49 protein-coding genes and 1 tRNA gene (1 of these 50 only partly in view) are annotated in these 56,586 nt (G+C 65.8%); 21 read left to right on the top strand and 29 right to left on the bottom strand.

Annotated features, from left to right (window positions below; genetic code table 11):
• The 3 genes from A9J21_RS02555 to A9J21_RS02545 form a co-directional block, all read right to left on the bottom strand.
• A protein-coding gene (locus A9J21_RS02555; RefSeq protein WP_066731571.1) for a sulfurtransferase crosses the window boundary here: on the bottom strand, positions 1-13 show its 5' end (the start). It extends 851 nt beyond the left edge of the window; the window shows 13 of its 864 coding nt (coding positions 1-13); the start codon lies at positions 11-13; its stop codon lies off the left edge, out of view.
• A gap of 64 nt (positions 14-77) precedes the next feature.
• On the bottom strand, positions 78-998 hold the full coding sequence (locus A9J21_RS02550; RefSeq protein ID WP_066731569.1) for a DMT family transporter: 921 nt from the start codon (positions 996-998) through the stop codon (positions 78-80).
• Between the two features lie 182 nt (positions 999-1,180).
• The gene (locus tag A9J21_RS02545; RefSeq protein WP_066731567.1) at positions 1,181-2,287 is read right to left on the bottom strand and encodes an aromatic ring-hydroxylating dioxygenase subunit alpha; all 1,107 of its coding nucleotides are present in this window, start codon (positions 2,285-2,287) and stop codon (positions 1,181-1,183) included.
• 434 nt (positions 2,288-2,721) lie between these two features.
• Here A9J21_RS02545 and A9J21_RS02540 point away from each other — a divergent pair, with 434 nt between their 5' ends.
• From A9J21_RS02540 to folE2, 4 genes are all read left to right on the top strand, one after another.
• A complete protein-coding gene (locus A9J21_RS02540; protein ID WP_066731565.1) occupies positions 2,722-3,018 on the top strand; it encodes an exodeoxyribonuclease VII small subunit in 297 nt (98 codons plus the stop codon).
• Positions 3,015-3,899, top strand: coding sequence for a polyprenyl synthetase family protein (locus tag A9J21_RS02535; protein ID WP_066731563.1), 885 nt, complete (start codon positions 3,015-3,017; stop codon positions 3,897-3,899). Before A9J21_RS02540 ends, A9J21_RS02535 begins: the two co-directional genes overlap by 4 nt.
• 44 nt (positions 3,900-3,943) lie before the next feature.
• A complete protein-coding gene (dxs, locus tag A9J21_RS02530) occupies positions 3,944-5,860 on the top strand; it encodes a 1-deoxy-D-xylulose-5-phosphate synthase (RefSeq protein ID WP_066731562.1) in 1,917 nt (638 codons plus the stop codon).
• A gap of 330 nt (positions 5,861-6,190) precedes the next feature.
• Complete coding sequence (folE2, locus tag A9J21_RS02525) at positions 6,191-6,994, top strand: GTP cyclohydrolase FolE2 (protein ID WP_066731561.1); 804 nt, start codon at positions 6,191-6,193, stop codon at positions 6,992-6,994.
• Positions 6,995-7,052: 58 nt separating this feature from the next.
• Here folE2 and A9J21_RS02520 read toward each other — a convergent pair whose 3' ends face one another.
• Positions 7,053-9,080 carry an alkaline phosphatase gene (locus tag A9J21_RS02520; RefSeq protein ID WP_066731560.1) on the bottom strand — a complete coding sequence of 676 codons (2,028 nt, stop codon included), beginning with the start codon at positions 9,078-9,080 and terminating at the stop codon, positions 7,053-7,055.
• A 100-nt stretch (positions 9,081-9,180) separates the two neighbouring features.
• Entirely contained in the window at positions 9,181-10,230 is a 1,050-nt protein-coding gene (tsaD, locus tag A9J21_RS02515) for a tRNA (adenosine(37)-N6)-threonylcarbamoyltransferase complex transferase subunit TsaD (RefSeq protein ID WP_066731559.1), read from the bottom strand.
• Positions 10,231-10,377: 147 nt separating this feature from the next.
• On the opposite strand from tsaD, the gene A9J21_RS02510 reads away from it, so the two are divergent.
• The 3 genes from A9J21_RS02510 (at position 10,378) to dnaG (ending at position 14,305) form a co-directional block, all read left to right on the top strand.
• On the top strand, positions 10,378-11,613 hold the full coding sequence (locus tag A9J21_RS02510; RefSeq protein WP_066731552.1) for an NAD(P)/FAD-dependent oxidoreductase: 1,236 nt from the start codon (positions 10,378-10,380) through the stop codon (positions 11,611-11,613).
• A 182-nt stretch (positions 11,614-11,795) separates the two neighbouring features.
• Entirely contained in the window at positions 11,796-12,245 is a 450-nt protein-coding gene (locus tag A9J21_RS02505; RefSeq protein WP_066731549.1) for a GatB/YqeY domain-containing protein, read from the top strand.
• A gap of 218 nt (positions 12,246-12,463) precedes the next feature.
• Positions 12,464-14,305: a DNA primase gene (gene dnaG / locus A9J21_RS02500; protein ID WP_066731548.1), complete on the top strand. Its 1,842-nt coding sequence runs from the start codon at positions 12,464-12,466 to the stop codon at positions 14,303-14,305.
• Between the two features lie 160 nt (positions 14,306-14,465).
• Here dnaG and A9J21_RS31875 read toward each other — a convergent pair whose 3' ends face one another.
• A complete protein-coding gene (locus A9J21_RS31875; RefSeq protein ID WP_231906788.1) occupies positions 14,466-14,825 on the bottom strand; it encodes a hypothetical protein in 360 nt (119 codons plus the stop codon).
• Between A9J21_RS31875 and rpoD the strand changes: the two genes are divergently transcribed.
• Together rpoD and A9J21_RS02490 are read left to right on the top strand one after the other, a co-directional pair.
• Complete coding sequence (gene rpoD / locus A9J21_RS02495; protein WP_197497449.1) at positions 14,815-17,097, top strand: RNA polymerase sigma factor RpoD; 2,283 nt, start codon at positions 14,815-14,817, stop codon at positions 17,095-17,097. The two genes, A9J21_RS31875 and rpoD, sit on opposite strands and share 11 nt — an antisense overlap.
• A gap of 16 nt (positions 17,098-17,113) precedes the next feature.
• Positions 17,114-17,192: transfer RNA gene (locus A9J21_RS02490), tRNA-Ile, on the top strand.
• Positions 17,193-17,268: 76 nt separating this feature from the next.
• Here the strand turns inward: A9J21_RS02490 and A9J21_RS02485 are convergent.
• The 7 genes from A9J21_RS02485 to nosZ all read right to left on the bottom strand — a co-directional run bounded on the left by A9J21_RS02485 (position 17,269) and on the right by nosZ (position 26,066).
• A complete protein-coding gene (locus A9J21_RS02485) occupies positions 17,269-18,147 on the bottom strand; it encodes an NAD(P)-dependent oxidoreductase (RefSeq protein ID WP_066731609.1) in 879 nt (292 codons plus the stop codon).
• A gap of 142 nt (positions 18,148-18,289) precedes the next feature.
• Entirely contained in the window at positions 18,290-18,826 is a 537-nt protein-coding gene (locus tag A9J21_RS02480) for a nitrous oxide reductase accessory protein NosL (protein WP_066731544.1), read from the bottom strand.
• Positions 18,823-19,647, bottom strand: coding sequence for an ABC transporter permease (locus tag A9J21_RS02475; RefSeq protein WP_197497448.1), 825 nt, complete (start codon positions 19,645-19,647; stop codon positions 18,823-18,825). The genes A9J21_RS02480 and A9J21_RS02475 overlap by 4 nt, the downstream gene beginning before the upstream one ends.
• Positions 19,634-20,599 carry an ABC transporter ATP-binding protein gene (locus A9J21_RS02470; protein WP_404851340.1) on the bottom strand — a complete coding sequence of 322 codons (966 nt, stop codon included), beginning with the start codon at positions 20,597-20,599 and terminating at the stop codon, positions 19,634-19,636. Before A9J21_RS02470 ends, A9J21_RS02475 begins: the two co-directional genes overlap by 14 nt.
• Entirely contained in the window at positions 20,586-21,854 is a 1,269-nt protein-coding gene (locus tag A9J21_RS02465) for a nitrous oxide reductase family maturation protein NosD (RefSeq protein WP_066731540.1), read from the bottom strand. The genes A9J21_RS02470 and A9J21_RS02465 overlap by 14 nt, the downstream gene beginning before the upstream one ends.
• On the bottom strand, positions 21,851-24,085 hold the full coding sequence (locus A9J21_RS02460) for a NosR/NirI family protein (protein WP_082926205.1): 2,235 nt from the start codon (positions 24,083-24,085) through the stop codon (positions 21,851-21,853). Before A9J21_RS02460 ends, A9J21_RS02465 begins: the two co-directional genes overlap by 4 nt.
• Positions 24,086-24,143: 58 nt before the next feature.
• Positions 24,144-26,066 carry a TAT-dependent nitrous-oxide reductase gene (gene nosZ, locus A9J21_RS02455; RefSeq protein WP_066731535.1) on the bottom strand — a complete coding sequence of 641 codons (1,923 nt, stop codon included), beginning with the start codon at positions 26,064-26,066 and terminating at the stop codon, positions 24,144-24,146.
• Positions 26,067-26,279: 213 nt separating this feature from the next.
• Between nosZ and A9J21_RS02450 the strand changes: the two genes are divergently transcribed.
• The gene (locus tag A9J21_RS02450; RefSeq protein ID WP_231906787.1) at positions 26,280-27,386 is read left to right on the top strand and encodes an FAD:protein FMN transferase; all 1,107 of its coding nucleotides are present in this window, start codon (positions 26,280-26,282) and stop codon (positions 27,384-27,386) included.
• Positions 27,387-27,466: 80 nt separating this feature from the next.
• Here A9J21_RS02450 and A9J21_RS02445 read toward each other — a convergent pair whose 3' ends face one another.
• The 4 genes from A9J21_RS02445 to A9J21_RS02430 all read right to left on the bottom strand — a co-directional run bounded on the left by A9J21_RS02445 (position 27,467) and on the right by A9J21_RS02430 (position 31,558).
• Complete coding sequence (locus A9J21_RS02445; RefSeq protein ID WP_066731533.1) at positions 27,467-28,243, bottom strand: DeoR/GlpR family DNA-binding transcription regulator; 777 nt, start codon at positions 28,241-28,243, stop codon at positions 27,467-27,469.
• 82 nt (positions 28,244-28,325) lie between these two features.
• A complete protein-coding gene (pdxA, locus tag A9J21_RS02440) occupies positions 28,326-29,327 on the bottom strand; it encodes a 4-hydroxythreonine-4-phosphate dehydrogenase PdxA (protein WP_066731532.1) in 1,002 nt (333 codons plus the stop codon).
• Between the two features lie 27 nt (positions 29,328-29,354).
• Positions 29,355-30,578, bottom strand: coding sequence for a four-carbon acid sugar kinase family protein (locus A9J21_RS02435; RefSeq protein ID WP_066731530.1), 1,224 nt, complete (start codon positions 30,576-30,578; stop codon positions 29,355-29,357).
• Positions 30,575-31,558, bottom strand: a complete 984-nt coding sequence (locus tag A9J21_RS02430; RefSeq protein WP_066731528.1) for a 2-keto-3-deoxygluconate permease — start codon at positions 31,556-31,558, stop codon at positions 30,575-30,577. The genes A9J21_RS02435 and A9J21_RS02430 overlap by 4 nt, the downstream gene beginning before the upstream one ends.
• Before the next feature lie 230 nt (positions 31,559-31,788).
• Here A9J21_RS02430 and A9J21_RS02425 point away from each other — a divergent pair, with 230 nt between their 5' ends.
• Entirely contained in the window at positions 31,789-32,397 is a 609-nt protein-coding gene (locus tag A9J21_RS02425) for a glutathione S-transferase (protein WP_066731526.1), read from the top strand.
• A gap of 217 nt (positions 32,398-32,614) precedes the next feature.
• Here the strand turns inward: A9J21_RS02425 and A9J21_RS02420 are convergent, their stop codons facing one another.
• On the bottom strand, positions 32,615-33,457 hold the full coding sequence (locus A9J21_RS02420; protein ID WP_082926204.1) for an IclR family transcriptional regulator C-terminal domain-containing protein: 843 nt from the start codon (positions 33,455-33,457) through the stop codon (positions 32,615-32,617).
• Between the two features lie 159 nt (positions 33,458-33,616).
• On the opposite strand from A9J21_RS02420, the gene A9J21_RS02415 reads away from it, so the two are divergent.
• Positions 33,617-35,260 carry an acyl CoA:acetate/3-ketoacid CoA transferase gene (locus tag A9J21_RS02415; protein WP_066731524.1) on the top strand — a complete coding sequence of 548 codons (1,644 nt, stop codon included), beginning with the start codon at positions 33,617-33,619 and terminating at the stop codon, positions 35,258-35,260.
• An 88-nt stretch (positions 35,261-35,348) separates the two neighbouring features.
• Positions 35,349-36,347, top strand: a complete 999-nt coding sequence (locus tag A9J21_RS02410) for a tripartite tricarboxylate transporter substrate binding protein (RefSeq protein ID WP_066731521.1) — start codon at positions 35,349-35,351, stop codon at positions 36,345-36,347.
• Positions 36,348-36,434: 87 nt separating this feature from the next.
• Here the strand turns inward: A9J21_RS02410 and A9J21_RS02405 are convergent, their stop codons facing one another.
• Positions 36,435-38,078: an alkaline phosphatase gene (locus A9J21_RS02405; RefSeq protein WP_082926203.1), complete on the bottom strand. Its 1,644-nt coding sequence runs from the start codon at positions 38,076-38,078 to the stop codon at positions 36,435-36,437.
• Positions 38,079-38,351: 273 nt separating this feature from the next.
• On the opposite strand from A9J21_RS02405, the gene A9J21_RS02400 reads away from it, so the two are divergent.
• Positions 38,352-39,887 carry a DEAD/DEAH box helicase gene (locus A9J21_RS02400; protein ID WP_066731519.1) on the top strand — a complete coding sequence of 512 codons (1,536 nt, stop codon included), beginning with the start codon at positions 38,352-38,354 and terminating at the stop codon, positions 39,885-39,887.
• A gap of 114 nt (positions 39,888-40,001) precedes the next feature.
• Here the strand turns inward: A9J21_RS02400 and gluQRS are convergent, their stop codons facing one another.
• Both gluQRS and A9J21_RS02390 read right to left on the bottom strand, forming a co-directional pair.
• Complete coding sequence (gluQRS, locus tag A9J21_RS02395) at positions 40,002-40,880, bottom strand: tRNA glutamyl-Q(34) synthetase GluQRS (protein WP_066731517.1); 879 nt, start codon at positions 40,878-40,880, stop codon at positions 40,002-40,004.
• A gap of 12 nt (positions 40,881-40,892) precedes the next feature.
• Positions 40,893-41,825, bottom strand: coding sequence for a LysR family transcriptional regulator (locus tag A9J21_RS02390; protein ID WP_066731515.1), 933 nt, complete (start codon positions 41,823-41,825; stop codon positions 40,893-40,895).
• Positions 41,826-41,969: 144 nt separating this feature from the next.
• On the opposite strand from A9J21_RS02390, the gene A9J21_RS02385 reads away from it, so the two are divergent.
• Together A9J21_RS02385 and A9J21_RS02380 are read left to right on the top strand one after the other, a co-directional pair.
• Complete coding sequence (locus A9J21_RS02385) at positions 41,970-42,671, top strand: pirin family protein (RefSeq protein WP_066731513.1); 702 nt, start codon at positions 41,970-41,972, stop codon at positions 42,669-42,671.
• A 181-nt stretch (positions 42,672-42,852) separates the two neighbouring features.
• On the top strand, positions 42,853-43,830 hold the full coding sequence (locus tag A9J21_RS02380) for a CobD/CbiB family protein (RefSeq protein WP_066731510.1): 978 nt from the start codon (positions 42,853-42,855) through the stop codon (positions 43,828-43,830).
• Positions 43,831-43,907: 77 nt separating this feature from the next.
• On the opposite strand, the gene A9J21_RS02375 is transcribed toward A9J21_RS02380, so the two are convergent.
• The 3 genes from A9J21_RS02375 to A9J21_RS02365 all read right to left on the bottom strand — a co-directional run bounded on the left by A9J21_RS02375 (position 43,908) and on the right by A9J21_RS02365 (position 46,503).
• A complete protein-coding gene (locus A9J21_RS02375) occupies positions 43,908-44,213 on the bottom strand; it encodes a putative signal transducing protein (protein WP_066731509.1) in 306 nt (101 codons plus the stop codon).
• Positions 44,214-44,278: 65 nt separating this feature from the next.
• Entirely contained in the window at positions 44,279-45,256 is a 978-nt protein-coding gene (gene rsgA, locus A9J21_RS02370; RefSeq protein ID WP_066731508.1) for a ribosome small subunit-dependent GTPase A, read from the bottom strand.
• Positions 45,253-46,503 (bottom strand): M48 family metallopeptidase, encoded by a 1,251-nt coding sequence (locus A9J21_RS02365; protein ID WP_066731604.1) that lies wholly within the window; start codon positions 46,501-46,503, stop codon positions 45,253-45,255. Before A9J21_RS02365 ends, rsgA begins: the two co-directional genes overlap by 4 nt.
• A gap of 161 nt (positions 46,504-46,664) precedes the next feature.
• Between A9J21_RS02365 and orn the strand changes: the two genes are divergently transcribed.
• Positions 46,665-47,297, top strand: coding sequence for an oligoribonuclease (gene orn, locus A9J21_RS02360; RefSeq protein ID WP_066731506.1), 633 nt, complete (start codon positions 46,665-46,667; stop codon positions 47,295-47,297).
• 85 nt (positions 47,298-47,382) lie between these two features.
• On the top strand, positions 47,383-48,264 hold the full coding sequence (locus tag A9J21_RS02355; RefSeq protein WP_066731504.1) for an AEC family transporter: 882 nt from the start codon (positions 47,383-47,385) through the stop codon (positions 48,262-48,264).
• A 64-nt stretch (positions 48,265-48,328) separates the two neighbouring features.
• Here A9J21_RS02355 and mog read toward each other — a convergent pair whose 3' ends face one another.
• Positions 48,329-48,976, bottom strand: a complete 648-nt coding sequence (gene mog / locus A9J21_RS02350; protein WP_066731502.1) for a molybdopterin adenylyltransferase — start codon at positions 48,974-48,976, stop codon at positions 48,329-48,331.
• The gene (gene yjgA / locus A9J21_RS02345; protein WP_304440918.1) at positions 48,973-49,581 is read right to left on the bottom strand and encodes a ribosome biogenesis factor YjgA; all 609 of its coding nucleotides are present in this window, start codon (positions 49,579-49,581) and stop codon (positions 48,973-48,975) included. Before yjgA ends, mog begins: the two co-directional genes overlap by 4 nt.
• A gap of 57 nt (positions 49,582-49,638) precedes the next feature.
• Here yjgA and pmbA point away from each other — a divergent pair, with 57 nt between their 5' ends.
• Positions 49,639-51,006, top strand: a complete 1,368-nt coding sequence (gene pmbA, locus A9J21_RS02340; RefSeq protein WP_066731498.1) for a metalloprotease PmbA — start codon at positions 49,639-49,641, stop codon at positions 51,004-51,006.
• A gap of 95 nt (positions 51,007-51,101) precedes the next feature.
• On the opposite strand, the gene A9J21_RS02335 is transcribed toward pmbA, so the two are convergent.
• From A9J21_RS02335 to A9J21_RS02325, 3 genes are all read right to left on the bottom strand, one after another.
• Positions 51,102-51,602: a dihydrofolate reductase gene (locus A9J21_RS02335; RefSeq protein ID WP_066731496.1), complete on the bottom strand. Its 501-nt coding sequence runs from the start codon at positions 51,600-51,602 to the stop codon at positions 51,102-51,104.
• On the bottom strand, positions 51,599-52,393 hold the full coding sequence (locus tag A9J21_RS02330) for a thymidylate synthase (RefSeq protein WP_066731494.1): 795 nt from the start codon (positions 52,391-52,393) through the stop codon (positions 51,599-51,601). The genes A9J21_RS02335 and A9J21_RS02330 overlap by 4 nt, the downstream gene beginning before the upstream one ends.
• 118 nt (positions 52,394-52,511) lie before the next feature.
• Positions 52,512-53,219 carry a TerC family protein gene (locus A9J21_RS02325; RefSeq protein WP_066731492.1) on the bottom strand — a complete coding sequence of 236 codons (708 nt, stop codon included), beginning with the start codon at positions 53,217-53,219 and terminating at the stop codon, positions 52,512-52,514.
• 583 nt (positions 53,220-53,802) lie between these two features.
• On the opposite strand from A9J21_RS02325, the gene egtD reads away from it, so the two are divergent.
• Positions 53,803-54,909 carry an L-histidine N(alpha)-methyltransferase gene (gene egtD, locus A9J21_RS02320; protein ID WP_066731487.1) on the top strand — a complete coding sequence of 369 codons (1,107 nt, stop codon included), beginning with the start codon at positions 53,803-53,805 and terminating at the stop codon, positions 54,907-54,909.
• A 154-nt stretch (positions 54,910-55,063) separates the two neighbouring features.
• Positions 55,064-56,320 carry an SUMF1/EgtB/PvdO family nonheme iron enzyme gene (locus A9J21_RS02315; RefSeq protein ID WP_066731486.1) on the top strand — a complete coding sequence of 419 codons (1,257 nt, stop codon included), beginning with the start codon at positions 55,064-55,066 and terminating at the stop codon, positions 56,318-56,320.
• Positions 56,321-56,586 lie beyond the last annotated feature (266 nt).

Below are 56,586 nucleotides of genomic sequence, written 5' to 3'. Positions count from 1 at the left end.
GCGGTGATGGCATGAAGAACCTGTCTCGCGTTGAGTGGGAAGTCGATGCCAATGCTACACCGCCGCATGCGCGCGCGTTACACCTCGGGATGCACCTCGGCCTCGGGCGACTTGACCGGCGTGGCCGGCGTGGGGTGCTTGTCGGTGTCGCGGGCGCGCGTGAGCGTGGTGGCGATGCCGCTGGCGATGATCAGTGCCATGCCCAGCCACGAGATCCAGTTCAGCTTGTCGTCCCAGACCAGGGTGCCCCACAGGCTCGAGAACACGATGCCCGCGTACTGCAGGTTGGCCGTCAGCAGCGTATTGCCGCGCTTGTAGGCGCGCGTCATCGATGTCTGGCCCAGCGTGGCCAGGATGCCAATGGCCAGCAGCAGCCCGGCGCCGTGCCAGGTGTGGTGGCTGACGCCGGTGAACAGCATCCAGACCAGGCCGCAGACCAGGCCCACGGCCGAGAAATAGAACACGATGCGGCCTTCGGGCTCGCCCAGCTGGCCCAGCTGGCGCACTTCCACATAGGCCAGCGCCGTGAACACGCCGGACACCAGGCCGATCATGCCGCCGGCGAGCTGGTCCTTGCCCACGGAAGGCTGCAGCAGGCAGATCACCCCCGCGAACGACAGCAGGATGGCGCCAATCAGCTTCTTGTCGGTGCCCCCGCGCGTGCCGGCCAGTACCGCGCCCGCGCCCAGGATCAGCGCGATCCAGACCGGCGACATGTAGTTCAGCGTCATGGCCGTTGCCAGCGGCAGCAGCGTGATCGACGTGAACCAGAGCAGCAGGGCGGTCACGCCGAAGATGCTGCGCTTGATGTGCGTGACCATGTGCGGCGTGCGCACCGACGTGCCCTGCGACGACAGCAGGATCCACATGATCGTCACGCCGATCAGGCTGCGGTAGAAGACGATCTCGCCCGTGGTGTAGAGCTCGGATGCCAGCTTGACTCCCACCCCCATCAACGAAAATGCGAAGGCGGCAAACAACATCCAGAGCGATTGCATGGCAAAACCGGGCGAAAGAAGGCGTGGAGGGAGGGGGGCAAAAATCGTTGATAAGGCAACGATTAAGTCAGCGATTCTATCAGTGCGCCGACCGCCGCTCCAATGCAAAACGGACCGTTTTCACGGTCCGTTTCGTGTTGTCCACAGTTTTGCGGGCGATCACCGCTCCTGCTTGCGAACGATCAGCGCTTGCTGTAATCCATCGCGCGCCGGTACCACTCGTGAAAGTGCTGCATGCCGTCTTCCATCGGCGACTGGTACGGGCCGGTCTCGCTGATGCCGCGCTTCATCAGGGCCAGGCGGCCGGCGTCCATGCGTTCGGCGATCTCGTCGTCCTCGATGCACGTTTCCATATAGGCGGCGCGCTCGGCCTCGACGAACTCGCGCTCGAACAGCACGATTTCCTCGGGGTAGTAGAACTCCACGACATTGCGGGTCTTGCGCGGCCCCATCGGGTGCAGCGTCGAGATGCACAGCACGTTCGGATACCACTCCACCATGATGTTGGGGTAGTAGGTCAGCCAGATTGCGCCATGCTTGGGCAGCTTGCCGTTGTTGAAGCGCAACACCTCGTCATGCCACTTCTGGTACGTCTGGCTGCCCGGGCGCTCCAGGCCCTTGTGCAGGCCCACGGTCTGCACGCTGTACTGCTCGCCGAACTCCCACTTCAGGTCGTCGCACGACACGAAGCTGCCCAGGCCCGGGTGGAACGGCACGACGTGGTAATCCTCCAGATAGACCTCGATAAAGGTCTTCCAGTTGTAGTCGCACTCGTGCACTTCCACGTGGTCGAGCATGTAGCCGTCGAAGTTCAGGTCTTCGGCCACGCCCATGCGGGCCAGGTCGGCGCGCACGTCGCGCTCGCCTTCGAACAGCATGCCGTTCCAGTTCTGCAGCGGCGAGCGGTTCAGGCGCACGCATGGTTGTTCCGCGAAATGCGGCGCACCCATCAGTTCGCCCTGCAGGTCGTAGGTCCAGCGGTGCAGCGGGCAGACGATGTTCCTGGCGTTGCCGCGGCCGTTCATCATGATGGCCTGGCGGTGGCGGCAGACGTTGGACAGCAGTTCGATGCCGTCCGGGTTGCGCACCAGTACGCGGCCTTCGTCTTCGGCGGCCAGCGTCTGGAAGTCGCCGGATTCCGGCACCATCAGCGCATGGCCGACGTAGCCCGGGCCCTTCTTGAACAGCAGTTCGAGTTCTTGTTGATGCAGCGCCTCGTCAAAATAGACGTCGACGGGCAACTGCGAATCAGCCGGCGCAAGCTTGAGCGCGGTGCTGAGATTGGACATTATCCCCACTCCCTATGAACAGGCGAAAGCAGTGAACAACCCAACCATCGAAAAATGAATCGATTTGGGAAACCGTGTCAGACGATCGGGATCCGTGCCGGTTCCCTTCCGGCCCGACCAGTTTGGCGGGCGGAAAAGTGCGTCCTGGACGCAACGGTCGGAACTCGCTGACGAGCCGGGGATTGTACCCGAGGCCAAAAATTAAGGGACTGATTTTTTTGGGTTTTTAGCGAAAAAGTCGACCCGGGTCGTCACGGAGGTGCCCCTTCGGGCGCATTCCGAAAGACGACCCGGGCGCACACGTCACTTCCCTGTCAAACGGGGGTGCTAAGTGCGCGATCCGCCCGCCCGGTATCCATCAAGTGGATAAGACTGTTCTGCGGCCCGACCGCGGATTGGCGTAAAATCGCGAATTCCCCTGAACAAGGCCTGACATGCCAAGAACGACGACCGCCCCGGTCCAGCCTGAAGACCAGCCGGCCGCCAGCGCGCCGCCGGCTTCCTATGAGGCCGCAATGGCCGAGCTGGAAACCCTGGTGGCGAGCATGGAAAGCGGCGAATTGCCGCTGGAAGCGTCTCTGGCCGCGTACCGTCGCGGCGCGGAGCTCGTCCGTTTTTGCCAGCAGAGCCTGGAGCGGGTGGCCCAGCAGGTCAAGGTTCTGGAAGGCGATGCCCTGAAGCCCCTGGCCGGCGAGCCACGTTCCGATAACAACAGCGCAGATTTCGAATGAGCGATTTCGCTACCTGGATGCGGGCGCAAGGCGCCCGGACCGAGGCCGCCCTGGACGCCGCACTGCCGTCCACGGACACAATTCCACACACCTTGCACGAGGCCATGCGCTATGCTGTCCTCGGCGGTGGCAAGCGGGTACGCCCGCTGCTGGTTCATGCCGCTGGGGAGGTGGCGGGTGCATCACCCGAGGCCTGCGATGCCGCAGCATGTGCCGTCGAGATGATCCACGCCTATTCGCTGGTTCACGACGACATGCCCTGCATGGACGACGACGACCTGCGCCGCGGCCGGCCTACGGTCCACAAGGCCTACGACGAGGCCACGGCGCTGCTGGTGGGCGATGCCCTGCAGACGCAGGCGTTCATCGCGCTGGCCCAGGTGCCGGTGCTGGGCGCCGAGGCGCGCCTGAAGCTGGTGGCCGAACTGGCCATGGCGTCGGGTTCGGTGGGCATGTGCGGCGGCCAGGCCATCGACCTGCAGAACGTGGGCCTGGCGATGACCCGCGACGCGCTGGAAGGCATGCACCGCATGAAGACCGGTGCCCTGCTGCGTGCCAGCGTGCGCATGGGAGCGTTGTGCGGAAACATCGATCCGGCCGGTCTGGTGGCGCTTGACCAATATGCGGCGGCCGTGGGATTGGCATTCCAGGTGGTCGACGATATTCTCGACGTCACAGCAGATACGGCAACGCTCGGCAAGACCGCCGGGAAGGATGCCGCCAACGACAAGCCGACCTATGTGTCGCTGCTTGGTCTGGATGCCGCACGCGAGCTGGCTGGCCAGCTTCGCACCGACGCCCACGAGGCGCTGGCGGGATTCGGCGCACGCGCCGGCAGGCTGGCCGAACTGGCCGACCTGATCGTGCTGCGCTCAAACTGAACTGAAAAGCCGGACACACAGAATCCGGCGGCCGAACGGACATCATGACCTACACGCTGCTCAACAACATCGACGACCCCGCGGACCTGCGCAAGCTGGACCGTCGCCAGCTCGGCACGCTTGCCGACGAACTTCGCGCCTACGTGCTGGAATCGGTCTCGCAAACCGGCGGTCACCTGTCGTCCAATCTTGGCACGGTGGAGCTGACCATCGCGCTGCACTACGTGTTCGACACGCCCAGCGACCGCATCGTCTGGGACGTGGGTCACCAGAGCTACCCCCACAAGATCCTGACCGGCCGCCGCGACCGCATGTCGACGCTGCGCCAGTACGGTGGTATCTCCGGCTTCCCGCGTCGCTCGGAAAGCGAATACGACACCTTCGGCACGGCCCACTCGTCGACCTCGATCTCGGCCGCGCTGGGCATGGCCCTGGGCGCCCGCACGATGGGCCACAAGCGCGTGGGCATCGCCGTGATCGGCGACGGCGCGATGACCGCCGGCATGGCCTTCGAGGCCATGAACAATGCAGGCGTGTACAAGGACCTGCCGATGCTGGTGGTGCTGAACGACAACGACATGTCGATCTCGCCGCCGGTGGGCATGCTCAACAAGCATCTGGCCCGCCTGCTGTCGGGCCAGTTCTACGCGGCCACCAAGAAGGGCATCGAAAAGGTGCTGTCGGTGGCCCCGCCGGTGCTCGAATTCGCCAAGCGCCTGGAAGAACATGCCAAGGGCATGGTCGTGCCGGCCACGCTGTTCGAGGAGTTCGGTTTCGACTACATCGGCCCGATCGACGGCCATGACCTGGAATCGCTGGTGCCGACGCTGCAGAACATCCGCCAGCGTGCCCTGGAAGGCCACGGCCCGCAGTTCCTGCACGTGGTGACCAAGAAGGGCCAGGGCTACAAGCTGGCCGAGGCCGACCCGATCCTGTACCACGGCCCGGGCAAGTTCAATCCGGCCGAAGGCATCCGTCCGTCGGCCAAGCCGTCGCGCAAGACGTACACGCAGGTGTTCGGCGAATGGCTGTGCGACATGGCCGCTGCCGACAAGCGCCTGATCGGCGTGACGCCGGCCATGCGCGAAGGCTCGGGCATGGTGGAGTTCGAGAAGCGCTTCCCGGATCGCTACTACGACGTGGGCATTGCCGAGCAGCACGCCGTGACGTTTGCCGGCGGCCTGGCCTGCGAGGGCCTGAAGCCGGTCGTGGCGATCTATTCGACGTTCCTGCAGCGCGGCTATGACCAGCTGATTCACGACGTGGCGCTGCAGAACCTGCCGGTGGTGTTCGCGCTGGACCGCGCTGGCCTGGTGGGCGCTGACGGCGCCACGCACGCCGGTGCGTACGACATTCCGTTCCTGCGCTGCATCCCGAACATGATGGTGATGACGCCGGCCGACGAGCAGGAATGCCGCCAGCTGCTGACCACCGCGTTCCAGCAGGATTGCCCGACCGCCGTGCGTTACCCGCGTGGCGCCGGCGTGGGCGTTGCCACCGAGGCCGCGCTGACGGCCCTGCCGGTTGGCAAGGGCGAGATCCGCCGCGAAGGCCAGGCCCGTGCCGGCCAGCGCGTGGCGATCCTGGCATTCGGTTCGATGCTGCATCCGTCGCTGGCGGCTGCCGAATCGCTCGATGCCACGGTGGCCAACATGCGTTTCGTGAAGCCGCTGGACGCCGAACTGGTCAAGCAACTGGCCGCGAACCACGACTACCTGGTGACGGTGGAAGAGGGCGCGACGATGGGCGGTGCCGGCAGTGCGGTGCTCGAAGCGCTGGCCGAGGCTGGCGTCGAGATCCCGACGCTCGTGCTGGGCCTGCCCGACAAGTTCGTCGACCATGGCGATCCGGCCTTCCTGCTGTCGCAGTGCGGCCTGGACGCCGCCGGCATCGAGCGTTCGGTGCGCGAGCGCTTCAAGCTGGCCGAGCAACCGGTGAAGGTGGCGACGCGCGTCGCCTGACCGCCTGCCACCTGCACGCTGTATGCCGAACCGGCGCGGATTATCCGCGCCGGTTTTGTTTTGGCTGTCAGCCAATGGCAGGAAGCTGCATTGGGCGGTCATTATCCGCATGAAATACGCGGATTTAGTCATGGACGCGGCAGCACCTTCCAATATTGCGTAGAATCGCCATTCCCATTTTGTGTTCGCAACTGCGGGCCGGCGCCCCCCTGGTTTTCTGTCCGGACCCGTCGTTTCACACTCGTTGCGCGGCGTGGAGAAATCCTGCGAAAACGCCGCGACCGTAAGGATGGCCGTCATCCCCTGGCGCCGTCCTGGAGGAAACCGTAGATGAATGACATCAATCCCGCCTTTGTCATGCCCGACGTGCAATCGAGCGTCGATACCCGCCAGATCGTGATCCAGCGCGTGGGCGTGAAGGGCATGCGATATCCGCTGACACTGAAGACGCCGGCTGGCGACATCGGCACCGTTGGCACGTTCAACCTGGACGTGCGTCTGCCGGCCGACCAGAAGGGCACGCATATGTCGCGCTTCGTGGCGCTGCTGGAAGACAACCGTGCGCCGCTGGACCTGGCCGGGTTCCGTGCGCTGCTCGACGACATGCTCGTGCGCCTGGAGGCCGATGCCGGTCGCATCGAGGTCAAGTTCCCGTACTTCATCAGCAAGACCGCGCCGGTGTCGGGCGTGCAGTCGCTGCTGGATTACGAAGTGACGCTGGCCGGCGAGAAGCGCGACGGCCATACGCGCCTGTTCCTGACGGCGCTGGTGCCGGTAACGAGCCTGTGCCCGTGCTCGAAGAAGATCTCGCAGTACGGCGCGCATAACCAGCGCTCGCATATCACCATGCAGGTGGAACTGGCAGGCGACCTGGACGTGGAAACGCTTGTGCGCATGGCCGAGGAAGAGGCGTCGTGCGAACTGTGGGGCCTGCTCAAGCGTCCCGACGAGAAGTTCGTGACCGAGCGCGCCTACGAAAATCCGAAGTTCGTCGAAGACCTGGTGCGTGACATCGCCATGCGCCTGAATGCCGATGCGCGGATCGTGGCCTACACGCTCGAAGCCGAGAACTTCGAGTCGATCCACAATCACAGCGCCTACGCGGTGATCGAACGCGACAAGCGCGTCGCGTAAGGCGCCGCTTTGCGCGGGCCCGCCTCTACCCTGCCCGGGAGAGGCGGGTACCCCGCCATCAAACCAACGTCACCGCCGGCACGCCTGCTGCCACCTCCACCACCTGGACACTCGCCGTTGCCGGCTGCGCCGGGGCCGTGCCATCCACCAGCGGCTTGAGCTTGTGGAAGCTGCAGCGCAGCTTTGCCGCCGTCAGCGTCACCACCGCATAGCCCTGCGCGTCGGTATTCACATACTTGAGCCACGGATTGAACGTCGTCAGCGTGCTGTTGAACGTGTTCACCATCGCGCCGTTGCCATCGGTGGTGTAGACCAGTGCCTTGGCCGCGGCAAAGGCCGGGTCGCTGTCCACCACGCTCTTGAAATAGCTCTGGAACGAATTGCTCGACAGCCCTGCGGTGACCAGGTCGACCATCACCGGTGCAGGCGTGGTGGCATCGTAGTCGTCCATCACCGGGCCGGCGAAGAACGCGTGGATGTCACCCGTCAGCGCCACCACGTTGCCGATATTCTGCGATTTCAGATACGCCATCATCGCCTTGCGTTCGGCGTTGTAGCCGTCCCACTGGTCGGCGTTCAGGACGAACTGGTCGATCAACATCTGCGGCGGCAGCGCGGCGGTCAGTCCGCCGATGACCGCGCTGATCTGCAAGGCGACCGCGCCGGCTGCCGTCAGCACGGCGCTCAGGTTGGCAAAGGCCGGGGCGGCATAGGTGCCGTTGGCCTTCGCGATCGTCAGATCCATCGCAATTACGCCAATTACCGTGTTCTGGTCCAGCGTCAGCGACGGCAGCGCGCCGATCACGATGGGGGCCATCAGCGATCCCACTGCCACGGCGCCATCGATCTGCATGCGCAGCAGCGATACCTCGTTGCCCCACAGCTTCCACGTGGTGCTGGCGTTGCGCATTTGCTGCTGCCACCAGCCGCGCTGCGTGTCGCCCAGGATCGATACCGGCGTCAGCGCGCCACCCGCGCCGGTCATCTTGAGGGCCTCGGTGCTGGCAAGGGTGCTCTTCGGCACGAAGTACCGGCTGCCGATTTCGCTGCCGGCGGCTTGTTCCGGAATCACGTGGTCGGCCCGGTACAGGCGCTCGTCGGTCATGACCAGCGTAGCCAGATCGCCAAAAGTGAATGAGCGGTAGATCTGGATGTTGTGGAAAGACGTATCGGCCTGGTCAAAGCTGACATCGGCCGGCATGAATTCGAACCAGGCCTGATTGGCCGCGCGGCGGCGCGCAGTACGCGGCTCGGCATCGTCGGTGGCCGTGTAGGTCTGGTGGTCCTGCCAGCAGTCATCAGAAAATTCGTGATCGTCCCAGATGCCGATGACCGGAAAGCGCGCGTGCAGCGCCTGCAGGCGCGGATCGCTGCGGTACGACTTGTAGAGGTAGCGGTAGTCGTCGATGGTGGTCGCGTAGGTCCCGTCGGCGGTGGCCGTGCCGTTGGGCAGGGTCAGCTTTGCATGACGGCTCTCCACCTTGCCGGTCTGGAACGCGGCGCCCACGGTCTCGTAGATGTAGTCGCCCATATGGACCACGAAATCCAGGTCCTGGTTGACCAGTTCCTCCATGCCGGCCCAGTGGTTCACGCTCCAGTCCTGGCACGTGATGAACGCGAACTTCAGCTGCGACAGCGGCGTGCCGGCGGCCGGCGCGGTCCTGGTGCGGCCCACCGGGCTGGTCTGGCTGCCGACGATGAACCGGTAGTAGTAGGTGGTGCCGGCTGACAGCCCTGTCACCTTGTTGCGCAGCGTGTAGTCCCAGTCCGGCAGGGCGGACAGCGTGCTGTTCACGACCAGCGTACCGAAGTCTGGCTGCGCCGAGACCTGCAGTTGCACGCTCACGGCCTTGCCGCCATTGCTGCCGTTGACGCGCGTCCACAGCATGACGCTGTCGGGCTTGGGGTCGCCCGATGCCACGCCCTGCTGGAACGTGAAAGTGTTGCCGGGATCGGTGGCGGGCGGGGTGGCAGGGGTGGTCGGGGTGGTCGAGGGGTTGTCGTCGCCACCGCAGCCGGCCAGGCCCGTGGTGGCCACCGTGACGGTGACGAAACTTCCCCATTTCAGAAACTGGCGGCGATCCATTGCGTTCCCTCGTTCTTTTCAGATGTGATGTGGAGAACGCAAATTGTTCGGCGGCGTTGTGACCGCCTTGTGTCGGGATGTGACCCCGATTAGAGCTTTTCTACGAAGGCTGGGCGCCAGCCGGGTCCGGCAGGCGGATATCGGACAAGTCCCAGCGCGGCGTCACGCCGTAGTCGTAGCCATGGCGCGCCAGCTGGGGCGCGGCCTGCAGGCGCATGGCGCCGGCAAAGGCGATCATCGCCCCGTTGTCGGTGCAGAAGGCCAGGTCGGGGTAGTACACGTCCACCTTGCGCCGGCGGCCCATCTCGTCGAGCCGTTCGCGCAACTGCCGGTTTGCGCCGACACCGCCAGCCACCACCAGCCGCTTGTGGCCCGTCTGCTTGAGCGCGTTGAACGACTTCGCGGCCAGCACGTCGACGATGGCATCGACGAACGACCGCGCCAGGTTGGCACGGTCCTGCTCGCACGCATTGCCGAGCTTGCGCGTCTGCGTCAGCACGGCGGTCTTGAGCCCCGCGAACGAGAAATCGAGATTGCCCGAATGGAGCATCGGCCGTGGCAGATCGAACGCGCCGGGATTGCCGAATTCGGCCAGCCGCGATACCTCGGGGCCGCCCGGGTAACCCAGGCCCAGCAACTTGGCGGTCTTGTCGAAGGCTTCGCCGGCGGCATCGTCCAGCGTTTCGCCCAGCAGCGTGTAGTCGCCAATGCCTTTGACTTCCATCAGCTGGGTATGGCCGCCGGACACCAGCAGCGCCACGAACGGGAACGGCGGCGGGGCGTCGGTCAGCAGCGGCGAGAGCAGATGGCCTTCCAGATGGTGGACGCCCACCATCGGAACATCCAGCGCAAAGCCCAGCGCATTGGCCACCGATGCGCCCACCAGCAGCGCGCCAGCCAGACCGGGGCCCTGGGTATAGGCGATGGCGTCGATGTCCTCGCGCTTGCGGCCGGCGTCGTCCAGCACCTGCTGCAACAGCGGCAGCACGCGGCGGATATGGTCGCGCGATGCCAGTTCGGGCACTACGCCGCCATATTCGCGATGCATGGCAATCTGCGAGTGCAGTGCGTGCGAAAGCAGACCGGCCCCGGTGTCATAGAGGGCCAGCCCGGTTTCGTCGCAGGAGGATTCGATACCGAGGACAAGCATGGGAATTCTGGTGCGGCCGGACGGGTTCGGGCTGCAACTGCAGCGATCTTGCCGGCAAAAACGGAAGGCCAGCAGGGTAGCACACCCTGCCCCGGTGCGCTCGGGCGCCTGTCATTCGCTACAATCGCGGCTTCTTGAAAGGGCGACATGACACAAGGCAGGAAAGACCGGTTCGACGTGGCGGTGCTGGGCGCGGGTGCGGCCGGCATGATGTGTGCCGCCGTGGCCGGCCAGCGCGGCGCAAGCGTGGTGCTGATCGACCATGCCACGCGGCTGGCCGAGAAGATCCGCATCTCGGGCGGCGGCCGCTGCAATTTCACGAACCTGCAGGCCGGCCCGGCCAACTACTTGTCGACGAACCCGCATTTCTGCCGGTCTGCGCTGGCCCGCTATACGCCGCAGGATTTCCTGGGCCTGCTGCGCCGCTACGACATCGGCTGGCACGAAAAGCATCGCGGCCAGCTGTTCTGCAATAACAGCGCCGAAGACATCATCAACCTGCTGCGTACCGAATGTGATGCGGGAGGCCTACATTGGCAGACCGGCTGCACGATCGACGAGATCCGCAAGGAAGGCGATGACTACCTGCTGCTGACCAGGCAGGGCATTGTGCGCGCCGGGGCGGTGGTGGTCGCCACGGGCGGGCTGTCGATCCCGAAGATTGGCGCCACGGATTTCGGTTACCGCATCGCGCGCCAGTTCGGGCTCAAGATCGTGGAAACCCGCCCGGCGCTGGTGCCGCTGACTTTCGACGGTCAGGCCTGGCAGCCATTCGTGCCGCTGGCCGGGGTGTCGATGGAAATCGATATCGCCACCGGCAGCGGCAAGACGGCCGGTGCATTCAAGGAAGACCTGCTCTGGACGCACCGTGGCCTGTCAGGCCCGGCCGTGCTGCAGATTTCCAGCTACTGGCGGCCCGGCACCCCGATCGAGATCGACCTCTTCGACGGCGAGGACGCCACGGACTGGCTGATCGGCCACAAGAAGGGTGGGCGCAAGCATCTGGACAATCTGCTGGCCGAGCGCCTGCCATCTCGACTGGCCGATGCCTGGTGCGCCGCCGTGGGTCTGCAGGGTGCGCAGGCGGTGGCCGACATGCCGGACAAGGCGCTGCGCCAGCTGGGCGAGACGCTCAACCGCTGGCGCCTGGTGCCGTCGGGGACCGAGGGCTACAAGAAGGCCGAGGTCACGCTCGGTGGCGTGGACACCCGGGGGCTGTCGTCGACGACGATGATGGCACGTGATGTCGACGGCCTGTACTTCATTGGCGAAGTGGTGGACGTGACCGGCTGGCTGGGCGGCTACAACTTCCAGTGGGCCTGGGCGTCGGCCGTGGCGGCGGGCGAGGCCGCCGCCGAGGCGGCGCGCGGCGTTTCCGGATAAGTGGCGCCAATGCAGTGGCGCAGGCCATGCGATACAATCGGCGCTCTCGCACATGACCGGTGAGGCGCTTCGTTCCCTTTTGACCGACGCTTCGCTTCGGCAAGAAACCCGCTACGGGCCATGGCTCCGGCGGGTTTTTGCGTTATGGTCCCAGTTGCCACCCATTTTTTCGGAAGATTGCCATGTCCTTGAAAGCCCGCATTACTGACGACATGAAGGCCGCCATGCGCGCCCGCGAAACCGAGCGCCTCGGCACGATCCGCCTGCTGCAGGCCGCCATCAAGCAGCGTGAGGTGGATGAGCGCGTGGAACTGGATGACGCCGCCGTGACCGCCGTCATCGACAAGATGATCAAGCAGCGCAAGGACTCGATCAGCCAGTTCGAGCAGGCCGGCCGCGATGATCTGGTGGCCAAGGAAAAGGCCGAGGTCGACGTGCTGGTGGCCTACATGCCCGCGCAGCTGTCGGAAGCCGAAGTGGCCGCCGAGGTGCAGAAGGCCGTGACCGAAGCCGGCGCCACGGGCCCGCAGGACATGGGCAAGGTCATGGGCCTGGTGAAAGCCCGTCTGGCTGGCCGTGCCGACATGACGGCCGTGTCGGGCCTGGTCAAGGCTGCCCTGGCGCCGAAATAATTGACAGTTGCGTCAGATATAAGCAGGATTATTAGTTGCGAAGCACGGAGTTGGCGTCCGGTTGAGGGGGCTTGGCGCTCAATGTCGGCAAAGGGCGGCGTTCCGTTGCGGCTGCACTACAATGATTCGATAGCTGCCGGGCGACGTTCCGGTCACGCATTCCAGAAAAATGGCCGCCGGCGCGTCCGGCACGCCTTGGCATCAGGACGGTCAGTCGGGTGATTCCGCAATCCTTCATTCAGGACCTGCTCAACCGCGTGGACATTGTCGACGTGGTGGGCAAGTACGTGCAGTTGAAGAAGGGCGGGGCCAATTTCATGGGCCTGTGCCCGTTCCACAACGAAAAATCCCCGTCGTTTACGGTATCCCCGACCAAGCAGTTCTATCACTGCTTCGGCTGCGGTGCCCACGGGTCCGCCATCGGCTTCCTCATGGAGTACTCGGGCCAGTCCTACCCCGACGCGGTGCGCGAACTGGCGCAATCGGTGGGTTTGTCCGTCCCCGAAGAGCGCAACAGCCTGCCACCCGCCCAGCGCGCGGAGCAGCAGGCCCGTTCGGTGGCGCTGAGCGACGCCATGTCGCGGGCCACGGACTTCTACAAGAAACAGCTACGCGGGGCGCCCCAGGCCATCCAGTACCTGAAGGGTCGCGGGCTGACCGGCGAGATCGCGGTACGGTTCGGCCTCGGCTACGCGCCTGACGACTGGCAGGGCCTTGAAGCCGTATTCGGCACCTACCGCGACGATGCGACGGCTGCGCCACTTGTGGAGAACGGCCTGTTGATCGAGTCGCAGGACAAGCGCGATGCCGATGGCAAGCCGCGCCGCTACGACCGGTTTCGCGACCGGATCATGTTCCCGATCCGCAATACCAAGGGCAATGTGATTGGCTTCGGCGGCCGGGTGATGGGCCAAGGCGAGCCAAAATACCTGAATTCCCCCGAAACGCCGCTCTTCAGCAAGGGAACGGAGCTCTACGGCCTGTTCGAGGCGCGTCATGCCATTCGCGAGAATGGCTACGTGCTGGTGGTGGAGGGATATATGGACGTGGTGGCGCTGGCGCAGCTTGGCTTTGCCAATGCCGTCGCCACGCTGGGCACGGCCTGCACGGCGGTGCACGTGCAGAAGCTGCTGCGCCAGACCGACGCCGTGGTGTTCTCGTTCGACGGCGATGCCGCAGGCCGCCGCGCCGCGCGCCGTGCGCTGGAGGCCTGCCTGCCGCACGTGGCCGACAACAAGACCATCCGCTTCCTGTTTCTGCCCGCCGAGCACGATCCCGACAGCTATGTGCGGGAAGAGGGCACCGACGCGTTTGCGCGCCAGGTGCAGAATGCGATGCCGCTGTCGCGTTTCCTGCTCCAGATCGTCACGGAAGAGCAGGACCTGCGCCAGCCCGAGGGACGCGCCCGCGCCCAGTTCGAGGCAAAGCCGCTGCTTCAGGCCATGCCGGCCGGCGGCCTGCGGCTACAGATTGTGCGCGAACTTGCCGATGCTACCGGTACGACGCCTGCCGAAATCGAGGCAGTGTGCGGGCTGGGCAGCGATTCGTCGCGCGTGGGCCGTTTCTCGCAACCACGCCCGCGCGCCAAGCGCCAGGCGCCCACGGGGCTGGAGCAGCAGGTGATCCAGCTGCTCATGAGCTATCCGTCGCTCGCGAGCCGGCTGGACGATGATGCGCGCGCCTTGCTGCTTGATCCCCAGCGGCCGGAAACCGAAGTGCTTGCTCACTTGGTGGCGGCCTGCGACGGCATCCAGGGCACCATGAATTTCGCGGCATTCAACGAGCAACTGGCCCAGACGCCCTATGCGGACGTCTATGCCGCCGCCCGTGCGGCTGTGCTGAAGGAAGAAATGGAAGAGGCGCTTGCGACACTTGAATTCGACGGCGCCATACACAAGCTATTGGCAGACCCGCTGCAGCGCGAACTGGAGACACTGCTGGCCGCCATCCAGGCCGGCACCGCCAATGAGGACGACAAGGCGCGCTATCGCTGGCTGATGCCCGAAGTGCAGCGCCGTCGCCAGATGGGATGGCGGCCCGTCAACGCGGAAGACGAGTAGGCGCCACGCGGCAAACGATAAAAAACGCAGCACACAGGTTTTTCGGCTTGAGCCATCGCATGTGATCCCAACCGACGGAAGAATCCGGGGTCTAATCGCTTAAGCCTTGATTTTTCAGGTGAAAACCTCACCTGACAGGAAGCCGGGGATTGGCGACGTGCTACAATGCCCGGTTTGGATTGCGAAATCTCTCTCCATTACTGGCGAAAGTGAGCGTGCCAATGGCAAAGGCCAAAGCAACCGAAAGGGCAGCCGAGAAGGCTCCCTCCAAAACTCCCCAATCAGGGAGCGGCAAGGCGTCCGTGAAAACAACGGCGGCGAAGACATCGACCGCGTCAGTCAGGACGACATCAGCCCGGTCTGCGCCAGCAAAGTCCGCGCGTAGCGCTTCAGCGCCCGCCGGAACCACTTCCGCCAGGAATCGCACATCCGAAAATTCAAAGCCCTCGACTTCGGCACGCGAGAGCGGCAGCAGCGCCAATACAAGCGGCAGTAATGCCGCTGCACCAGTGAAAGGCAAGAGTATCACCGTGGCGAAACAGCAGAATACCGAAGTCGAGAGCAAGCGTGCGGCAACGACGGCCGGCACCCGGACCAGCAGCGCCAAGGCAGGCGCCGCTGCAGCCGCGCCGAAGGCCCGTGCCGCAACTCCCGCACCCGTTGCATCCGAGCGTCCTGCCGCGCCGGCCGTCAAGCCGGAGCCGAAGAAGCGTGGCCGCAAGCCCAAGGCCGGGATGCAGCAAGACGACAGCACCACCGAAGACGTGACTGAAGAGTTTTTCGACAACGACGCGCCCGCCGCGCCCGCGGCGGCACCCAAGACCGAAAAGCAGAAGGCCAAGGACCGCAAGGCCAAGGAAAAGGCGCTGCTCAAGGAATTTGCTTCGTCCAACCAGGCTGGCAGCGAGGAAGAGCTGGAGGTCCGCCGCCAGAAGCTGAAGGCGCTGATCAAGCTGGGCAAGTCGCGTGGCTACCTGACCTATGCGGAAATCAACGATCACCTGCCGGACGACATGGTCGATTCGGAAACGATCGACACGCTGGTCGCCACGCTGAACGACATCGGCATCGCCGTCTACGAACAGGCGCCGGACGCCGAGACGCTGCTGCTGAACGACAATGCTCCGTCGGCCACCAGCGAGGAAGAGGCCGAGGAAGAGGCCGAAGCCGCGCTGTCCACTGTCGACTCCGAATTCGGCCGCACCACCGACCCCGTCCGCATGTACATGCGCGAGATGGGTACCGTGGAACTGCTGACGCGTGAAGGCGAAATCGAGATCGCCAAGCGCATCGAAGCCGGCCTGAAGGACATGGTCATGGCCATCTCGGCCTGCCCTGTCACGATTTCGGAAATCCTGGCCAGCGCCGAGCGCATCGCCAACGAAGAGATCAAGATCGACGAATTCGTCGACGGCCTGATCGACCCGAACGCCGAGGAAGTCCAGGACAACTCGCCGGCCGCCGCGGCCGCCTCCGATGACGAGGACGAGGAGTCGGAAGAAAACGCCGACGAGGAAGGCGACGAGGAAGACGACGACGAAAACGGCGCCGGAGCCGGTGCATCGGCCCGCCAGCTGGAAGAGCTGAAGGTTGCCGCGCTGGAGAAATTCCGCATCATCGCCGAGCAGTTCGACAAGATGCGCCGTGCCTTTGAAAAGGAAGGCTACAAGTCGAAGCCGTACGTGAAGGCCCAGGAAGCGATCCAGGCCGAACTGATGGGCATCCGCTTCACCGCGCGTAACGTCGAACGCCTGTGCGACACGCTGCGCGGTCAGGTGGACGAAGTCCGCAAGCTCGAACGTGCCATCCTGAACATCGTGGTCGACAAGTGCGGCATGCCACGCGCCGACTTCGTGGCCCGCTTCCCCGGCAACGAGACGAACCTGGACTGGATCGAGACCATCGTCGCCGACAACAAGCCGTACAGCACGATCGTCGAACGTAATGTGCCGGCCGTGCACGAACTGCAACAGAAGCTGATCGACCTGCAGGCCCGCGTGGTGCTGCCGCTGAAGGAGCTGAAGGACGTCAATCGCAAGATGTCCGAAGGCGAGAAGCGCGCCCGCGAAGCCAAGCGTGAAATGACCGAGGCCAACCTGCGTCTGGTGATCTCGATCGCGAAGAAGTACACGAACCGTGGCCTGCAGTTCCTGGACCTGATCCAGGAAGGCAACATCGGCCTGATGAAGGCGGTGGACAAGTTCGAATACCGTCGCGGCTACAAGTTCTCCACGTACGCCACGTGGTGGATCCGCCAGGCCATCACGCGCTCGATTGCCGACCAGGCCCGTACGATCCGTATCCCGGTCCACATGATCGAAACGATCAACAAGATGAACCGGATCTCGCGCCAGATCCTGCAGGAAACCGGCAACGAGCCGGATCCGGCAACGCTGGCCGAGAAGATGGAAATGCCCGAGGACAAGATCCGCAAGATCATGAAGATCGCGAAGGAACCGATCTCCATGGAAACGCCGATCGGTGACGACGACGATTCCCATCTGGGCGACTTCATCGAGGACACGAACACGCTGGCCCCGGCCGAAGCGGCGCTGCATGGCTCCATGCGCGACGTGGTGAAGGACGTGCTTGACAGCCTGACGCCGCGCGAAGCCAAGGTGCTGCGCATGCGTTTCGGCATCGAAATGAGCACGGACCACACGCTGGAAGAAGTGGGCAAGCAGTTCGACGTCACGCGCGAACGTATCCGTCAGATCGAGGCCAAGGCACTGCGCAAGCTGCGCCACCCGAGCCGCTCCGACAAGCTGAAGAGCTTCCTGGAAGGCAGCTAAGCATCGCGCCTTCTAAGGGCCTCTAGCTCATGCCTGGTTAGAGCAGCGGACTCATAATCCGTTGGTGCCGTGTTCGACTCACGGGAGGCCCACCATTGAACGAAGGGGTTACGGTATTTGCCGTAACCCCTTTTTTTGGCGTTTTTTCCGACGCTCCTGGATGGACCTCCCTCAGCCCCGCCCGGCCCGCCGCCGTGCCGTCAGCGCCAAGGCCGCCCAGTCCTTGTGCCCATCTCCATGTGCGATGGCCTCGATATGGGAGTCGCGCAGCGTGCTTGCCAGGGTCATCGGCACGTTGGCCTGTTCGCCGGCCTCCAGGGCCAGCCTGACGTCCTTGCCGCCCAATGCCAGCTTGAAGCCGGCGGGCTCGAAGCGTTGTTCGGCGATGGCGCCGCCGTAGATCTTGTAGACCGGTGCGGCGAAGACCGTGGACGTGACCAGGTCAAGGAACGCGGCCGGGTCGACGTCGTAGCCCTGCGCCAGTGCCGCGCCTTCGCTCATGGCACCGATCGCGGCGCCGATCATGAAGTTCACGCCCAGCTTGACCGCATTGGCCTGTTCCGGCTTGTCGCCAAAGATCCAGGTTTTCTGGCCCAGTACTTCGAACAGCGGCTGCGCGGTGGTCAGCGCCTGGGCATTGCCGGCGGCGAGGATGTTCAGCTGGCCGGCTTCGGCCACGTTGACGCGACCCAGCACCGGCGCGGCGATGTAGGCCACGCCGCGCGCCCCGTGCAGGGCGGCAAGCTCGCGGGCCAGCGCCACCGAGACGGTGCCCATGTTGATATGGATGGCGCCACGGGCCAGCGCGTCGAGCGCACCGCCGCCCAGGATGGTGTCGCGCGTGGCGGCGTCGTCGGCCAGCATCGTGATCAGTACATCGGCGCCCTGGGCGGCCTCCGCCGCCGTTGTGGCGCCCTGCGCGCCCTGCGCGACGAGCTTGTCGACAGGACCGGGCGAGCGATTCCAGGCGCGTACCGTATGGCCGGCCTTGAGCAGATTTGCGGCCATCGGCAGCCCCATCGTGCCGAGTCCAAGGAAAGCGATTTGCATGACGGCCTCCATTTTGTGCATGCTTGCGAACGTATGACGCGCTTCGCGTGCCGGCGTGCGTCGGGATGCACATCCGGAAACGCCGCAAGTTAGCACGCCTCCGCGCCGGGCGTATTAGCCCTGCTGCGGGTGCGGGATGCCGTTACATGCGGTGGTCCTGCATGGCGCCGCCGCTCAGGTCGACCATGTCGGGCTGCACGTCGGCAAAGCGCACCACCTTGCCGCCATATGCATCGGCAAATTTCTTCGCGGCGTCTTCGTGCTGGAATCCGGCAATCGTCGGCCCCATCGATCCCCGGCGCCGGCTGCCCACCACGTAGAAGCCGGTGCGCGCGTCGAACCAGTGCCCGTGCGGCTTGCCCCAGTCGGCCAGCGCCATATCCTGGGTGTACACAGCGGTCACCTTGCGCACCTGCTCGGGCCGCAGCAGCGTGCTGAACATCTCCACGGTGTCGCAGTACCAGACCGGCCGGGTCTGGTCCCCGAAGAAGATCTGCGCCTTCGGGCCCGGATAGTCGGCCAGCAGCATGCCGTCCAGGTCGCAGGCGGTGGCCGGGTCGAAGTCGGCCGGCGCGATGGCCACCGCCGCCGTGCGCGAACACGCGGCCAGCAGGCCCTGGATCGACAGCAGGCCAAGGCCCACGAGTAGGGTGCGACGGGGCAGACGTGTGCGATTCATGTCCGGAATCTCCAGATGGCAAGCAACAGCGGCGCGCCAATCCACGCGAGCATGGCGCCGCCGAGTGCCCAGGGGTTGGCGAGAATGGGGGGAACGACGCTCGCCAGGCCGTACATGTCGCGTACGGCGTCCAGCGAGAACACATTGAGGATGCGGAACAGGTCGGCCGGGTTCAGCAGCAGTACCGCCGCCATGGCGGTATCGCCAAACTGGCCGCCCGTGGCGACCAGCGTGCCCAGCAGCAACAGGTCGAACACCAGCACGAAAAAGAGCCACAGGGCGATAGCCAGGCCCGATGCCCGCGCGCGGTCGCGGGCGATCACCGAAAGCAGTACTGCAATGCTCAGGAACGCCAGCCCCAGCAGCACCGCGCTGCCGACAAAACGCAGGAACTGGCCGAGCATGCCGGTGCCGAACTGCGCGAACAGCAGTACGCCCACCGTGGCAAAGCCTGCCAGTGTCGATAGCGTCAGCGCGGCCGCCAGGCCCAGGTACTTGCCCAGCAGCAGCTCCAGGCGTGTCAGCGGGTAGGCCAGCAGCAGGTCCAGCGACCCGCGCTCGCGTTCCCCGACAATCGCATCGAAGCCCAGCAGCAGCGCAATCATCGGGATCAGGTAGATCGCCAGGCTGACCAGGCTTGCCACGACAAAGGCCGCCGAGCGCATGCCGATCTCGCCCTGCTGCGCGCCGCCGAAATAGCCGATGACCAGCGAAAACGCCGCGAAGACCAGCGCGATAGCCAGTACCCAGCGGTTGCGCAGGCGATCCCGGAATTCCTTGTTCGCCACGGTGGCGATCTGGCGCCATTCAATGCACTGCATGCCGGGGCTCCGCGCCAAAGAACACATCCTCGAGCGTCGGCTCGTCGATGCGCAGGTCGTCGATACAGTCGGCCAGCAGCCCGACCAGCGTCATCTTGGTCTCGCGCGGGCAGTCGAGCCGGAATTCCAGGCCGGTGCCGCGCAGGCCCACTTCGGGCAGCGATTCCAGCCGCCGGCGGATCACGGGCAGCGTGCCCGGCACAATGCGCACGCGCAGCTGCAGCGGCAACTTGTGGCGGCCGCGCAGCGCGTCCACCGTGCCCATCGCCTGCACGCGGCCATTGGCCAGCAGCGCAAGCCGGTCCACGCGCTCCTGCAGTTCGCTGAGGATGTGCGAAGTGATGACGATGGTGACGCCCGCTTCCTTCTGCTCGCGCAGGATCGCGTGCACGTCGCGCAGGGCCAGCGGGTCCAGGCCATTGCTCGGTTCATCGAGAAACAGCACGCGTGGCGCGCCCAGCAACGCCTGCGCAAAGCCCAGCCGTTGCCGCATGCCCTTGGAGTACTCGCGCACCGGGCGCTGTGCGGCGTGCGCCAGCCCGAATCGTTCCAGCAGGGCGGGGCAGTCTTGCGCATCCGCACCCTTCAGGCGGGCGAAGAAGCGCAGCGTCTCGAGCCCATTGAGGTTGTCATAGAGCACCAGGTTCTCGGGCAGGTAGCCGATGCGCCCGCGCGCGGCGCGGAAGGCGGCGGTGCCCACGGCCGCGCCATCGATCTCGATGGTGCCGCGCGACGCCGGTACCAGGCCCAGCATCATCCTGAACAGCGTGCTCTTGCCCGCGCCGTTGTGGCCGATCAGGCCGAACATCTCGCCCGCATGCATCTGCAGGCTGACGCCATCCACGGCGTGCACGGCGCCATAGTGTCGGGCCACGTCGCGCAGCACCACGGTTGCGCGGGATGCGCCGGCAGCATCAGTTGCGCCGGAAGCGGATTCTCTAGGGTTGGTCACGCCAGTGACTCCATTGCGGATGATCGGGGGCCATGCGCGGCGCGGCATCGACCACGCCGGGTACGCGCATGACGGGGAATTGTCGGGACACCACGCGCAGCGCCTGCACGGCGGGGCTGGCGAACAGCAGCTTGACGGCCGGATGCCGCCAGGTCAGGCGATCGACCACATCGTTGGCTTCGTAGGGCACATCGCCAATACCGTCGCCATTGCGGTCCCAGCCCAGGTAGTTGCTCCAGTGATTGCCGCCCGGCTTGCCGGCCGCGTCTCCCCAGGGCTCGTCGCGTGCGCCCACGTAGCGCACCTGCTCCTGGTTGCCGATAAAGTCATTGCGTTGCACGACATTGCGCGTGGACCCGGCTGACAGGTGCACGCCCACCCGGTTGTCGATCACGAGATTGCCGCGCAGCGTCACGTATTCGGCGTCGTAGATAAAGAAGCCGCGCGCGTTGCCGGCGACGACATTGCGCTCCACCACGGCGTCCTGCACGGTGCGCAGCATGATGCCGTGATCGACATTGCCCCAGGTGCGGTTGTTGCGCACGGTCTGGTCGCGCACTTCCATCAGCGCCAGGCCGCCGCGATTGCGGTAGCTTTCGTTATCTTCCCAGAGGTTGTAGTAGGAATTCATGTAGTGGCTGCCATAGCGGCTATGGTGCAGCCGGTTGCCACGGAAGACGGCATGGTGCGAGACATCCACGTACAGGGCGTCGCGCACAAAGCTGATCTGGTTGTCGAGAATCCGCGCCCCGCGCGTGTTGTAGAGCTGGATGCCATTGCCGCGTTGCGACGACTGGTAATCCCGCTTGCCGGTGATCACGTTGTTTGCCACCCGTACGTCGTTGGCCTTCTCGATCCAGAGGCCGAACAGGTTGTAGGTAAGTTCGCAGCCGGTGACGACCGCGCGGTGCGCGCCGGGCATGATGTAGATGCCGGCTTCCTGGTGCTTCAGGCTGTCGCCGGAATCGCGCACGATCAGGCTGTCGAGCGTCACGTCCGGGGCCGTGACGGTGATCGTGTTGCCGCGCAGCCCGCCGCTGATGGTGGGCCGGCCCAGGCCGCGCAGTGTCAGTGGCTTGTCGATGCGCAGGTTTTCTTCGTAGTCGCCGCGCGCGACGCGGATTTCGTCGCCATTTTGCGCGGCCGCGATGGCCTGCTGGATCGACTCGCCCGGCTGGACGTCGATCACGGCGGCCCCGGCCGCGTTCGTGATGAACGCGAGCCCCAGCAGCCAGCGTCTGATGGAATCGATCATGGTGCGGCCTGTCCGTCCGTCTGCGGGGCCTGGCGCGTCTGCGGCATCTGCGGCCTCTGCGCATCGGCAACCGGCACGATGGGAATGAAGTACCCGTCACGGCCGATACGGGTGAGCGGCAGCCCGTCGCGCTCGCGCCGCTTGCGTTCCCTTGCCAGCGGCGGGCAGGCATGGGCATCGGTATAGAGCACCATGCAGTCCAAGCACAGCAGGCACTCGCGCGGGTCGATGCGGCCCTTGTCGTCGATGGCCTGGGCGCCGCATCCCACGGCGCAGGCCTTGCAGCGCGTGCAATCGGGTTTGCGACGGATGCCGAAGACCCGGAACATGCTCGGCATCGCCAGCGATGCACCCAGCGGGCACAGGTATTTGCAGTAAGGCCGCTCCGTGAACAACGACAGGCCCAGGATGGCGCAGACGAACAGCCCGAACGGCCACGCGCGATTCTGGATGCCAACCAGGAACGTGGTCTTGAATGGTTCGATCTCGGCAAGCTTCTCGGCCAGGCCCATCGACAGCAGCGAGACCCCCAGCAGGCCTGCGAAGACACCGTATTTCAGCCATTTCAGCTTGTCATGGACCTTGCGCGGCAACTGGAACTGGAAACGCCGGAGTCCGACCAGCCGGCCGATGCGGAACATGGCTTCGGACAGCGATCCGAACGGGCAGAGCCATCCGCAGAACAGCCCGCGTCCCCAGATCAGCACCGTGGCGGCGATAAAGATCCAGAACAGGAACACGAATGGATCGGACAGGAACAGCGACCAGCGCCACTGGAACAGCAGCGAATGCACCCACGTCAGCACCTGCGTGACGGACGGCTGTGCCATCGCGCCAAAGCCCACCAACACGATGCTGACAGCCCAGGCGCCGTACTTGAAGCTGTTGACCGGCCACTTGTTGCGCTGGGTGGCGCGGCGCGTGAGCTGGTTGCGGAACGCGTGCACCACGGCCACAGCCACCAGAAACGCCGCGAACAGGCCAATGTTGACCGCGCGCGATTTCCACGCTTTCAGCCATGCGGGCGTGGGCGCGTCCACCTTGGGGCGGCCACCGTCCAGTAGTTTGGCTGGCAGCCAGTATTCGGCATCGAAGCTCGCGAAGGTGCGCGCGCCGGTGGCGCGGTCCACGCGATTGCCCAGGAAAACCAGCTTCCAGGGCCAGGCCGCGGAGAACGCCCCGGAGCGCACGATGAAGATAGCCGATTCGTTAAATGGCGGGGCGTCCTCGGGCGCCAGGCCGTAGAGGTTCAGGTAATCGAGATCGCGGAACGTAAAGGTGTCGTCGCCCTGGCGAATCTGCACGCGGTCGTAGAGCCCGCCGCGCACGAAGCCCGATCCCTTGAACGATTCCTTGCCCGCCGTGCGGATCACGAAGATCGCATTTTCTCCAGGACGCAGGCTTTGACGCAGGTTGTCCCATCCGCGCTCGCCCAGCACGCTGCGTCCGACGTCGGGATGGTTCAGGTCGCCGAACCAGAGTTCGATGAACGGCTCCTTCGATGACTCAAGCCCGACCTGGCCATTCTCGATGCGCAGCGTCTTCACCAGCCCCTGGTCCACCAGCGACTTCCAGGCCAGTTGCGGATTGCCTGGCGCGAATTGCGCCGCGGCACGTTGCACGGGTGCCAGGATGCCGACCTGGCGCGCCACGGCGGCGCCGGAGGTCATCAGCACCTGGTTCTGGGCGATGACGGTCACGGTGGCGCCCGAAATGGCATCGACGCCAAGCACCCCTTCGTCCGGGCGCGCACTGCCGATCTCGATCTTGTCGGTCACCGACTTGCCGACATACTGGGCGTTGAAGCGCGGCAGCGCGGTCTCGGGAATCCCGAGCAGCAGGATCGGTTCGGAGTGCTTGAGCACCTTGATGCCGACAAAGCGGCCGCCATTGTCCATGCCGATCAGCGTCACCACCGGCTTGCCGGAATAGGCCGGCGTGTCGGTGATATCGGTCGACAGCATCACGTAGCCCAGTCGCGGGCGCATGCCGTCGGCGCCTGCGGGGCCGTAGGCCTCGACGTATGGTGGCTGGCCCATGCGCACCGAGAACGTATCGGCGCCAGGAAAGACGTCCTTGCAGGACACCCGGGCACACAGGTCGGGCGCCGTGGCAAGGTCGGCGGGCAGGTGCGCCTCGTAGGCCGTGTCGGCCAGGGCGGGGTGCCACGCGTGGGCGGCAAGAAGCAGCGCGGCCAGCATGACCGCGCGCAAGACGGATGGGAGTGACATGGCTCGGGGGCGTCGCCCGTCCGCGCGTGTGGGGACTGCGCGGACGGCGGGGCTGGCGTCAGGCTTCGACGATCATGCGCGTGCGCATCTCCAGATGCAGCGCGTGGCAGAAGTGGGTGCAGTAGCACCAGAAGACGCCCGGCTTGTCCGCGATAAACGTCACGGAGGCCGTTTCCTGCGGGTTCACGATGAAGTTGACGTTGTACTTCGGGATCGCGAAGCCGTGCGTCAGATCCTCGACCTTGTCCAGGTTGGTCAGGATCAGCGTGACCTCGTCGCCCTTCTTCAGCTTGAATTCGCGCAGGCTGAACACGGGCGCCTGCGACGTCATGCGCACCGTCACCTTCTTGCCTTCGCGCGTGACGCCCGACTTGTCCGGGCTGACCGCCAGCGGGAAGTCGTCCATGGCATAGACCTGCTTCGGCTTCACCAGGTCGCGCTTGAAGATGATGAAGTCATGCGGCTCGCCACGCACCGGGTGGTCGGCCAGCAGCACCATCTTGTCGCCGGAAATATCCACCAGTTGTTCGTTCTCCGCGTGCAGCGGGCCCACGGGCAGGAATCGGTCCTTCGAGAACTTGCAGCCTACGGCCAGGTACTTGCCGTCGGCGGCAATCGTTTCCGATTGCGATGCATTGACGTGGCCCGGCTGGTATTGCACGTCGAGCCGGTCCACCACGTACTTGGCGCTCTTGTCGCCGCCGTGGAAGCGGATGGCCGCGTCGACGTTCCACTTCACCAGCTGGCTGTCCAGGAACAGCGTGGTGTAGGCGTTGCCGCGTCCGTCGAACGCCGTGTGCAGCGGCCCTAGGCCCAGTTCCACCTCGGCCACGATGGCGTCGTCGATCTTTTCCATCTTGCCGTCGAACCAGTCGAGCACCTTCGACAGCTCGATCACCGTGCAGGTGGGCGACAGCTTGCCGGCACAGATAAAGTACTTCTGGTCCGGGCTGGCGTTCACGCCGTGCGGATTCTTCGGTACCGACACATAGGCGGTCAGCGCGGTCTTCGGGTCCTGGTTGGCGGCATGCGTGCCGTCCACCACGGGCACTTTCGAGTCGCCGTAGGTCTTGAACTTGCCGGACTTGACGGCCGCCTCGATGCGGGCGACGTTGAAGAACAGGCAGGCATCGCGCTCGGCGGACATCATTTCCTCGAAGTGCGCGCCGTTCTCGGTGTTGTACTGGTTGGTGGCGGCCAGCTTGCCGTCATACGACGTCGCCACAAGGTCGCAGTTGCCGTCGATCAGCACCTGCCAGCGCACGGCCATGGTCTCGGCATCGACGCACGAGAACAGGCTGCGGTACTTCGTGCCGTCATCGGTCGGCGTATTGGGCAGCGGAATCGCGAACTCGGCGCCGCAGAACACGCGCGTGGTGTAGTTGATGGCCGGGTCCACCGGATCGCGCTTGTCCGGGAAGATGCCGTGGAAGCCCTGCACGTTGGGCAGTTCGGTGATCTTGTCGCAGATGAAGTAATCGAGCCGGATCCGTGCGATGCGCGAGTTGATCTTGTCGTTGATCCACGCATAGCGGCCGTCGTAGTTGCCGTCCTTGTACGACGCGTGCGTATGGTGCGAGTCGCCGACGGTGTAGCGCAGCGAGCCATCCGGCCTGGTGCCCATGACCTTCTTCGACTCGTTGGTGATGCCCCAGCCCACCAGCGCGTCGGGTACGAAGCACGGAATGCGCAGCAGTTCGCGGCCCGACGGCAGGCCCAGCACGCGCATGTCGCCGGTGTGGCCGCCGCTCCAGAGGCCGTAGTACGTATCGAGTTCGCCCGGCTTCAGGTGGACGTTGGCGGCGCTGCCGCCGTGAGTCGGCGCGGGCGCCGCCTTGCCTTCGCTGCTGGCGCCCGCCACGGCGGCGCCCTTGTCGGAACATGCTGCGATACCTGCCAGGCTGGCCATGGCGGCCGTGCCCAGGAACTGGCGGCGACCAATTCCGCCTGCAGCGTTCCTGTTCTCGTTCTGCTTGCTCATCGAGACCCTCGGGATAGTAATGACCGGCTTTCCGGCCAGAAATGAAATCGCACTGGAGTTGGCGAGATATTCCCGGCACTTTCCAAAGAGGGGATTGATGGTGGTCAACGAATCAAAGAAATTATGATTCTCAACAACAGTTTGATTTGTTCCAACTCGCGCGGCTTGCGGCATTCCTAGAATGGCTGTTTCGCTAAACGATGGGAACGGATCATGGAACAGGCCAACGCTTGCCACGCGGTGGAGGCGCAGATGTCCGCGCACGGTGCGGCGCGGCGCCGATGGGTGCAGGCCGTGCCGTTGCTGGCCGCGGCGCTATGGCTGAGGCCGGTGCTGGCGAGTGCGGGCACGGCGCAGTCTTCGCGCACGCTGATGGGAACGCGCGTCGACATCACCGTGGACGGCGTGGCCCAGCCCATCGCAGAGGCGGCCATGCAGGCAGCCTGGACGGAGATGACCCGCCTGGCGGACATGATGAGCCGCTACCGGCTGGGCAACCCCGTTCACGCGTTGCAGTTGTCGGCGGGCCTGCAGCCGGTGCCGGTGCCACCCGAGATGATGCGCGTGCTGACGATGGGGCAGGCCGTCTCGGCACGCAGCCATGGCGCGTTCGACATGACGGTGGGGGCCCTGGCCAGCTGGCGCTTCGATCGTGCCGAACCCGTGGTGCCGGCCGCCGAAGAGATTGCCCGCGAACTGCCGCTGGTGGATTACCGCGATCTGCGGCTCGACCCTCAGCAGCAGACGGCATACCTGCGCCGGCGCGGCATGCGGGTGGACCTGGGCGGCATTGCCAAGCTGCCCATCCTGCAGGCCGGCATGGCCGCACTCAAGGCGCATGGCGTGGCGGCGGCAATGATCAATGGCGGCGGCGACGTGCTGGTCAGCGGGCATCCGCAAGGCCATTCGGGCGCCGGTTCCCGCGAGCCGGACTGGCGTATCGGCGTGCGCGATCCGATGGCGCCAGACAGGTTGATCGGCGTGCTGCGTGTGCGGGGCGATGTCGTGGTGGCGGCCTCAGGCGACTACGAGCGCGGCTTCACGGTGGCCGGCAAGCGCTACCACCATATCCTCGATCCCGACACCGGCATGCCGGAGCAGCGCATGCGCGGGGTGGTGCTGGTGGCGCGTCAGGTCGACGCCATCAACGGCATGGGTCCGGCGATGATGGTGGCGGGACAGGCAGCAGGCAGGCGCTGGCTGGGTGCGATGCCGGGCGTGGATGCGCTGATGGTGGATGCGGCGGGCCTGCGCTGGATGTCCGCCGGCATGCGCGAGCGGCTTGGCCCGTGCAGCGGCGAACCTGTCTACACGACCTGACATGCAGGCAATGGCGTGCAGAACGGCCGCGTGCGCGGGTATGGCCGGTGCCGGCCCCGGGCGGTAGAGGGGCTTCCTGGCTAGTCCGCCACCGCCACGTTCACCTGCTTCAGTGCGTGAAACGGTTCCAGCTGGGCGGGCGACGCGTCGGCGTCGGTGACCAGCGTCCAGGCGCGCTCCAGCGGGGTCCAGTGCTGCTGCCGGGCGCGGCCGAGCTTGGTGGAGTCGACCAGCACGAAGATGTCGGCGGCCTGGCGGATGATGCATTCCTTCAGGTAGGCCTGCTCCGCGCTGGCTTCGCACAGGCCCACGCCGGCCACCACGCCGTCTGCGCCCAGGAATGCCTTGTCGACGCTGATGCGTGACAGCGCCAGCTGGGCCAGCGGGCCGAATGTGCCCATGCTCGACGGCCGAACATCGCCGCCAATCAGCGTGACGCGGATCCGGGGCAGGCCGGCCAGCGCGGTCACGGCCAGCAGGTTGGTGGTGTAGACGTGCAGGTCTTCGCGTGCGGCCAGCAGCCGGGCCAGCGCGGCGGCCGTGGTGCCGCTGTCCAGCAGCACCGCATCGCCGTCCTGCACGAAGCTTGCCGCCAGGCGGGCGATGGCTTCCTTCTGGTCGCGCTGCAGGGCCTTGCGTTCCTCCAGCGATGCCTCGGGTTCGTGGCCGCCCACCTGCATCAGTGCGGCGGCGCCGCCGTAGGTGCGGACGATGCGGCCTTCGCGCGCCAGCGCGGTCAGGTCGCGGCGCACGGTGGCCTCGGACACGCCAAGGCTTGCAGTCAGGCGTTCGACGTTGGCGTCTTCGCCGGCAAGCACGAGTTCGAGGATGGCGCGGCGGCGGTCGGCGGCTTTCATGAAGGAAACAAGACAAAGGGGATCGAAAAACGATCCCCGATCTTACAGCAGTGCAGGCGCCGTCAGATGCGCACCTGTGCCATCAGGCGCGGCGCGTTGCCAGCTCCGCGCCCTGGCGCAGCGCTTCGAGCAGGCTGCGCTCGTCGGCGATGCCCTTGCCGGCGATATCGAACGCGGTACCGTGATCAACCGACGTGCGGATGACTGGCAGGCCGACGGTGATGTTCACGCCGGCTTCCAGGCCCAGCACCTTGACGGGACCGTGGCCCTGGTCGTGGTACATCGCCACCACCAGGTCGAAGTCGCCACGGCCGGCGCGGTAGAACAGCGTATCGGCAGGCAGCGGGCCTTCCACATCCACGCCCTGGGCGCGCAGCGCTTCCACGGCCGGGATGATCTTCTGCTCTTCCTCGCCCTGGCCGAACAGGCCGTTCTCGCCGGCGTGCGGGTTGATGCCGCACACGCCGATGCGCGGGGCGGCAATGCCGGCGCGCTTGAGCGTGGTGTTGCCGCGGTCGATCGTGCGCTGCACCAGGCCCGGCTCGATCTTGCGGATGGCATCCATCAGGCCGATGTGGGTGGTCACATGGATCACGCGCAGCTTCGGCGCCACCAGCATCATCGACACTTCGGGCGTGCCGGTCAGGTGCGCCAGCATCTCGGTATGGCCCGGAAACTTGTGGCCGCCCGCGTGCAGCGCTTCCTTGTTCAGCGGTGCGGTGCAGATGGCGTCGATCTTTTCCTGCTGCGTGAGCTGCACGGCGCGCTCGATATAGCGGAACGCCGCGTCGCCAGCCACGGCCGACAGCTTGCCGAACGGCAGGTCTTCCGGGATCAGGCCCAGGTCGATGCAGTCGATCGTGCCCAGTTCGAAACGGGCTTCCTCCGGCGACGCAATCGGGCGCACCTTGAGCGTCGAGTTGACCAGGCGGGCGGCCTGCTCCAGCCTGCGCGCGTCGCCGATCACCAGCGGGCGGCACTGGGCGTAGACGCTCTCGTGCGCCAGGCTCTTGACGATGACTTCGGGGCCAATGCCCGTGGCATCACCCATCGTGATACCGATTACCGGAATGTAGTCGCTCATTTGTCCATGTCCCGTTCAGTGGGGAAATCAGTCTTGGCGCATGGCTTGCCAGGCAAGCCATAGCGCGGCCTCGGTGCCGAACGCGCCCGCCTTGGTGGCAATGCGGCGCGTGGGGCCCGTGGTGGTTTCGGATAACGGCACGCCGGCTTCCACTTCGCGCTTCAGCGTGAGGGCGCCGATGCCGGCAGCCGCCAGCATCGCGCGTGCCGTTTCGCCGCCGGTGGCGATCAGGCCGCCGACGTGTGCGAAGCAGGGCAATACCAGACGGGCCAGTGCAGTCGACAGTTGCGGCCCTTCGGCCGGGTCGAACGCGTCGTCGCGGCCGATGCTGACCAACAGGTCGCGGCCTGCCATCAGGCATTCGGCAATCGATTGCTGCGAGGCGATCCACGCCGCGTGATGGCACCCGTCGCGCAGCGCTTGAGGCGGCACCACCAGCGCGTCGATACCGGCCTGCTCGCAAAGATAGCTCGCCTGCTTTCCCGACACGCCGGACATGCTGCCCACCAGCGTCAGCACCGGACCTTCGTGGCGGGGCGCCGCGGGGGCGGCGTCTTCCACGCCACGCACCGGTGCGGCCGTCGACAGGGCACGCGCCAGGCCGCCCGAGCCCACCCAGAACACCGGCGACGCCAGGTCGACTGACGCCTGGGCCAGCGTGAGCAGGTCGGCTTCGGTTTCGGCATCGCTGACCACGGCCTGATAGCCCTCGGCCTGCCAGGTTGCCAGTTGCGACTGCACGGCGGTCGTGCCGGCGCGCAGCGTGTACAGGGAAATGCGCGCGGTGCGCAGCCCCTGGGCCTGGAGCAGCGCCACCATGTCGGCGGGGCCGTCCAGCCCTTCCAGGCGCCAGATGTCGGTGTCTTCGAGCGGCTGGCCGTTGACGAACATGCGGCCATCGCGCGTGACGCGGCCCGTGGCCGGGAAGGCCGGCGCCACGACGGCCAGGCCTGCCACCGGCTGCAGCGCGGCCGTTTCGACGGCCCAGTTGCCGCGTAGCGTGGAATCGATCTTCTTGTAGAGCCGCCGGTGCGCAGCGGTGCCGCAACGCCATGCTTCGAGATTGCGCGCCGCGGCGTCGGCCGGCGCCAGGCGGCGGCTGTCGACGTCGGCGGCCACCACATCGGCACCGCCAACTTCCGTGGCTGCCGCTGCATCCAGCGTCACCACCGTGCGCGCGCCATGCGCGGCGAAGCCGATCGCACAGTCTGCCGCGCCGGACAGGTCGTCGGCGATGATCAGCCAGCTCATGCGGCAGTCCTGGCCATGGCGGCGTCCGTCCGGCGTGCCACGCGGCGCGCCACGAAGGCGGTCAGCAGCGGGGTCAGCACGGAGGTCACCACCACGCAGGCTGCCACCAGGATCGTGGCGTGCTTGGCGGCCTCGGTGTAGGCCGGATTGGCGGCCGCCACCAGTGTCGGTACGGCTGCCGCGTTGCCCGCGGTGCTGGCGGCTGCAACGCCCGCCACGCCGGTGCCACCGCTCAGGCGGTCGGCGATATAGAGTGCGAAGCCGGTCACCACGACCACGGCAACGCCCAGGCCCAGGCCCAGCATGCCGGCCTGCCAGACCTTGTGCAGGTCCAGGCCGGCGCCCAGCGCCAGCGCGAAGAACGGAATCATCACCGGCACGGCCTTGCTCAGGAATTCGCGCATCTCGCGGTCCAGGTTGCCCAGGATCATGCCCAGCATCAGCGGCAGGATGCTGCCGACCAGCGTCGGCCACGGGAAGGCCGACAGGCCTGCCACGCCCAGCGTGACCATGGTCAGGAACGGGCCCGATTCGAGCGACATGATCGTATAGGCGCCCACGTCCTCGGGCTTGCCGTACTGGCCCATCAGCGCCATGTACAGGCCGCCGTTGGTGTCGTTCATCGCTGCCACCACGGCCAGCGTGGACAGCCCGGCGAACATGCCGGCGCTGATCGGCGCCTCGCCCAGGAAGTGGCCAAGGATCACGCCCAGCACGATGGCCGTGCCCACCTTGGTGGCAAACAGCACGCCGCCCTTCTTGACGATGTAGGGGGTGGCCTTGACGCTGATGCTGGCGCCCATGCAGACGTAGAACACGGCCAGGACCGGCAGCGCGCCGGTGAACAGGGCGTTGGTGAACGACCCGAAGAACTTCGGACCATCGGGGGCAAACGTTGCAACCAGCGAACCGATCAGCAACGGCACGATCATCATGCCGCCCGGCACGCGCTCGATGGCGCGTTTGATGTGAATCTGCATCCTCGTCTCCCGCCGCGTGGGTGCGGCAACTGTGTGTTTTGCGCAGGCGTTTGATCGAATCGATCAAACGTGGGCCGAAGTTTAGGCCAAACCATCAGTTTTGACCAGTTTGGTCATCAAAATGATTGAAATGATCAGTTGGTCACTCGGCCGCCTGCGCGACACGCGGTGCGCTATCGTATTGGCTCCCGCTGTCTGCCACTTACCCGTCAATTGGAACTGGAGCCCAGATGAGACTGATCGGCATGCTCGATTCCCCCTACGTCCGCCGCGCGGCCATCACGCTGCGGCTGCTGGGTTTGCCCTATGCGCTTGAGCAGGTGTCGGTGTTTCGCACCTTCGAGCAGTTTCGCGCGATCAACCCGGTGGTCAAGGCCCCGAGCCTGGTATGCGACAACGATGTGGTGCTGATGGATTCGACCCTGATCATCGACTACGCCGAGGCACTGGCCGGGCGCAGCCTGATGCCAACGGATCTGGCGGCCCGCCAGCGTGCGCTGCGCATCATCGGGCTGGCGCTGGCGGCGTGCGAAAAGGCGGTGCAGCACGTCTACGAACACAACCTGCGCCCGACCGAGAAAGTGCATCAGCCGTGGGTGGAGCGTGTCGATGGTCAGTGCGCCAGCGCCTTCGCATTGCTCGAAGCCGAGATGAAGGCCGTGCCGGTGCCCACGACCGAGCAGGCGCTGGATCAGGCCGGGCTGACAGCCGCCGTGGTGTGGACGTTCACGCAGGCATTGCTACCGGGCCGGGTTGAGCCGGCAGCGCATCCGGCGCTGGCTGCATTCACCGCCGAGGTGGAGGCGTTTCCGGCCTTCCGTGCATTGCCGCACGCGTAAATGTGATGTGTTGACTGAGCAACATTGCACGAACCCTGCGCCTGCGGTGCGATACCCCACCAAGACCCCCACAAACGGGTGATGTGGCGCTAGTCGCGTTGCATCACGATACGCGGCGGGGTGACAGGATCCTTGCCCCGCTACCACTTCTGCCCCGCGACCTCCCCGGCCAGCGGGGCTTTTTCCTTATGGGGCCGACCCGGCGCTCATCGGGCCGTCATCGTGCCTTCAGGATGGATTCGATCTGCGCGGCCGCATTGCGCAACGGCGGCAGGTAGTGCTTTTCCAGATAGGCCTGGTCGCGGCTGCCCAGCACCATGCTCAGGCCCAGCCCGGCCACCACCTTGCCGCTCTGGTCGGTCAGCGGGACCGAGATGCCCGCGAAACCATCGACCAGTTCGCTGACCAGCGTGCAATGACCATCGGCCCGCACCTGGGCGAGCTTGGTTGCCAGCGCGGGGCGGGAGCTGATCGTGAAGGGCGTCAGCTTGCGCAGTTCGGCACTGTCCAGATAGGCGGCCAGCGCGTCGTCGTCGAGCCCGGCCAGCAGCACGCGCCCCAGCGAATGGGCGTAGGCGGGCATGCGGCGGCCAATCGCCATGTCCACGCGCAGCAGCTGGCTTGGCTCCTCGCGCGCCACCAGCACCACCGATTCGTGATCCAGCATGCCGATGGAGCAGCTTTCGCCGGCTTCGGCACAGAGCGCCTGCAGGTAGGGACGCGCAAGCTGCGGCAGGTTCATCGACGCAAAGTAGGCATAGCCCAGGTCCATGACCCTGGGCGTGAGCACGAACTGGCGGCCCTGCTGGGCCACATAGCCGTTGTGCGCCAGCGTCAGCAGCAGGCGGCGCGCCGCGGCACGCGTCACATCGAGCTGCTCGGCCACGTCCTGCATCGTCAGGCGCCCGGTGCCGCTCGCGAACAGGCGCAGCAGGGCCAGGCCCTTGGTCAGGGAGTCGAGCAGTTCTTCCTTGCGGGGAATCTCGGAGGCGCTGTCGGCGAGCGCATCGGTGGCGGCTTCGGCGAGGGATTCGGTGGCTTTGGCGTCGCTGCGCGGCATGTTGGATCGAACGGATCGAAAATCGAAATAAGGGGTTTCTGCGGGTCACACCCGACTTGCGTCCGGCCGCCCGATCCGTATGATAGGTGTTTCGCGAACATTTGTTCGCAAAACGTGGATCGGTAGAAACCACGACAGAACAAGACTCAGGAGACGGCAATGAAGGTGATCACCACCGCGCAGGCGGCGGAACTCGTCCAGACCGGCTGGACCGTAGCCAGTGCGGGGTTTGTCGGCGCCGGCCATGCCGAGGGCGTGACCGAGGCGCTGGAGCAGCGCTTTCGGCGTGATGGCCTGCCGCGCGACCTGACGCTGATCTATTCCGCAGGGCAGGGCGACCGCGGCGCACGCGGGGTGAACCACTTCGGCAATGCCGGCATGACGCGCGCCATTGTCGGCGGGCACTGGCGTTCGGCCACGCGCCTGGCCACGCTGGCGATGAACGAGGATTGCGAAGGCTTCAATTTGCCGCAGGGCGTGCTTACGCATCTGTATCGCGCCATCGCCGGCGGCAAGCCCGGCGTGCTGACGAAGATCGGCCTGCACACCTTTGTCGATCCGCGCACCGCGCAGGACCCGCGCTACCACGGCGGCGCGGTCAACCAGCGCGCCCGCGACGCGATTGCGGCGGGGACCGCGAACTGGGTCGAGGCGGTGGATTTCCGTGGCGATGAATACCTGTTCTATCCAGCCTTCCGCATCGATTGCGCGCTGATCCGCTGCACCGCGTCGGACCCGCGCGGCAACCTGAGCACGCATCGCGAGGCGTTCCACCACGAACTGCTTGCCATGGCGCAGGCGGCCCACAACTCGGGCGGCATCGTGATTGCGCAGGTCGAGTCCATCGTGGACTGCCACGAGACGCTGCAGGCGATTCACGTGCCCGGCATCCTGGTGGACTACGTGGTGGTCAGCGAGCAGCCCGCGCATCACCAGATGACCTTTGCCGAGACGTACAACGACGCCTACGTGCGCCCGTGGCGCGGTGAAAAGGCCGATGCCGCGGAGAAGGCGAAGGAAGCCCAGGCGTTGCCGCCCGTGTCGGCCCCGCTGGACGCCCGCACCATCGTGCAGCGGCGCGCCGTGATGGAACTGGCCGCACGCCGGCCGCGCGTGGTGAACCTGGGGGTCGGCATGCCGGCCGCCGTGGGCGCGCTGGCACACCAGGCCGGGCTCGACGGCTTCACGCTGACCGTGGAGGCGGGCCCCATCGGCGGCACGCCGGCCGATGGCCTGAGCTTTGGCGCGTCGGCCTATCCCGAGGCCGTGGTGGACCAGCCCGCGCAATTCGATTTCTACGAAGGCGGCGGTATCGACCTGGCAATCCTGGGCCTGGCCGAACTCGACGGCCACGGCAACGTCAACGTGAGCAAGTTTGGCGAAGGCGAGGGCGCGCTGATCGCCGGCGTGGGCGGTTTTATCAACATCACGCAGAGCGCACGCGCGGTGGTGTTCATGGGCACGCTGACGGCCGGGGGGCTGGAGATCCGCGCCGAGGGCGGCATGTTGCAGATCGTCAGGGAGGGGCGCGTCAGGAAGATCGTGCCCGAAGTCTCGCACCTGAGTTTCAACGGCCCGTACGTGGCGTCGCTGGGCATTCCGGTGCTGTATGTGACCGAGCGCGCCGTGTTCGAGATGCGCGCCGATGCCAACGGCGAGGCCCGCCTGACGCTGGTGGAAATCGCGCCGGGCGTGGACCTGCAACGCGATGTGCTCGACCAATGCGCCACACCGGTGGCCGTGGCCGACGACCTGCGCACGATGGACGCGCGCCTGTTCCAGCCGGGCCCGATGCGGCTCTGAGTACAGCGCCGCGCCAGAGATTCAAGAAATTACGAGAACGATTACGAGAATCGGTCCGCTGTACCGGGCCGATATTGGAGGAAGCACTGTGCAACACCGTCGTCAATCCCGTCGTCTGGCGCTTTCCGCGCTGGCCCTGGCAGCCGCGCTGCCGTTTGCATCGGCATCGGCGCTGGCGCAGCAGAACTACCCGGACAAGCCGATCCGCCTGGTCGTGCCGTTCCCGGCCGGTGGCCCGACCGATACCGCCGCGCGCATCATCGGCCAGAAGATGGGCGAGACGCTGAAGCAGACCGTCGTCGTCGACAACCGCCCGGGCGCCTCGGGCACCATCGGCACCGAAACCGTGGCGAAGGCGGCGCCCGACGGCTATACGCTGGTGATGCTGGCAACGCCCACGCTGCTGGCGCCGTACCTGCTGCCGCGCAAGGGCTACGACATCTTCAAGGACTTCACGCCGGTTGGTAACGCCTACGAACTGCCCATCGTGATGGTCGTGAATCCGCATGCACTGCCCGATGTGACCGATCTGCAGTCATACATCGCCAAGGCCAAGGCCGCGCCCGGCAAGATGAACTACACCAGCGCCGGCAACGGCAGCTTTGGTCATCTGTCGACCGAGCTGCTGAAGAACCTGGGCCACTTCGACGTGCAGCACGTGCCGTACAAAGGCAGCGCACCGGCCATTTCCGACCTGCTGGCCGGGCAGGTGCCGATGATGTTCTCGGACATGATCGCGGCGCTGCCGCATATCAAGGCCGGCAAGCTGCGTCCGATCGCGGTGGGTTCGAGCAAGCGCGTCACGTTTGCGCCGGAGGTGAAGACGGTGGCCGAGCAGGGCTTCCCGGGCTTCGACGCGTCGTCGTGGGGTGGCCTGCTGGTGCCGGCTGGCACGCCGAAGGACGTGGTGGCGAAATTGTCCGACGCGCTCAAGGGCGCGCTGGCCGATCCGACCGTGCAGCAGAAGATGCTGGGCGCGGGCACCGTGGCGTCGTACCTGCCGTCCGACCAGCTTGCCACACGCATGCAGAACGACTATGCGAAGTGGGGCAAGGTCATCAAGGACAACAACATCAAGAGCGATTGATGTCTGTGTGAACGCGGCGCGCCTGGTCCCGCTGCGGGGTGCATGGGGCCGGCGCGCATCGTAAAAGCTCCAAACTCGGCGCCAGATTCAGGCCTGCACGGCCAGCGTCTGCTGGAACTGCGACACACCGTTCAGATCACGAAGGTCCACGGTCAGCGCGCGCGACGCGGGATCGATGTTGACCTCGCCAAAGAACTGGAAGCCGGCAAACGGCGACATGTTCTGGGCAGTGGGCGCTTTCTGGAAGACGACGCGCGGGCCGAACGTGTTGTCGAGCGGATTCGGCCCGAAGCTGCCCGCGTTGAGCGGCCCGGCCACGAATTCCCAGAACGGATCGAAGTCCTTGTACACGGCGCGCTCGGGCGCATAGTGGTGCGCGGCGCAGTAATGCACATCCGCCGTGAGCCACACCACGTTCTTCAGTCCGGCCTGTTTGATCCGCGTCAGCAGACGTGCAGTCTCCAGTTCGCGGCCCAGCGCCGGGCCGTCGCCATTGGCGATGGCTTCCCATCTGGCGCGCCCCTGCGCATCCTTGCCGTCCGGCACGCCCAGGCCAATCGGCATATCGGCGGCAATCACCTTCCAGGTGGCCTGCGACGCCGTCATCTCGGCCATCAGCCAGTCCAGCTGCGCGTTGCCCAGGAATGCAGTGGCGGCGCTTTCCGTGGTTTCGCGGTTGTACCCGTTCGGGCCGCGATAGCTGCGCATGTCCAGCACGAACACGTCGAGCAGCGGGCCATACGCGATCTTGCGATGCACGCGCTCGGCCAGGCCCTGGCGGTGCCAGCGCATCGGCGCGTTCTCCAGGAAGGCGCGGCTGCCACGGGCCACCAGCAGGCGCACATCCTTTTCCTTGTAGCGGTTGTCGGCCGACAGGTCTTTCGAATCCGACCAGTTGTTGGTCACCTCGTGGTCGTCCCATTGCCAGATCTGCGGTACCTGGCTGGCGAAGCGGCGCACATTGACGTCCATCATGTTGTAGCGATGACGGCCACGGAATTCCTTCAGCGTCTCGGCCACCTTGCTGACTTCCTCGGTCACCACATTGCGCCAGATGCGGCCGTCCTCGGCTTTCTGCTCGGCAGCGATCGGGCTGTCTGCGTAGATCGTGTCGCCGCTGTGGATGAAGAAGTCCGGGTTGCGCTGGCGCATGGCCTCGTAGATGCGCATGCCGCCCAGGTCGGGATTGATGCCCCAGCCCTGGCCGACGGTGTCGCCGGACCACACAAAGCGGATCGGCTTGTCGGCCGTCATGGCCCGGGTGCGGAAGCTGCCTTCCATCCACGCACCCTGGCCACGGCGTTGTTCGGGTGCCTCAAACGCCACCCGTACATGATACTGCTGGCCCGGCAGCAGACCAGTCAACTGGGTGCGCGCCGTGAAGTCGGTCTCGTTGCTGGCCAGCGGCCCGGAGATCCGCATGGCGTTGCGGAAGCCCGGCTCGGTGGCGTATTCGACGATCATCCGCGAGGGTTGTCCGGCGCGGGCCCAGACCACCAGGGCATCGTCCGATGGGTCGCCAAGCTGGATGCCATCCGGGGCTTGCGGCCTGCCGGAAGCCGCCACGGCCGGCGCGGCAAGCGCTGCGGGGCCAAGCGTGCCCAGGCCCGCGGCCAGCCCGGCACCCAGGCCCAGGAAGCGGCTGGAAGTGCGCAGGAATCGGCGGCGAGTGGCGTCGGAGGGCGTGGTGGCGGACGAACTGGAGGGCGGCGAGGGCAGGTGGGTCGTCATGGCGGAATGCGTCGGATGTCAATGTCTATACATGGCCGGGCCGATATCCTCGCCAGCAATTGTGACGCGTTGTTGACACGTCATTCGCATGTCAAACGCCGATACTGCCCTTCAGTGCCGGTGTGCGCCCCCTGACTCTGGTGGTAGAATCCAAGTCTTTGATTTTCCGGGCAATTCATCTTTTCGCGTGTTTTCCGCCGCGCGCCGCCCGTTGAACCGTACCAGACGCGTGTCCGTTGCCTCGGCTCCGCGCCCTGCACCGACACCCCATTGATGACGATGACCAACACCCCAGACCAGACCCCAGCCGCAGAGCAGACGTTCGAAAGCTTCGGGCTGGACGCACGCGTCCTGCGTGCCTTGTCCGACCAGGGCTACACCAAGCCCACGCCGATCCAGGCGCAGGCCATTCCGGTGGTGCTGCTGGGCAAGGACGTCATGGGCGCCGCACAGACCGGCACCGGCAAGACCGCCGGCTTTGCCCTGCCGATCATCCAGCGCCTGCTGCCGCTGGCGAACGCCAGCGCATCGCCGGCACGCCACCCGGTGCGCGCGCTGATGCTGACGCCCACGCGCGAACTGGCCGACCAGGTCTACGACAACGTGGCGCGCTACGCGCAACACACGGACCTGCGCAGCACGGTGGTGTTCGGCGGCGTGGACATGAATCCGCAGACCGACGCGCTGCGCCGTGGCGTGGAAATCCTGGTGGCGACGCCGGGCCGCCTGCTTGACCACGTGCAGCAGAAATCGGTGAACCTGTCGCAGGTGCAGATGCTGGTGCTGGACGAAGCCGACCGCATGCTCGACATGGGCTTCCTGCCCGACCTGCAGCGCATCATCAACCTGCTGCCGGCGCAACGCCAGACGCTGCTGTTCTCGGCGACGTTTTCGCCCGAGATCAAGAAGCTGGCGTCGAGCTACCTGAAGCAGCCGGTGACGATTGAAGTGGCGCGCAGCAACTCGACCAACGAGAACGTGCGCCAGGTGGTGTATTCCGTGCCGGACGGCCACAAGCAGGCCGCCGTGGTGCACCTGCTCAAGCAACGTGCCGCCGAGCAGCAGTCGAAGCAGTGCATCGTGTTCGTGAACAGCAAGATCGGCTGCTCGCGGCTGGCGCGCCATCTGGAGCGCGAAGGCATCAACGCCGCCGCCATCCATGGCGACAAGACGCAAACCGAGCGCATGCAGACGCTCGACGGCTTCAAGAGCGGCACGATCGACGCGCTGGTGGCAACCGACGTGGCGGCGCGTGGCCTCGATATCCCGGCCATGCCGTGCGTGATCAACTTCGACCTGCCGTTCAGCGCCGAGGATTACGTTCACCGCATCGGCCGGACGGGCCGCGCCGGAGCCAGTGGCGACGCGTTGTCGATCCACGTGCCGGGCAACGATGACCGCCTGCTGGCCGATATCGAGAAGCTGATCAAGCGCAGCGTGCCGCGCGGCACGCTGGAGGGCTTTGATCCGACCGGCGAGCGTGCGCGCCAGGAAGAATCCGACCGCCGCCGCCAGCGCTCCGATGTGCGCCGTGCGCGCGACAACGGTAGCGCCAGTGGCGCCGGTGGCACCAACGGCAGCAGCGAGGGCGAAGAAGCGGCGCCGCGCCGCCGCCGTACCGAGCCCAATGGCCGGCCGGCGTTCCGTCCGTCCGATGATCCGTTCTTCTCGCGTCCGTACGAGCCGTCGGGCAACTACACGCCGGCGCCGAAGACCGAGGATCAGCTGGCTGCGGCACTGACCCGCGGCCGTCAGGCGCCCAAGCGCCCGGTGGCGGCACTGCTGGGCGGTGCGCCCCGCAAGTCGTAAGGATCGCAGCGCTCGCACACTCGCAAGCGCCTGAAAACGAAGCGGCCCGCGTTGAGCGGGCCGTTTGCATTCCGGGGGGCGGTTGATCGCCTTGGCGCTTGCCGCTTTACCGTTCTATCGCAACACCCATTGTTCCGCCCACTGCTCCGTGGCGGCTGCCAGCCAGGCCGCGACCGAGGCTTCTCCGTTCACGATTCCCAGGTGCGCGCCGGCTTGCCGCAGCGCGTCCAGCGGCGCTGCCGTGTCCAGTGCCTGCGCGCCGCTTTGCTTGCTCAGTTTTTCTCCAATCGCGTTGACCACGACTGGCACGTGCAGGTACGACGGCGTGGGCAGGCCCAGCACATGCTGCAGATGGATCTGGCGTGGCGTGGAATCGAGCAGGTCGGCGCCTCGCACGATATGGGTGATGCCCTGTTCGGCGTCATCGACCACCACGGCCAGTTGATAGGCCCAGAGCCCGTCGGCACGGCGCAGCACGAAATCCCCGAGTTCCGTTTCCAGGTTCTGGCACTGGCGTCCCTGCCAGCGATCGTCAAAGCAGATCGTGGCCGCGGGGCCGTCCGGCACGCGCACGCGCCAGGCGCGCGGCAGCTTGCCATGCAGGCCGTTGCGGCAGGTGCCCGGATAGCCCAGCGTCTGGTGCCGCTCGCGCACGTGAATAAGCGAATCGGCGATTTCCTTACGCGAGCAGCCGCACGGATACAGGTAGCCGGCAGCGTCCAGGCGCCGCAACGCATCGGCATAGCGCGCCTCGCGGCGGCTCTGCCAGACCGGCGGCTCGTCGGGATGCATGCCGAGTGCTTCGAGCGTGCGCAGGATGCCCGTGTCGGCGTCCTTCACACAGCGCGGATAGTCGATGTCCTCGATCCGCACGAGCCAGTCGCCGCCGTGGGCGCGTGCGTCAAGCCAGCTGGCGAGCGCGGTCACCAGCGAACCAAGGTGCAGCGGGCCCGTGGGGGAGGGGGCGAAGCGCCCCCGGTAGCGTTGCGGCATGGTGCGGCGGACTTACTCGAACGACTCCGGTTGCTGCGGTGCCTGCTGCATCAACGCCTGCGCCAGGCGCGGGTCGTCGAGCTTGCTGGACCACCATTGCAGCGCCTTGCCGCGCGTGTTGGTGCGCCACGCCACCTTGAAATTGCCCGGCGCGCGCACTTCCACGGTTTCGCGCACCTGCAGCACGCCGCTTTCGATATGGGGCTGCGCCATCGGGGCCGGCAGCCAGCCGCAGCCCAGGCCGCGGATCTGGGCTTCGAGCTTGTCGCGCATGGTGGGCACCACCAGCACGTCCTGGCCGGCCAGCACGCCATGGGTACGCGCCGGCAGGTTGCGCGACGTATCGCCCACGGCCACGATGCGGTGCTTGGCAATCTGGATCGTCGTCAGCGGGCCTTCCTCGGTAGCCAGCGGATGGTGCGCGGCCACGGCGAAGACAAACGGAATCGTGCCCAGCGGCCGCACCTGGAAGCCCTGGGTGCTTGGAATCTCGTACGCGCCGCCAATGATCAGGTCGGCGCGGTTGCTGACCAGTGCATCCCAGGTGCCGCCCAGCACTTCCTTGGCAAAGCGCAGCCGGGTGGCCGTGTTCTCGGCGTAGAAGTCCTGGATGACCGGCAGCAGGGCCCGGAAATTGACCAGATCGTCCACGGCGATATTCAGGCTGGCTTCCCAGCCCGTGGCCAGGCGCTTGACGCGCCGCGCCAGGTCGTCGGCCGCGTGCAGCAGGTGGCGGCCTTCGTCCAGCAGGGCCCGGCCCGCCGGGGTCAGCTCGGCCCGGTGGCGCCGGCGGTCGAACAGCAGCACATCGAGGTCTTCCTCGAGCTTGCGGACGACGTAGGTCAGGGCGGAGGGCACCTTGCCCATTTCATGGGCGGCGGCGGCAAAACTGCCTTTGCGCTCGATGGCGTCAAGGACTTCGAGGGATTCAAGTGACAGGGGCATATTCAGAATTTCTGAACAAGTGCTTCTAACGCGGTGCCCGCCAATATACTCCCGCTCCCCTAAACTGCCTAGCATCGAAACGCCGCAGAGCCCGCAGCCAAGAGCTGGAGGGTTCGATTCCAGGCCACAAGGAGGGCCATCAAAATGATTGAAATCCGTAAGTCTGAAGATCGCGGTTATGCGGACCATGGTTGGCTCAAGTCGTATCACACGTTCTCGTTCGCCGACTATTACGATCCGCGTCATATCCAGTTTGGACCGCTGCGTGTGATCAATGAGGATCGTGTCGCGCCGGGCATGGGATTTGGCACCCACGGCCACCGCGACATGGAAATCATCAGCTATGTGCTGGAAGGTGAACTTGCGCACAAGGACAGCATGGGCAACGGCAGCGTGATCCGCCCCGGCGACGTGCAGCGCATGAGCGCGGGCACCGGCGTGCGTCACTCCGAGTACAACCATGCGGCCGACGCGACGACGCATTTCCTGCAGATCTGGATCATGCCGAACCAGCAGGGCATCGAACCCGGTTACGAGGAAAAGCGCTTCGATGCCACTGACAAGCGCGGCCGCCTGCGTCTGGTGGGCAGCCCGGACGGCGCCGAGGGTTCGGTCGTGATCCATCAGGATGTGCGCCTGTTTGCCGGCCTGTTCGACGGTGACGAGGCCGCCACGCTGGCGCTGCAGCCGGGACGCCAGGCCTATGTGCATGTGGCACGTGGCCGGGTGACGGTCAACGGCCAGGCGCTGGAAACCGGTGACGCCGCCAAGCTCGACGGCGAGGATGCCGTGAGCCTGGAAAAGGGTGCCGACGCCGAAGTGCTGGTGTTCGACCTCCCGGCCTGAGCCTGCAAGGCCCCCAGCCAACGCCCGCCGCTCCGGCGGGCGTTGGCGTTGGCGGGCCGTCATTCGTTTACCCGTAACCAGTGCTTACAGGTACTAGGAACGCTTGCCGCTATGCTATCGTCTGGCCTATCCGCCATGCGACCGCCGCGGCACACGCCGTGCGCCGATTAATCGTCACGCGATGACCTTCGTATCCATTCTCCTGGCGCTGATTGCCGAACAATTCCGGGCGCTCGGCCGGAACAACCCCATCTACGACATCGTGCGTGTGCTGGGTGACCGTGCCGAGCATGCCTTCGATACCGGACGCCCGCGCGACGCCGCGCTGGCCTGGCTCACCGTGGTGCTGCCACTGACGCTGGCCGTGGTGTTCGTCCACTATCTGCTGGCGTCGATCAGCGTGGCCCTGACGCTGGTCTGGAACGTCCTGCTGCTCTACCTGACGCTGGGCTTCCGGCAGTTCAGCCACTATTTCACCGACATCCACGAGGCGCTGAACCGGGACGATCTCCATACGGCCCGCACGCTGCTGCATGAATGGACCGGGCTCGACACCGTGGAGATGCCCGTCAGCGAGATCGTCCGGCACACGCTGGAAGCGGCCATCGTGGCCGTGCATCGCCATGTGTTCGGGGTGTTTTTCTGGTTCCTGGTGCCGATCGGCCCCGGCGGCGTGGTGCTGTATCGCACGGCCGAATTCCTGAATCGCCAGTGGAACACGCCGTCGAACGAGCGCAGCCCGGCGCTGGGCCGTTTTGCGGCCCGCGCGTTCTACGTGCTGGACTGGGTGCCGTCGCGCCTGACGGCGATCGGGTTTGCCATCGTTGGCAATTTCGAGGATGCGGTCTACGCCTGGCGCAACCATGCGCGCAAGTGGAACGACGCGGTCAACGGCATCCTGCTGGCCAGCGGCGGCGGGGCGCTCGGTGTGCGGCTGGGCCAACCACTGGCCGAAGAGGATTCCAGCGTCATGCTGCGTGCCAGCCTGGCTGGCGTGGACTATGCGCCGGGCATGAGCGAAGCCGAGCCGGTGCCGCCCGAATATGGCACGGACCCCGGCATTCGCACGCTGCAATCGGCGGTGGGCCTGGTCTGGCGCGCCGTGATCCTGTGGATGCTGCTGCTGGCGATGATCTCGCTGGCACTCTGGGTGGGGTGACACCCGGCCGGGAACATCAGCGAAACGCCAAGGCGCCACGGTTGTGGCGCCTTTTTCATGCCCGCCGCGTTCCGGACTCAGTCATGGTGCGCGCCGCAGTGCCAGCACGCGGCGAACTGGGCTTCGTGCCATTCGCCGCAGCGGTGGCATTGCCAGCGCGGCCCCGGCGCCGGATTGGCTGCCGCGTTGAGCACGGCCCAGGCATCGGCTTCGGCTGTATCGTCGAGAATCCAGACCTGCGGGGCGCTTTCGTTGAGCGGGATATCGCCTGCCGCGCCGGCAAGCCAGGTATTGCGGACCTCGGCGCGGATGCCGGCCGCATGCAGTACGTTCTGGCAATGCGCGGCATGGACCAGCGAAGGCGTCCTCAGCAGCAGTTTCATGATGAAGCCGTGGCAGGCAGGGTGCTTTTACCTTACCACGGCCATTGCCAAACGCCAGCCGGGGCTTACCACGGCTTCTGCTGACGCGATTCGTGCAGCAACTGTGTATAGAGCTGGTGCCGGCGCGGCGAGATCGCACCGTTGTCGATGGCGCCCAGCACGCCACAACCGGGCTCGTTGATGTGGTGGCAGTTGTAGAAACGGCATGCCGTGAGCTGCGGCCGGAATTCCGGGAAGGCGCGCTCCAGCATGCCTTCGCTCAGGTGGTGCAGGCCGAATTCCTGGAAGCCTGGCGAATCGATCAGGTAGCCGGGCTGTCCGTCGACCACGGCCCATTCCGCCGGCAGGTGATACAGCCGGGTGAACGTGGTGGTGTGCTTGCCGGAGTCGAGCTTCGACGAAATCTCGCGTGTCTGGGCTTCCACGCCCGGAATCAGCAGGTTCAGCAGCGACGACTTGCCCATGCCCGACTGCCCGATCAGGATGCTCGACACCCCGGCCGTGCGGGGCTGCAACGCCGCCAGCGCCTCTGCGGGGCGGCCGTGGACGGACAGTTCCAGCGTGTCGTAGCCCAGGTCCTGGTACAGCTTCAGGCGACGGCGCGCATCGTCGAGCCGCCCGGTCAGGTCGGTCTTGTTCAGGATCACCAGCGGGCGGATTTCCAGCGCCTCGGCCGACACCAGCGCGCGGCCCAGCAGGTCCTCCGAGAAGCTCGGCTCGGTGGCGAGCACGATAATGACCTGGTCGATATTGGCCGCCAGCAGCTTCGACTTGAACTGGTCGGACCGGTACAGCAGGTTCTTGCGGGGATCGATGCCGGTGATCACGCCCTGGTCGACCGCGGCCAGTTCGATGCGCACGTGGTCGCCCACGGCCGCGTCGCTTTTCTTGCCGCGCGGGAACGCATGCAGATGGGACCCATCGGTGCGCTCCACCACGTAGTGGCGGCCGTGCGCGGCGACGATCAGCGCGGATTCCGTATCGGCTCCGTTACCCTTGCCGGTGCCCTTGCCGGCGTTGTGATGGCGTGCGCTGCGGGTCATGCGTGCGACAGAAGACGGTCGATCCGCTGGGCTGCAGGCGGATGCGAGTAGTAGAAGGCGCTATAGATGGGATCCGGCGTCAGCGTCGACGCGTTGTCCTTGTACAGCTTCACCAGCGCGGAAACCAGGTGGCCCGCATTGGTCTGGTGCGCGGCGAACTCGTCGGCTTCGAACTCGTGCTTGCGCGACGACTGGCTGGCGAGCGGCCCCAGGATGAACGTGAACACCGGCAGTGCCAGGAAGAACAGCACCAGCGCCAGCGCATTGTTGCTGGCGCCGAAGTTCGGCAGCACGCCCAGGCCCGTGAAGAACCATTCGCGCGTGGCCAGCCAGCCCAGCACGGCCAGGAACACCAGCGACAGCGCAAACGTGACGGCGATCATCTTGGCAACATGGCGGCGCTTGAAGTGGCCCAGTTCGTGGGCCAGCACCGCTTCGACCTCCTCGCCGTCCAGGCGCTCCAGCAGCGTGTCGAAGAACACGATGCGCTTGGCCGCGCCGAACCCCGTGAAATAGGCATTGCCATGCGCGCTGCGCCGGCTGCCGTCCATCACGAACAGGCCCTTGCTGGCGAAGCCGCACTTGCGCAGCAGCGCCTCGATGCGCTCGCGCAGGCCCTCGTCGGCCAGCGGCTCGAACTTGTTGAACAGCGGGGCGATGTACGTCGGCACGATCACCTGCAGCAGCAGGCTGAAGCCCACCCAGAGCAGCCAGGTGTAGAGCCACCAGTAGGTGCCGGCGCGATCCATCAGCCACAGCACGGCCAGCAGCAGCGGCAGGCCCAGCACGCAGGCCACCGCAGCCATCTTGGCAAGGTCGGCCAGCCACAGGCCGAACGTCATCTTGTTGAAGCCGAAGCGCTGCTCGATCACGAACTGGCCATACAGCGAGAAGGGCAGGTCGAACAACCCGCCGATCACGGCCACGCTGGCGATCAGCGCCACGCCGTAGAAGTAGGGGCTGTCGGGGAAGACATGCAGCCAGAGCTGGTTCAGCGCGTGCAGGCCGCCCAGCATCGTGAAGCCGATCAGCACGGCGGCGCCGGTCAGCACTTCGAGCATCGACAGCCGCGTGCGGGCAACCGTGTAGTCCGCCGCCTTCTGGTGGGCGGACAGGGCGATGGTGTCGGCAAACCGCTCGGGCACGGCGCCGCGATGGCGCGCCACATGGCGGATCTGGCGCGAGGCGAGCCAGAGTTTGGTCAGCACCATGATGACCAGGGCGGCAAGAAAGATCAGCGTGAACATCGGCAAGCCTTGTAGACGATGGCGCGGCGCAGCAACGGGAAAGCCGGAGTGCGCGGCATGCCATCCGGGGCAGATATGCGAGAATTATAAATTGTTCGCCCCCGGCCACCCGCCGATCCGGGGTAATTCCCTCCGAATTCCATATCGAGCCGTACCGCCAGATGACAAGTCCCGCCGCATCCTCCGTCAAAAGTGAAAACAACCTTGTCTGGCTGGACATGGAAATGACCGGCCTGCAGCCGGATACCGACCGCATTATCGAGGTGGCGGTGGTGGTTACCGATTCCGAGCTGAACATCCTGGCCGAAGGCCCGGTGCTGGTGATCCACCAGTCCGATGCGGTACTCGACGGCATGGACAACTGGAACAAGGGTACGCACGGCCGCTCGGGCCTGATCGACAAGGTCAAGGCGTCGACGCTGACCGAAGCCCAGGCCGAGGCCGAACTGCTGGCGTTCCTGAAGCGCTGGGTGCCGGCCAGCAAGTCGCCGATGTGCGGCAATTCGATCTGCCAGGACCGCCGCTTCATGGCGCGCTACATGCCCAAGCTCGAAGCGTTCTTCCACTACCGCAACCTTGACGTCTCGACGCTCAAGGAACTGTGCAAGCGCTGGGAACCGGCCATCCACAAGGGTTTCCAGAAGCGCCAGCTGCACACGGCGCTGGCCGACATCCTTGAGTCGGTGGAAGAACTGCGCTACTACCGCCAGCACTTCATCAAGACGCCGGCCGAGGCGGCCGCCACGATGCCGGCGCCGGCAGCGCCCGCCGCCCCCGCCGCTCCCTCGGCATAAAGCCCCCCTCCAGAACAAGAACCCGGCGGGCGGGCTCCACGACGGACCGGCCACGCCGCCCCAGTCTGTCCAGCCGCCTCCCGCCATGTTTACGCGCATTGTCTCCATCATCACGCCGGTCATCCTGATCATCCTGATCGGGTGGATCTACGGGCGGCGTGCCCATCCGGACATGGCGGGCATCAACAAGGCGATGCTGGAAGTGATTGCCCCGCTACTTGTGGTGTCGGCCTTCATCAGCAAGGATTTCGTGCTGGCCGACCACCTGGTGCTGCTGGCCTGCGCCGTGGCCGTGGTGATCGGCTCGGGCATCCTGGCCTGGGTGGTGGCGCGCACGAGCGGCGCCAATCCCCGCACGTTCGTGCCCCCGATGATGTTCAACAACTGCGGCAACATGGGGCTGCCGCTGTCGGTCTTCGCCTTCGGGCAGGTTGGGCTGGCGCCGGCGGTGGCGCTGTTTGCGGCATCGAACCTGATGCATTTCACGATCGGCATGAAGATCGTGAACCGGCAGGCGTCGGTCATGCAGATCGCGCGCAATCCGATGGTGCTGGCCACCGTGGCCGGCGTGGCGCTATCGCTCGCCAAGCCGGTGTTTGCGCTGCCCGAGCCGGTCTACGAGTCGATCAAGCTGCTGGGCGACTCCACGGTGCCGCTGATGCTGTTCGCGCTGGGCGTGCGCATGAAGGACGTGAGCCTGCGCAACTGGGGCATGGGCGTGCTGGGCGCCATCGTCTGCCCGCTGGCAGGTATCGCCGTGGCGCTGCTGCTGGCATGGTGGGTGCCGATGACCGACCTGCAGCGGGGGCTGCTGTTCGTCTTTGCGTCGCTGCCCCCGGCCGTGCTGAATTTCCTGGTGGCCGACCATTTCAGGCAGGAACCCGACCAGGTGGCGTCGATCGTGCTGCTCGGCAATATCGCCGCCGTGGTGTTCGTGCCGATCGGGCTGTACCTGGGGCTGAAATAGGCACCAGGTTTGCTCCCCTCGCCCCTCTTGCGTCAAGGGGCCGGGGGAGCAGGGCTGGAGCCGGTCAGACCGTCGGCGCCGGCTTCTGGCGCAGCGCGCTCTTCGGCCGGAATGCCTTCACGATGGCTTCGTTGGTTTCCACATACGGGCCGCCGATCAGGTCGATGCAGTAGGGCATCGCCGCGAACACGCCTTGCACGATCACGCGGCCTTCCACGTCGCGCAGGCCTTCCAGCGTCTCGCGGATGGCCTTGGGCTGCCCGGGCAGGTTGACGATCAGCGCGGCGCGGCTCGGCGTTTCCCGGATGACCGCCACCTGGCGAGACAGGATCGCCGTCGGCACGAAGTGCAGGCTCACTTGCCGCATCTGTTCGCCAAATCCCGGCATTTCCTTGGTTCCCACGGCCAGGGTGGCTTCGGGCGTGACGTCGCGCCGGGCCGGGCCCGTGCCGCCCGTGGTCAGCACCAGGTCGCAGCCGGCCACGTCGACGAGTTCGATCAGCGTGCGCGAAATCAGCGGCGCCTCGTCGGGAATCAGCCGCTCGACGGCCTGCCACGGCGAGGTCAGCGTCTTGCCGAACCAGTCGCGTAGCGCCGGGATGCCTTCGTCCTGATAGGTGCCGGACGATGCACGGTCGGAAATGGACACAAAGCCGACCACCAGCTCGTCGGCGTGGGTGCGGGGGACGGGGGCGGTCAGCGGCGGGTTCATGCTTCGGGTTCCTGTGGTGTGTCGGATGCGTCACTGGCATCGCCGTCATCGCCACCGTCGAGCGCGGCCTTGATGGCCTGGAACAGTTCGCGGTAGTACTTGGGCGGCTTGCTCAGTTCCTTTTCCTTGCGGGCGTTGCGGATGATGTTGCGCACCGATTGCACGTCCACGCTCGGGTGTTCGCCCAGGAACTTGGTCAGCATGGCATCATCGGCCAGCAGCAGGTCGCGCCAGCGCTCGATCAGGTGCAGCTTGGCGGTTTCCGCCTTGCTGGTGCCCTTGAAGCCTTCCAGCGCGGCACGGATGGCGGCCACTTCGTCGTCGTCCAGGCTGCGCATTACCTTGCCGACAAACTGCATCTGGCGGCGCTTGCCTTCGTGGCTGGTGATCTTGCGGGCAGCATGGACGGCGTCCGCCAGCGACTCGGGCATTGGCACGCGCGCCAGGCGGTCTTTGGCCAGCGCCTCGAGTTCGGCGCCTAGATCCTGCAGCTCGGTCATGTCGCGCTTGCGCTGCGACTTGCTCTTGGGCAGGTCGTCGTCCGCTTCCGGGGCAAAGGCGCCCGGGAATCGGCCGTTGGAGTTGTTACGGGTATTTCGCGTCATGGGCGGCATTTTATCTTGCTATGATTCCCGTTTGGACTTTTGATCACGCCCGCCCATATGAGCCAGACTGCCGAAAAGACCGCGCATTTCACCTATACCCAGGATCAGCTCAAGGCCATGGCTGCCGATGTGCTGCGCGTGGCACGCGAACTTGGCGCGACGGACGCTGCCACCGAGATCTCCGAGGGCGGCGGCCTGTCGGTGACGGTGCGCAAGGGGCAGGTGGAAACCATCGAGCAGAACCGCGACAAGGTGGTGGGCGTGACGGTCATGATCGGCCAGCGCCGCGGTAATGCCAGCACGTCGGATTTCTCGCCGGCCGCGCTGCGTGCCACGGCCGAGGCGGCGTACAACATCGCCCGTTTCACGGCCGAGGATGACTGCGCCGGGCTGGCAGAGGAAGGCCTGCTCGAACGCAACCCGCGGGACCTGGACCTGTTCCACCCGTGGAACATCGACGCCGAGGGCGCCATCGACATCGCGCGCCGTGCCGAGGCATCGTCGTTCGCGGTGTCGCCGAAGATCAAGAACAGCGACGGCGCCAGCGTATCGGCCCAGCATTCGCAGTTCGTGCTGGCCACGTCGCGGGGCTTCGTGGGCGGCTACCCGTACTCGCGCCACTTCATTTCGGCGGCGCCGATCGCCGGTTCCGGCGGCGGCATGCAGCGCGACGACTGGTATTCGTCGAAGCGCTCGCCGCTGGCGCTGGCCGAGCCCGAGGCCATCGGCCGCTATGCCGCCGAGCGCGCGCTGGCCCGCCTGAATGCCCGCAAGCTGTCCACGCGCAAGTGCCCGGTGCTGTTCGAGGCACCGCTGGCGGCGGGTCTGCTGGGGGCCTTCGTGCAGGCGGTGTCGGGTGGCGCGCTGTACCGCAAGTCGACGTTCCTGTACGACTCGCTGGGCAAGGCCGTGTTTTCGCCGGATATCCAGATCAATGAGCAGCCGCATGTGCCGGGCGCCATGGGCAGCGCTCCGTTCGACGAGGAAGGCGTGCGCACGCATGCCCGCGAGGTGGTGCGCGATGGCGTGGTGCAAGGCTACTTCCTGTCGACCTATTCTGCGCGCAAGCTCGGCATGAAGACCACCGGCAACGCCGGCGGCTCGCACAACCTGACGCTGACCAGCTCGCGGACGCAGCCGGGCGACGATTTCGCCGGCATGCTGAAGAAGATGGGCACCGGCCTGCTGGTGACCGAACTGATGGGGCAGGGCGTGAACTACGTAACGGGCGACTATTCGCGCGGCGCGTCGGGCTACTGGGTCGAGAACGGCGTGATCCAGTATCCGGTGGAGGAAATCACGATTGCCGGCAACATGGTGGAAATGTTCAAGCAGATCGTCGGTATCGGTTCGGATGCGCTGGTGCGCGGCACCAAGGAAACCGGCTCGATCCTGGTCGAGCAGATGACGATTGCCGGGAACTGAGATCGCGGCAGCCGGTGAATCGGCCGGCAAAAAAAGAAGACGGCGCCCGAGGGCGCCGTTTTTCATGGCCGATTGCCGGTATTTGCGCGATCGGCTTATTCCTCGCCCGAAGGCGGACGCTCGTAGGTCACGAACGCATAGTCGAAACCATTTGGCTCCGAATGATGGGTTTCGCGCGAGACTTCCAGCCATTTCGAACGGTCGACGGCGGGGAAGTGGGCGTCGCCCTCCACGTCGGCATCGATCTCGGTGACGATCAGGCGATCCGCGCTGGGTAGCGCTTCGGCGTAGAGCTGGGCACCGCCGATCAGGAACACCTGCTCCACGCCCACGCACAGCCGCTGGGCGTCTTCCAGCGACGCCACCACCTCGGCGCCTTCCAGCTGCAGGTCACGGTTGCGGCTCACCACGATATTGCGGCGGCCCGGCAGCGGCCGGCCGATCGAATCCCAGGTCTTGCGGCCCATGATGATCGGCGCGCCCAGCGTGGTGCGCTTGAAGTGCTGCAGGTCTTCGGGCAGGCGCCACGGCAGCGTGTTGTCGCGGCCGATCACGCCATTGCGCGCGCGCGCGACGATCAGGGTCAGCAGCGTCATACGGCCACCGGTGCCTTGATGGCCGGATGCGATTCGTAGCCCACCAGCTCGAAGTCGTCGTACTGGTAGTCGAAGATGCTGTCGGGCTTGCGCTTGATTTTCAGCGTCGGCAGCTTCATCGGCGCGCGGGACAGCTGCGTCTGCACCTGTTCGAAGTGGTTGCTGTAGATGTGGCAGTCGCCGCCGGTCCAGACGAAGTCGCCCACGCCCAGGCCACATTGCTGCGCGATCATGTGCGTCAGCAGCGCGTAGCTGGCGATATTGAACGGCACGCCCAGGAAGATGTCGGCGCTCCGCTGGTACAGCTGGCAGCTCAGCTTGCCGTCGGCCACGTAGAACTGGAAGAACGCGTGGCAGGGCGGCAGCTTCATCTGCGGGATCTCTCCCACGTTCCAGGCCGACACGATCAGGCGGCGCGAATCGGGATTGTTGCGGATCTGCTGCACCACCTCGCTGATCTGGTCGATATGGCGGCCGTCCGGCGTCGGCCAGGCGCGCCACTGGTAGCCGTAGACCGGGCCCAGCTCGCCGTTGGCATCGGCCCATTCGTCCCAGATCGTGACGCCGTTGTCCTTCAGGTACTTGATATTGGTCGAACCCTGCAGGAACCACAGCAGTTCGTGGATGATGGACTTCAGGTGCAGCTTCTTGGTGGTGACGACCGGAAAGCCTTCGTTCAGGTCGAAGCGCATCTGGTAGCCGAACACCGAGCGCGTGCCGGTGCCCGTGCGGTCGGACTTTTCGGTGCCATGCTCGAAAACATGGCGCATGAAGTCGAGGTACTGTTTCATCGGCGCGGGGTAGAAATGTGATGTCGGCTCGCGGGCCGTAAAGCGGGGATTTTAGCCTGAAAGCAAAAAGCCGCCCGAAGGCGGCCTTTTGCATTTCCGGCATTTCCGGTCAGCCGGGTCAGTGGCTTTCCACCGGCTTCTGGCTGCCGTCGCGACGCTTCTGCGTCAGGTAGCCGGCCCCCAGCACGCCGCCGATGATCACCAGGTACAGGCCCCACTTGATCACGGGCTGTGCCTCGAAGAACGCCTTGGTGATCGGCTCGCCCAGGATCATCTTCACGGCGGTGAAGGCCAGCACGCCGGCGCCGATGTAGATGATGGACGGGTAGCGCGACATCAGCTTGAGCACCAGGCTCGAGCCCCAGACCACGATCGGGATACTGATCAGCAGGCCCAGCACCACCAGCAGGAAGCTGCCGTGGGCGGCGCCGGCCACCGCCAGCACGTTGTCCACGCCCATCACCGCGTCGGCGATGATGATGGTCTTCATGGCGCCCACCAGCGTGGCCGCGCCAGCGCCGTGCTCGTCGCCGTCATTCTCGGCGGCCAGCAGCTTGTAGGCAATCCAGACCAGCGCCAGGCCACCAACCAGCAGCAGGCCGGGGATCTTGAGCAGCCAGACCACGCCAATCGTCATGGCCGAACGGACCACCACGGCACCGATGGTGCCCCAGACAATGGCTTTCTTCTGCAGGTGCGGCGGCAGGTTGCGCGCCGCGAGGGCGATCACGATGGCGTTGTCGCCAGCCAGGACCAGGTCAATGACGACGATCGACAGCAGCGCTGTCAGAAACTGCATCGTGAACAGATCGGTAAACCACTCCATGTACGCTCCTCAGGTACGAAAAAGCTGCAGGCCATCGAGCCAGCAAGGGTTTTTTGTTGCACCTGGGATTTACAGCGAGCGCCGGAAGTGATCGGGGTCGCCTTTGCAAACCATAAAAACCAGGTGTGCAAAGGTCTTGCTCGACTGACTGGCGCGGAATGCGCGCCAGGGTCAGCACAACCGGAGACGAGCGATGCGTCTCGGAATGACGATTGTGCTAAGGGCATCGGATGCCCCCAAGCTACTCCCCTTTTACTTCCCTCTTTGGAAGGAATCGTGTCCGCCAGAAGCTCCAGCGATCACGTTGGAGGCGATTATAAGGGAACCACGAAAAAAATGTTGCACTGCCGGGTTGGGGTTTGTATGTATCAAGTTTCAGACATGAATGCCGTGCGGATCAGTTTGTAAAGTGATGCAACGTGTCACGCACGCATAAGCATATGCACCTATCCTATTTGGATCGGTTCGGCAGGTGTGCACCAGATCTGACAGGTGCGCACCCCTGACCAGCCGCTGGCCCAGACGCCATCGCGGATGCTTGAGAGGGATTCACCGTAGTGCCCATCGACAACAAGGAAACGTCATGCCGGCCCCCACTACGCTTCAGACGCCCGACACCCATTCGACCCGCTCCAACTCCCGCAACAACTCCCATCACCAGAACGGCCACACCACGCCCGGGATTGCTCCCGAGCCGCGCATCGTCGTCGGCAACGGCCATGCCCGGTCCGGGGTGGCACCGCAGCCCGAATTCGTACAGCAGTACCGCGAAGACAACGGCGCGCTGCGCGCCGAGATCGAGGAAGGGCTGCGCCTCAGGCAGCCGCGCATCAGTCCGAAGTTCTTCTACGACGTACTGGGCTCGCGGCTGTTCGAAGCCATCACCGACCTGCCCGAGTACTATCCCACGCGCACCGAGGCGTCGATCTTTGCCTCGGCAGCGCCCGCCATCGCCGCACGGGCGGGCAGCGGCTGCGTGCTGATCGACCTGGGCGCCGGCAACTGCCAGAAGGCCGCGCGCCTGTTCCCCAGCCTGCAGCCTGCGCAGTACGTGGCGCTCGATATCTCGGTGGAATTCCTGCGTGGCACGCTGGCCGCGCTGCAGCAGCAGAATCCCCAGATCCCGATGCTCGGGCTTGGCGCCGATCTGTGCGGGCCGCTGGACCTTCCCACCAGCGTCAGGCGTGGCCGCCGGCTGTTCTTCTATCCCGGCTCCAGCATCGGCAACTTTGCCCCCATCGACGCCCTGGCGCTGCTGCAGCGGCTGCGTGCCGCGGCTGGCCCCGGTGATGGCGTGCTGATCGGCGTGGACCTGTTCAAGGACCCCGACACGCTGGTGGCGGCCTATGACGATGCCCTGGGCGTGACGGCCGCGTTCAACCGCAACGTGCTGCGCAACGTGAACCGCATCGTCGGCAGCGATTTCGCGCTGGCGGACTGGCGCCATGCGGCCACGTTCGATACGCAGGCATCGCGCATCCAGATGCACCTGCAGGCCGAGCGCGACGTGACCGTGCGCTGGCCCGGTGGCGAGCGGCAATTCGCGGCCGGGGATCGCATCCATACCGAGGACTCCCACAAGTATCGGCCGGACGACTTCGCGATCCTGCTCGAAGCGGCCGGCTTTACCGATCCGGTCAGCTGGACCGATCCGCGCGGCTGGTTCGCGGTGTTCCATGCACGCGGCTGACGGCCCGGGACGATCTGGGGAGGCAGGCTGGCGGTAAGCCGCGCCGCCAGCAGGGTGAAATGGCGCTGGCCGGAACGTGCGGGCGCGCAGTGTCATAATGCGCGCAGCCGGCCCTGGCCGGCACCGACTTCCACCCACTGTCACGGATACCTCGATGAGCGGCTTCTCCATGCTTCCCGATCTCCACTTCACCGGCGGCACGGCGGCCTGGCCCGACGCGCGCCGGTTGCCGCGCGAGGGGTTGGCACAGGCGCTGGTGGAGTCGCGCAACCGCACGCTGGCGTGGCTGGGTGCCTTTGGCGTGACCCGCAAGGGTTGGACCGTGGTGCGCCAGTACGATGCGAATCCGCCGCTGTGGACGCTTGGCAGTATCGCGTGGCACGCCGAATGGTGGTGCCTGCGTGGCGTGCGGCATCTGGAGCAGGGCGGCATCCGGCTGCCGGTGGCCAGCGAGCCGTCGCTGCTCGATGGTGCCGACGAGTGGTTCGATCCCGAGCGGATTGGTCCCGATGAACGCTGGGAGATCGCGCTGCCCGACGTGGCGGTGGTAAAGCAATACGCTGCGAAGGTGCTGGACGGCCTGCTGCGGCGTATCGCGCTGCTGCCCGACGATGACGACGCCACGCTGTACCCGTTCCGCCGCGCGCTGTACTACGAAGACGTGCAGGGCGAAACGGTTGCCACGCTGCTGCAGGCGCTGGAAGTGGCGCCCGTCGAGCCGGCATCGATCGCCCCGGCAATGGCCGTGCAGTCATCGGGCACGCTGCATTTTCCCGGTGGCAATTTCACGCAGGGCTGGCAGGACGCCGACGGCTTTGCCTGGCCCGATGAATTGCCCGCGCAGAAGATCTACGTACCGGCGTTCGAGATGGATGCCGCGTTGGTCACCAATGCCCAGTTCCTGGAATTCGTGGAAGACCACGGCTACGAGCATCCGTCGTACTGGTCGGCTGCCGGCCGGCAATGGCTGATGACGCAGGAGCGTTCGGCCCCGCGCTACTGGGCGCGCCATGCGGTCAGCCGTAGTTGGGTGGTATCGCGCTTCGGCACGGAGCGCACGCTAAATCCCGACGAACCGGTGCGTCACGTCACGTTGTTCGAGGCGCAGGCGTGGTGTGTCTGGGCCGGGCGCCGCCTGCCGCAGGAAGTGGAATGGGAACTGGCGGCTGCGCAGAATCGCGGACTGCAGTGGGGCACCTTGCGCGAGTGGACCGCCACGCCGTACGAGCCATACCTGGGGTTCGCCGCCGAGCCCACCGACGGCGAGATCATCGGCCGCTTCGGCACGCACCAGGCCGCGCGCGGCGTATCGTTCGCCAGCCCGGCCCGACTGCGCCACGTGCGCGCGCGCACCGCGCTGCTGCCGGAGGACGATGTGTCGTTCGTGGGGTTCAGGACGTGTGCGGTTTAGGTCGGGACCACGGAAAGCAACGCGGAAGGGTGTTCGCACAGACCAAATTCCTGAAGAATCTGGACAGCGGTACCGAAGTGCAATCGCCGTCGCGCCGATGATCGCCAGGCGGCGTGTTTGGCGCTATTCATGTGGCGCTATCCGTGTCGCGCTTCTCGCTACGACAAACAAAAAGGCACCCGAAGGTGTAATGCCGTTCAGTTAAGAACTGAACGGCATTTTTAATTGGAGCGTCAGAGGAGGTTGTAAACGCTGCGCCGAGGTGT

Source organism: Cupriavidus sp. D384, from assembly GCF_001652915.1.
In the GTDB taxonomy this organism is placed as follows: domain Bacteria; phylum Pseudomonadota; class Gammaproteobacteria; order Burkholderiales; family Burkholderiaceae; genus Cupriavidus.
This window is presented reverse-complemented; position numbering and strand designations above follow the sequence as displayed.

Bases quoted from the DNA above. Each gene is read 5' to 3' on its own strand.
- A9J21_RS02550 (WP_066731569.1), bottom strand. From the start codon at position 998: ATGCAATCGCTCTGGATGTTGTTTGCCGCCTTCGCATTTTCGTTGATG.
- A9J21_RS02545 (WP_066731567.1), bottom strand. From the start codon at position 2,287: ATGTCCAATCTCAGCACCGCGCTCAAGCTTGCGCCGGCTGATTCGCAG.
- A9J21_RS02540 (WP_066731565.1), top strand. From the start codon at position 2,722: ATGCCAAGAACGACGACCGCCCCGGTCCAGCCTGAAGACCAGCCGGCC.
- A9J21_RS02535 (WP_066731563.1), top strand. From the start codon at position 3,015: ATGAGCGATTTCGCTACCTGGATGCGGGCGCAAGGCGCCCGGACCGAG.
- dxs (WP_066731562.1), top strand. From the start codon at position 3,944: ATGACCTACACGCTGCTCAACAACATCGACGACCCCGCGGACCTGCGC.
- folE2 (WP_066731561.1), top strand. From the start codon at position 6,191: ATGAATGACATCAATCCCGCCTTTGTCATGCCCGACGTGCAATCGAGC.
- A9J21_RS02520 (WP_066731560.1), bottom strand. From the start codon at position 9,080: ATGGATCGCCGCCAGTTTCTGAAATGGGGAAGTTTCGTCACCGTCACG.
- tsaD (WP_066731559.1), bottom strand. From the start codon at position 10,230: ATGCTTGTCCTCGGTATCGAATCCTCCTGCGACGAAACCGGGCTGGCC.
- A9J21_RS02510 (WP_066731552.1), top strand. From the start codon at position 10,378: ATGACACAAGGCAGGAAAGACCGGTTCGACGTGGCGGTGCTGGGCGCG.
- A9J21_RS02505 (WP_066731549.1), top strand. From the start codon at position 11,796: ATGTCCTTGAAAGCCCGCATTACTGACGACATGAAGGCCGCCATGCGC.
- A9J21_RS02485 (WP_066731609.1), bottom strand. From the start codon at position 18,147: ATGCAAATCGCTTTCCTTGGACTCGGCACGATGGGGCTGCCGATGGCC.
- A9J21_RS02480 (WP_066731544.1), bottom strand. From the start codon at position 18,826: ATGAATCGCACACGTCTGCCCCGTCGCACCCTACTCGTGGGCCTTGGC.
- A9J21_RS02475 (WP_197497448.1), bottom strand. From the start codon at position 19,647: ATGCAGTGCATTGAATGGCGCCAGATCGCCACCGTGGCGAACAAGGAA.
- A9J21_RS02465 (WP_066731540.1), bottom strand. From the start codon at position 21,854: ATGATCGATTCCATCAGACGCTGGCTGCTGGGGCTCGCGTTCATCACG.
- A9J21_RS02460 (WP_082926205.1), bottom strand. From the start codon at position 24,085: ATGTCACTCCCATCCGTCTTGCGCGCGGTCATGCTGGCCGCGCTGCTT.
- nosZ (WP_066731535.1), bottom strand. From the start codon at position 26,066: ATGAGCAAGCAGAACGAGAACAGGAACGCTGCAGGCGGAATTGGTCGC.
- A9J21_RS02450 (WP_231906787.1), top strand. From the start codon at position 26,280: ATGGAACAGGCCAACGCTTGCCACGCGGTGGAGGCGCAGATGTCCGCG.
- A9J21_RS02445 (WP_066731533.1), bottom strand. From the start codon at position 28,243: ATGAAAGCCGCCGACCGCCGCCGCGCCATCCTCGAACTCGTGCTTGCC.
- pdxA (WP_066731532.1), bottom strand. From the start codon at position 29,327: ATGAGCGACTACATTCCGGTAATCGGTATCACGATGGGTGATGCCACG.
- A9J21_RS02435 (WP_066731530.1), bottom strand. From the start codon at position 30,578: ATGAGCTGGCTGATCATCGCCGACGACCTGTCCGGCGCGGCAGACTGT.
- A9J21_RS02430 (WP_066731528.1), bottom strand. From the start codon at position 31,558: ATGCAGATTCACATCAAACGCGCCATCGAGCGCGTGCCGGGCGGCATG.
- A9J21_RS02425 (WP_066731526.1), top strand. From the start codon at position 31,789: ATGAGACTGATCGGCATGCTCGATTCCCCCTACGTCCGCCGCGCGGCC.
- A9J21_RS02420 (WP_082926204.1), bottom strand. From the start codon at position 33,457: ATGCCGCGCAGCGACGCCAAAGCCACCGAATCCCTCGCCGAAGCCGCC.
- A9J21_RS02415 (WP_066731524.1), top strand. From the start codon at position 33,617: ATGAAGGTGATCACCACCGCGCAGGCGGCGGAACTCGTCCAGACCGGC.
- A9J21_RS02405 (WP_082926203.1), bottom strand. From the start codon at position 38,078: ATGACGACCCACCTGCCCTCGCCGCCCTCCAGTTCGTCCGCCACCACG.
- A9J21_RS02400 (WP_066731519.1), top strand. From the start codon at position 38,352: ATGACGATGACCAACACCCCAGACCAGACCCCAGCCGCAGAGCAGACG.
- gluQRS (WP_066731517.1), bottom strand. From the start codon at position 40,880: ATGCCGCAACGCTACCGGGGGCGCTTCGCCCCCTCCCCCACGGGCCCG.
- A9J21_RS02390 (WP_066731515.1), bottom strand. From the start codon at position 41,825: ATGCCCCTGTCACTTGAATCCCTCGAAGTCCTTGACGCCATCGAGCGC.
- A9J21_RS02385 (WP_066731513.1), top strand. From the start codon at position 41,970: ATGATTGAAATCCGTAAGTCTGAAGATCGCGGTTATGCGGACCATGGT.
- A9J21_RS02380 (WP_066731510.1), top strand. From the start codon at position 42,853: ATGACCTTCGTATCCATTCTCCTGGCGCTGATTGCCGAACAATTCCGG.
- A9J21_RS02375 (WP_066731509.1), bottom strand. From the start codon at position 44,213: ATGAAACTGCTGCTGAGGACGCCTTCGCTGGTCCATGCCGCGCATTGC.
- rsgA (WP_066731508.1), bottom strand. From the start codon at position 45,256: ATGACCCGCAGCGCACGCCATCACAACGCCGGCAAGGGCACCGGCAAG.
- A9J21_RS02365 (WP_066731604.1), bottom strand. From the start codon at position 46,503: ATGTTCACGCTGATCTTTCTTGCCGCCCTGGTCATCATGGTGCTGACC.
- orn (WP_066731506.1), top strand. From the start codon at position 46,665: ATGACAAGTCCCGCCGCATCCTCCGTCAAAAGTGAAAACAACCTTGTC.
- A9J21_RS02355 (WP_066731504.1), top strand. From the start codon at position 47,383: ATGTTTACGCGCATTGTCTCCATCATCACGCCGGTCATCCTGATCATC.
- mog (WP_066731502.1), bottom strand. From the start codon at position 48,976: ATGAACCCGCCGCTGACCGCCCCCGTCCCCCGCACCCACGCCGACGAG.
- yjgA (WP_304440918.1), bottom strand. From the start codon at position 49,581: ATGACGCGAAATACCCGTAACAACTCCAACGGCCGATTCCCGGGCGCC.
- pmbA (WP_066731498.1), top strand. From the start codon at position 49,639: ATGAGCCAGACTGCCGAAAAGACCGCGCATTTCACCTATACCCAGGAT.
- A9J21_RS02335 (WP_066731496.1), bottom strand. From the start codon at position 51,602: ATGACGCTGCTGACCCTGATCGTCGCGCGCGCGCGCAATGGCGTGATC.
- A9J21_RS02330 (WP_066731494.1), bottom strand. From the start codon at position 52,393: ATGAAACAGTACCTCGACTTCATGCGCCATGTTTTCGAGCATGGCACC.
- A9J21_RS02325 (WP_066731492.1), bottom strand. From the start codon at position 53,219: ATGGAGTGGTTTACCGATCTGTTCACGATGCAGTTTCTGACAGCGCTG.
- egtD (WP_066731487.1), top strand. From the start codon at position 53,803: ATGCCGGCCCCCACTACGCTTCAGACGCCCGACACCCATTCGACCCGC.
- A9J21_RS02315 (WP_066731486.1), top strand. From the start codon at position 55,064: ATGAGCGGCTTCTCCATGCTTCCCGATCTCCACTTCACCGGCGGCACG.